At 75.0% G+C, this 55,919-nt stretch carries 53 protein-coding genes (1 of these 53 only partly in view); 24 read left to right on the top strand and 29 right to left on the bottom strand.

What is annotated here, in order from left to right; translation table 11 throughout:
- The 5 genes in view from ABD811_RS36130 to ABD811_RS36110 are tightly spaced (at most 43 nt apart) and all read left to right on the top strand, a layout consistent with a single transcriptional unit that may run on beyond the window.
- Window positions 1-421, top strand: the 3' portion of a protein-coding gene (locus ABD811_RS36130) for a D-sedoheptulose-7-phosphate isomerase (protein ID WP_344956765.1). The gene continues 182 nt to the left of window position 1, outside the view; the window shows 421 of its 603 coding nt (coding positions 183-603); its start codon lies beyond the left edge, outside the window; it ends in the stop codon at window positions 419-421.
- Window positions 422-464: 43 nt separating this feature from the next.
- Complete coding sequence (gene rfaE2 / locus ABD811_RS36125; protein WP_344956763.1) at window positions 465-1,913, top strand: D-glycero-beta-D-manno-heptose 1-phosphate adenylyltransferase; 1,449 nt, start codon at window positions 465-467, stop codon at window positions 1,911-1,913.
- Window positions 1,910-2,596: an SDR family oxidoreductase gene (locus ABD811_RS36120; RefSeq protein ID WP_344956761.1), complete on the top strand. Its 687-nt coding sequence runs from the start codon at window positions 1,910-1,912 to the stop codon at window positions 2,594-2,596. Before rfaE2 ends, ABD811_RS36120 begins: the two co-directional genes overlap by 4 nt.
- Window positions 2,593-3,645 (top strand): glycosyltransferase family 9 protein, encoded by a 1,053-nt coding sequence (locus ABD811_RS36115; RefSeq protein WP_344956759.1) that lies wholly within the window; start codon window positions 2,593-2,595, stop codon window positions 3,643-3,645. The genes ABD811_RS36120 and ABD811_RS36115 overlap by 4 nt, the downstream gene beginning before the upstream one ends.
- A complete protein-coding gene (locus tag ABD811_RS36110; RefSeq protein ID WP_344956757.1) occupies window positions 3,545-4,501 on the top strand; it encodes an NAD-dependent epimerase/dehydratase family protein in 957 nt (318 codons plus the stop codon). The genes ABD811_RS36115 and ABD811_RS36110 overlap by 101 nt, the downstream gene beginning before the upstream one ends.
- Before the next feature lie 33 nt (window positions 4,502-4,534).
- Here ABD811_RS36110 and ABD811_RS36105 read toward each other — a convergent pair whose 3' ends face one another.
- Complete coding sequence (locus ABD811_RS36105; RefSeq protein ID WP_344956755.1) at window positions 4,535-5,629, bottom strand: LacI family DNA-binding transcriptional regulator; 1,095 nt, start codon at window positions 5,627-5,629, stop codon at window positions 4,535-4,537.
- 134 nt (window positions 5,630-5,763) lie between these two features.
- On the opposite strand from ABD811_RS36105, the gene ABD811_RS36100 reads away from it, so the two are divergent.
- Entirely contained in the window at window positions 5,764-7,026 is a 1,263-nt protein-coding gene (locus ABD811_RS36100; RefSeq protein ID WP_344956753.1) for an MFS transporter, read from the top strand.
- A 3-nt stretch (window positions 7,027-7,029) separates the two neighbouring features.
- Here the strand turns inward: ABD811_RS36100 and ABD811_RS36095 are convergent, their stop codons facing one another.
- From ABD811_RS36095 to ABD811_RS36075, 5 genes are all read right to left on the bottom strand, one after another.
- A complete protein-coding gene (locus ABD811_RS36095; protein WP_344956751.1) occupies window positions 7,030-7,431 on the bottom strand; it encodes a DUF2267 domain-containing protein in 402 nt (133 codons plus the stop codon).
- A gap of 59 nt (window positions 7,432-7,490) precedes the next feature.
- Window positions 7,491-8,393: a polysaccharide pyruvyl transferase family protein gene (locus ABD811_RS36090; protein ID WP_344956750.1), complete on the bottom strand. Its 903-nt coding sequence runs from the start codon at window positions 8,391-8,393 to the stop codon at window positions 7,491-7,493.
- Window positions 8,394-8,471: 78 nt separating this feature from the next.
- Window positions 8,472-9,452 (bottom strand): S1 family peptidase, encoded by a 981-nt coding sequence (locus ABD811_RS36085; RefSeq protein WP_344956748.1) that lies wholly within the window; start codon window positions 9,450-9,452, stop codon window positions 8,472-8,474.
- A gap of 147 nt (window positions 9,453-9,599) precedes the next feature.
- Complete coding sequence (gene glpK / locus ABD811_RS36080) at window positions 9,600-11,117, bottom strand: glycerol kinase GlpK (protein WP_344956747.1); 1,518 nt, start codon at window positions 11,115-11,117, stop codon at window positions 9,600-9,602.
- A gap of 102 nt (window positions 11,118-11,219) precedes the next feature.
- The gene (locus ABD811_RS36075; protein WP_344956745.1) at window positions 11,220-12,065 is read right to left on the bottom strand and encodes an MIP/aquaporin family protein; all 846 of its coding nucleotides are present in this window, start codon (window positions 12,063-12,065) and stop codon (window positions 11,220-11,222) included.
- Between the two features lie 213 nt (window positions 12,066-12,278).
- On the opposite strand from ABD811_RS36075, the gene ABD811_RS36070 reads away from it, so the two are divergent.
- Genes ABD811_RS36070 through ABD811_RS36050 form a run of 5 tightly spaced genes read left to right on the top strand, consistent with a single transcriptional unit; the run spans window position 12,279 to window position 16,946 of the window.
- A complete protein-coding gene (locus ABD811_RS36070; protein ID WP_344956744.1) occupies window positions 12,279-13,532 on the top strand; it encodes an ABC transporter substrate-binding protein in 1,254 nt (417 codons plus the stop codon).
- A gap of 3 nt (window positions 13,533-13,535) precedes the next feature.
- The gene (locus ABD811_RS36065) at window positions 13,536-14,297 is read left to right on the top strand and encodes an ABC transporter ATP-binding protein (RefSeq protein WP_344956742.1); all 762 of its coding nucleotides are present in this window, start codon (window positions 13,536-13,538) and stop codon (window positions 14,295-14,297) included.
- Window positions 14,294-14,968, top strand: a complete 675-nt coding sequence (locus tag ABD811_RS36060; RefSeq protein WP_344956741.1) for an ABC transporter ATP-binding protein — start codon at window positions 14,294-14,296, stop codon at window positions 14,966-14,968. The genes ABD811_RS36065 and ABD811_RS36060 overlap by 4 nt, the downstream gene beginning before the upstream one ends.
- Window positions 14,965-15,825 (top strand): branched-chain amino acid ABC transporter permease, encoded by an 861-nt coding sequence (locus tag ABD811_RS36055; protein ID WP_344956739.1) that lies wholly within the window; start codon window positions 14,965-14,967, stop codon window positions 15,823-15,825. The genes ABD811_RS36060 and ABD811_RS36055 overlap by 4 nt, the downstream gene beginning before the upstream one ends.
- A complete protein-coding gene (locus ABD811_RS36050) occupies window positions 15,822-16,946 on the top strand; it encodes a branched-chain amino acid ABC transporter permease (protein ID WP_344956738.1) in 1,125 nt (374 codons plus the stop codon). Before ABD811_RS36055 ends, ABD811_RS36050 begins: the two co-directional genes overlap by 4 nt.
- Here ABD811_RS36050 and ABD811_RS36045 read toward each other — a convergent pair.
- Window positions 16,894-17,823: a PaaX family transcriptional regulator gene (locus ABD811_RS36045; RefSeq protein ID WP_344956737.1), complete on the bottom strand. Its 930-nt coding sequence runs from the start codon at window positions 17,821-17,823 to the stop codon at window positions 16,894-16,896. The genes ABD811_RS36050 and ABD811_RS36045 overlap by 53 nt on opposite strands.
- 113 nt (window positions 17,824-17,936) lie before the next feature.
- Between ABD811_RS36045 and ABD811_RS36040 the strand changes: the two genes are divergently transcribed.
- From ABD811_RS36040 to ABD811_RS36015, 6 genes are all read left to right on the top strand, one after another.
- On the top strand, window positions 17,937-19,508 hold the full coding sequence (locus ABD811_RS36040; RefSeq protein WP_344956735.1) for an acyl-CoA synthetase: 1,572 nt from the start codon (window positions 17,937-17,939) through the stop codon (window positions 19,506-19,508).
- 21 nt (window positions 19,509-19,529) lie between these two features.
- The gene (locus ABD811_RS36035; protein ID WP_344956734.1) at window positions 19,530-20,384 is read left to right on the top strand and encodes an IclR family transcriptional regulator; all 855 of its coding nucleotides are present in this window, start codon (window positions 19,530-19,532) and stop codon (window positions 20,382-20,384) included.
- 110 nt (window positions 20,385-20,494) lie between these two features.
- On the top strand, window positions 20,495-21,517 hold the full coding sequence (locus ABD811_RS36030; RefSeq protein WP_344956732.1) for an aromatic ring-hydroxylating oxygenase subunit alpha: 1,023 nt from the start codon (window positions 20,495-20,497) through the stop codon (window positions 21,515-21,517).
- Window positions 21,514-21,684 (top strand): hypothetical protein, encoded by a 171-nt coding sequence (locus ABD811_RS36025; RefSeq protein ID WP_344956731.1) that lies wholly within the window; start codon window positions 21,514-21,516, stop codon window positions 21,682-21,684. Before ABD811_RS36030 ends, ABD811_RS36025 begins: the two co-directional genes overlap by 4 nt.
- A gap of 16 nt (window positions 21,685-21,700) precedes the next feature.
- Window positions 21,701-22,828 carry a 5-methyltetrahydropteroyltriglutamate--homocysteine S-methyltransferase gene (locus ABD811_RS36020; protein ID WP_344956729.1) on the top strand — a complete coding sequence of 376 codons (1,128 nt, stop codon included), beginning with the start codon at window positions 21,701-21,703 and terminating at the stop codon, window positions 22,826-22,828.
- Between the two features lie 67 nt (window positions 22,829-22,895).
- Window positions 22,896-23,759 carry a siderophore-interacting protein gene (locus tag ABD811_RS36015; RefSeq protein ID WP_344956727.1) on the top strand — a complete coding sequence of 288 codons (864 nt, stop codon included), beginning with the start codon at window positions 22,896-22,898 and terminating at the stop codon, window positions 23,757-23,759.
- Between the two features lie 21 nt (window positions 23,760-23,780).
- On the opposite strand, the gene ABD811_RS36010 is transcribed toward ABD811_RS36015, so the two are convergent.
- The 4 genes from ABD811_RS36010 to ABD811_RS35995 form a co-directional block, all read right to left on the bottom strand.
- Window positions 23,781-25,154 carry an ABC1 kinase family protein gene (locus ABD811_RS36010; protein WP_344956725.1) on the bottom strand — a complete coding sequence of 458 codons (1,374 nt, stop codon included), beginning with the start codon at window positions 25,152-25,154 and terminating at the stop codon, window positions 23,781-23,783.
- Window positions 25,155-26,187: 1,033 nt separating this feature from the next.
- Entirely contained in the window at window positions 26,188-26,847 is a 660-nt protein-coding gene (locus tag ABD811_RS36005; protein ID WP_344956723.1) for a QsdR family transcriptional regulator, read from the bottom strand.
- A 104-nt stretch (window positions 26,848-26,951) separates the two neighbouring features.
- Window positions 26,952-27,980, bottom strand: a complete 1,029-nt coding sequence (locus ABD811_RS36000; RefSeq protein ID WP_344956721.1) for an LCP family protein — start codon at window positions 27,978-27,980, stop codon at window positions 26,952-26,954.
- Between the two features lie 114 nt (window positions 27,981-28,094).
- Window positions 28,095-29,447, bottom strand: a complete 1,353-nt coding sequence (locus tag ABD811_RS35995; protein ID WP_344956719.1) for a M20/M25/M40 family metallo-hydrolase — start codon at window positions 29,445-29,447, stop codon at window positions 28,095-28,097.
- A 61-nt stretch (window positions 29,448-29,508) separates the two neighbouring features.
- On the opposite strand from ABD811_RS35995, the gene ABD811_RS35990 reads away from it, so the two are divergent.
- Both ABD811_RS35990 and cphA read left to right on the top strand, forming a co-directional pair.
- Window positions 29,509-30,339 carry a cyanophycinase gene (locus ABD811_RS35990; protein WP_344956718.1) on the top strand — a complete coding sequence of 277 codons (831 nt, stop codon included), beginning with the start codon at window positions 29,509-29,511 and terminating at the stop codon, window positions 30,337-30,339.
- A gap of 3 nt (window positions 30,340-30,342) precedes the next feature.
- Window positions 30,343-33,006, top strand: coding sequence for a cyanophycin synthetase (gene cphA / locus ABD811_RS35985; protein WP_344956717.1), 2,664 nt, complete (start codon window positions 30,343-30,345; stop codon window positions 33,004-33,006).
- On the opposite strand, the gene ABD811_RS35980 is transcribed toward cphA, so the two are convergent.
- The 12 genes from ABD811_RS35980 to ABD811_RS35925 all read right to left on the bottom strand — a co-directional run bounded on the left by ABD811_RS35980 (window position 33,003) and on the right by ABD811_RS35925 (window position 42,696).
- Complete coding sequence (locus ABD811_RS35980; protein ID WP_344956847.1) at window positions 33,003-33,815, bottom strand: cytochrome c biogenesis CcdA family protein; 813 nt, start codon at window positions 33,813-33,815, stop codon at window positions 33,003-33,005. The genes cphA and ABD811_RS35980 overlap by 4 nt on opposite strands.
- A 45-nt stretch (window positions 33,816-33,860) precedes the next feature.
- Window positions 33,861-35,030, bottom strand: a complete 1,170-nt coding sequence (locus ABD811_RS35975; RefSeq protein ID WP_344956715.1) for a 4-hydroxybenzoate 3-monooxygenase — start codon at window positions 35,028-35,030, stop codon at window positions 33,861-33,863.
- A gap of 123 nt (window positions 35,031-35,153) precedes the next feature.
- Window positions 35,154-35,975, bottom strand: a complete 822-nt coding sequence (locus ABD811_RS35970; protein ID WP_344956713.1) for an IclR family transcriptional regulator — start codon at window positions 35,973-35,975, stop codon at window positions 35,154-35,156.
- A gap of 25 nt (window positions 35,976-36,000) precedes the next feature.
- The gene (gene pcaC, locus ABD811_RS35965; protein WP_344956711.1) at window positions 36,001-36,429 is read right to left on the bottom strand and encodes a 4-carboxymuconolactone decarboxylase; all 429 of its coding nucleotides are present in this window, start codon (window positions 36,427-36,429) and stop codon (window positions 36,001-36,003) included.
- Entirely contained in the window at window positions 36,426-37,199 is a 774-nt protein-coding gene (pcaD, locus tag ABD811_RS35960) for a 3-oxoadipate enol-lactonase (RefSeq protein WP_344956709.1), read from the bottom strand. The genes pcaC and pcaD overlap by 4 nt, the downstream gene beginning before the upstream one ends.
- On the bottom strand, window positions 37,196-38,452 hold the full coding sequence (gene pcaB / locus ABD811_RS35955) for a 3-carboxy-cis,cis-muconate cycloisomerase (protein ID WP_344956707.1): 1,257 nt from the start codon (window positions 38,450-38,452) through the stop codon (window positions 37,196-37,198). Before pcaB ends, pcaD begins: the two co-directional genes overlap by 4 nt.
- Entirely contained in the window at window positions 38,442-39,017 is a 576-nt protein-coding gene (gene pcaG, locus ABD811_RS35950; protein WP_344956705.1) for a protocatechuate 3,4-dioxygenase subunit alpha, read from the bottom strand. Before pcaG ends, pcaB begins: the two co-directional genes overlap by 11 nt.
- The gene (gene pcaH / locus ABD811_RS35945) at window positions 39,014-39,682 is read right to left on the bottom strand and encodes a protocatechuate 3,4-dioxygenase subunit beta (RefSeq protein ID WP_344956704.1); all 669 of its coding nucleotides are present in this window, start codon (window positions 39,680-39,682) and stop codon (window positions 39,014-39,016) included. The genes pcaG and pcaH overlap by 4 nt, the downstream gene beginning before the upstream one ends.
- Before the next feature lie 41 nt (window positions 39,683-39,723).
- Window positions 39,724-40,407: a 3-oxoacid CoA-transferase subunit B gene (locus ABD811_RS35940; RefSeq protein ID WP_344956702.1), complete on the bottom strand. Its 684-nt coding sequence runs from the start codon at window positions 40,405-40,407 to the stop codon at window positions 39,724-39,726.
- A complete protein-coding gene (locus ABD811_RS35935) occupies window positions 40,407-41,279 on the bottom strand; it encodes a CoA transferase subunit A (protein WP_425549495.1) in 873 nt (290 codons plus the stop codon). Before ABD811_RS35935 ends, ABD811_RS35940 begins: the two co-directional genes overlap by 1 nt.
- Window positions 41,280-41,407: 128 nt before the next feature.
- Window positions 41,408-42,430, bottom strand: a complete 1,023-nt coding sequence (locus ABD811_RS35930) for a sigma-70 family RNA polymerase sigma factor (RefSeq protein WP_344956700.1) — start codon at window positions 42,428-42,430, stop codon at window positions 41,408-41,410.
- 116 nt (window positions 42,431-42,546) lie between these two features.
- Window positions 42,547-42,696 (bottom strand): hypothetical protein, encoded by a 150-nt coding sequence (locus ABD811_RS35925; RefSeq protein WP_344956698.1) that lies wholly within the window; start codon window positions 42,694-42,696, stop codon window positions 42,547-42,549.
- Between the two features lie 144 nt (window positions 42,697-42,840).
- Here ABD811_RS35925 and ABD811_RS35920 point away from each other — a divergent pair, with 144 nt between their 5' ends.
- Window positions 42,841-44,649, top strand: coding sequence for a tetratricopeptide repeat protein (locus ABD811_RS35920; RefSeq protein ID WP_344956696.1), 1,809 nt, complete (start codon window positions 42,841-42,843; stop codon window positions 44,647-44,649).
- 132 nt (window positions 44,650-44,781) lie between these two features.
- A complete protein-coding gene (locus tag ABD811_RS35915; RefSeq protein ID WP_344956694.1) occupies window positions 44,782-45,333 on the top strand; it encodes a universal stress protein in 552 nt (183 codons plus the stop codon).
- 131 nt (window positions 45,334-45,464) lie between these two features.
- Here ABD811_RS35915 and ABD811_RS35910 read toward each other — a convergent pair whose 3' ends face one another.
- The 4 genes from ABD811_RS35910 to ABD811_RS35895 form a co-directional block, all read right to left on the bottom strand.
- Window positions 45,465-46,547 carry an acyl-CoA dehydrogenase family protein gene (locus tag ABD811_RS35910; protein ID WP_344956692.1) on the bottom strand — a complete coding sequence of 361 codons (1,083 nt, stop codon included), beginning with the start codon at window positions 46,545-46,547 and terminating at the stop codon, window positions 45,465-45,467.
- A gap of 70 nt (window positions 46,548-46,617) precedes the next feature.
- A complete protein-coding gene (locus tag ABD811_RS35905; RefSeq protein WP_344956690.1) occupies window positions 46,618-47,811 on the bottom strand; it encodes an acyl-CoA dehydrogenase family protein in 1,194 nt (397 codons plus the stop codon).
- A 165-nt stretch (window positions 47,812-47,976) separates the two neighbouring features.
- On the bottom strand, window positions 47,977-50,124 hold the full coding sequence (locus ABD811_RS35900; protein WP_344956688.1) for a HelD family protein: 2,148 nt from the start codon (window positions 50,122-50,124) through the stop codon (window positions 47,977-47,979).
- Between the two features lie 190 nt (window positions 50,125-50,314).
- Window positions 50,315-51,688: a M28 family peptidase gene (locus tag ABD811_RS35895; RefSeq protein WP_344956687.1), complete on the bottom strand. Its 1,374-nt coding sequence runs from the start codon at window positions 51,686-51,688 to the stop codon at window positions 50,315-50,317.
- A 262-nt stretch (window positions 51,689-51,950) separates the two neighbouring features.
- Here ABD811_RS35895 and ABD811_RS35890 point away from each other — a divergent pair, with 262 nt between their 5' ends.
- The 3 genes from ABD811_RS35890 to ABD811_RS35880 all read left to right on the top strand — a co-directional run bounded on the left by ABD811_RS35890 (window position 51,951) and on the right by ABD811_RS35880 (window position 53,974).
- The gene (locus tag ABD811_RS35890; protein WP_344956686.1) at window positions 51,951-52,730 is read left to right on the top strand and encodes an ATP-binding cassette domain-containing protein; all 780 of its coding nucleotides are present in this window, start codon (window positions 51,951-51,953) and stop codon (window positions 52,728-52,730) included.
- A gap of 130 nt (window positions 52,731-52,860) precedes the next feature.
- Complete coding sequence (locus tag ABD811_RS35885) at window positions 52,861-53,454, top strand: TetR/AcrR family transcriptional regulator (protein WP_344956684.1); 594 nt, start codon at window positions 52,861-52,863, stop codon at window positions 53,452-53,454.
- An 82-nt stretch (window positions 53,455-53,536) separates the two neighbouring features.
- Window positions 53,537-53,974: an SRPBCC family protein gene (locus ABD811_RS35880; protein ID WP_344956682.1), complete on the top strand. Its 438-nt coding sequence runs from the start codon at window positions 53,537-53,539 to the stop codon at window positions 53,972-53,974.
- Here the strand turns inward: ABD811_RS35880 and ABD811_RS35875 are convergent.
- Both ABD811_RS35875 and ABD811_RS35870 read right to left on the bottom strand, forming a co-directional pair.
- Window positions 53,932-54,927 (bottom strand): alpha/beta hydrolase, encoded by a 996-nt coding sequence (locus ABD811_RS35875; RefSeq protein ID WP_344956680.1) that lies wholly within the window; start codon window positions 54,925-54,927, stop codon window positions 53,932-53,934. The genes ABD811_RS35880 and ABD811_RS35875 overlap by 43 nt on opposite strands.
- Before the next feature lie 145 nt (window positions 54,928-55,072).
- Window positions 55,073-55,825: a gamma-glutamyl-gamma-aminobutyrate hydrolase family protein gene (locus ABD811_RS35870; protein ID WP_344956678.1), complete on the bottom strand. Its 753-nt coding sequence runs from the start codon at window positions 55,823-55,825 to the stop codon at window positions 55,073-55,075.
- Window positions 55,826-55,919 lie beyond the last annotated feature (94 nt).

The raw sequence follows: 55,919 nt of genomic DNA, 5'->3' as shown, positions 1-55,919 counted from the left end.
CGCCGCCGAGGCGCAGCACCTGACCGCCGAGCTGGTCGGCAGGTTCGACGGCGACAGGCGTCCGTTCGCGGCGATCCCGCTGCACGGCGACACCTCGGCGGTGACCGCGATCGGCAACGACTACGGCGCCGAGACCGTGTTCGCCCGCCAGGTGCAGGCGCACGGCCGCCGCGGCGACGTGCTGATCTGCCTGTCCACCAGCGGCCGCAGCCGCAACGTGGTCGCCGCGGCCGAGCAGGCGCGGCGGATGGGGGTGACCGCGTGGGCGATCACCGGGCCGGGCCCCAACCCGCTGGCCGCCGCGTGCGACGACGCCATCACCGTCGACGCGGTGTCCACGGCCACCGTCCAGGAGATCCACCTGGCCGCCATCCACCTGCTGTGCGGGGTGGTCGACGAGACCCTGGGGGTCCGTGGATGACCGCGCCGTCCGCACCGACCGCCACCCGTCCGGGGGGAGCATCATGACGGCACCGCTCGTCGTCATCGGCGACGTGCTGCTGGACATCGACATCATGGGCCGCAGCAGGCGGCTGTGCCCCGACGCGCCCGTACCCGTCATCGAGCAGGCCGAGGAGCGGCCGCGTCCCGGCGGCGCGGGGCTGGCCGCGCTGCTGGCGGCCGCCGACGGCCGCGAGGTCGTGCTGGTCACCGCGCTGGCCGACGACGACCCCGGGCACCGGCTGCGCGCGATGCTGGCCGCGCACATGGAGGTCGCGGCGTTCCGGCTGCACGGCGCCACGCCCTGCAAGATGCGCATCCAGTCCGGGGGGCAGCCGGTGGCGCGGCTGGACGTCGGCGAGGGCCGGGCCGTGGACGGCCCGGTCGGCCCGAGCGTCGCGCAGGCCATCGCGGGCGCGGGCGCGGTGCTGGTCTCCGACTACGGCCGCGGCGTCACCGGGCACGCCGCCGTCCGCGCCATGCTGGAGGAGGTGGGCGGACGCGTGCCGGTCGTGTGGGATCCGCATCCGCGCGGCGAGCCACCAGTGCCCGGCACGCGCCTGATGACGCCCAACGAGGACGAGGCGGCCCGGCTCGCCGCCGAGCACGGCGCCGCGATCGACGGCGGCGGCCTGGCGGCGGCGACCCGGCGGGCCCGGTTCCTCGCCGAGACCTGGGACCTGGACGGCGTGGCCGTCACCCTCGGCTCGGACGGCGCGCTGCTGGTCGAGGGCGCCTCCGGCCCGCGGGGCGCCCCGTTCCTCGCCCCGGCCGAACCGGCCCGGGGCGACTCGTGCGGGGCGGGCGACAGCTTCGCGGCGCGCGCCGCGCAGGTGCTGGCCGACGGCGGGCGCCTCCCGGAGGCCGTGGCCGCGGGCGTGCGCCGCGCCGCCGAGTTCGTCAGCGCGGGCGCCGCGACCGCCGTCGCCGCGCAGCTGGCCGAGACCGGATCGCCGCACATCCCCCCCGGGCGCGACGCCGACGCCTGGGACGTGGTGGAGCGCACCCGCCGCGCGGGCGGCACCGTCGTGGCGACCGGCGGCTGTTTCGACCTGCTGCACGCCGGGCACGTCAGCCTGCTGCAGCAGGCCCGCCGCCTGGGCGACTGCCTGATCGTGTGCGTCAACTCCGACGACTCGGTGCGCCGCCGCAAGGGCCCCGCCCGCCCGGTGACGACCGCCGCCGACCGGGTGCGGGTGCTGCAGGCGCTGTCGGACGTCGACGCCGCCGTGGTGTTCGACGAGGACACCCCCGAGCGGCTGCTGGAACGCCTGCGCCCCGACATCTGGGTCAAGGGCGCCGACTACGCCGGCGCCGCCCTGCCGGAGGCCGACACCGTGCGCCGCTACGGCGGGGAGGTGGTGCTGCTGCCCTTCCTGGAGGGCCGCTCCACCACCCGCCTGCTGTCGAACCTCCCCCCGGCCCACCCGGCCCCGCCCATGCCGTCGACATCGAAGGGAATACCGTCATGAACGTCCTGGTCACCGGCGGAGCATCAGGACTCGGCGCGGCCGTCGCCGAGCGGGTCGCCAAGGACGGCCACCGGCCGCTGGTCATCGACCGGCACCCGCCCAAACCGGAGGGCGGCGGGTGGCAGCACTGCCTGGCCGACCTGGCCGACCGGCACGCCGCCGAACGCGCCGTGCACTGCCTGGCCCGAGGCGCCGGCGGCCTGGACGCGGTCGTCACCGCGGCGGGCACCGACGCGTGCGGCAGGCTGTGCGACGTGCACGCCGAGGACTGGGAACGGGTCGTCCAGGTCAACCTGCTGGGCACCGCCGCCGTCGTGCGCGCCGCGCTGCCGTATCTGAAGGCGGCGCACAACGGGCGGATCGTCACCGTCGCCTCGACGCTGGGGCTGCGGGCGCTCAGCGACGCCACCGCCTACAGCGCCTCCAAGTTCGGCGTCGTCGGGTTCACCCGGGCCCTGGCCGCCGAACTGGCCGGTCGGGTCGCGGTGACGATGCTGGTCCCCGGCGGCATGGACACCGCGTTCTTCGACGGACGCGACGAGCAGTACAAGCCCGGCCCCGACGCGCAGCTCAACCGTCCCGAGGACGTGGCCGCCACCGTCATGTTCGCGCTGTCCCAGCCGCCCGGCTGCGAGGTGCGGGAACTGCTGGTGTGCCCGTCGCGCGAACCGTCGTGGCCGTGACGCGTCATCGCGTGCTGGTGCTGCGGGCACTCGGCCTGGGTGATCTGCTGACCGCCGTCCCGGCGCTGCGCGCGTTGCGGCGGGCGCTGCCCGGGCGGCGGCTCACCCTGGCCGCGCCCGCCGCGCTGGCGCCGCTGGCCGAGCTGACAGGGGCCGTGGACGACGTCCTGCCCGCGCGGGGGCTGCACCCGCTGCCGCCGTGCGGCCCGGTGGACCTCGCGGTCAACCTGCACGGACGCGGCCCGCAGAGCCACCGTGTGCTGCGCGACCTGCATCCGGTGCGGCTGCTGGCGTTCGCGCACCCGCAGGTGCCCGACGTCACCGGGCCGCCGTTCGACCCGCCGCGCGGGGGCGAGGAGCACGAGGTCACGCGCTGGTGCCGGCTGCTGGCGTCCTCCGGGTTCGACCCGGATCCGCGCGACCTCGGCCTGCCGGCGCCGGGCCGTCCCTCGCCCGCGCCGGGCGCCGTGGTGGTGCACCCGGGCGCGGGCTACCCGGCCCGCCGCTGGCCGCCCGAACGGTTCGCCCGGGTCGCCGCGGCGCTGCGCGCCGACGGCCACCGCGTCGTGGTGACCGGCGGCCCCGACGAGACCGGCCTGGCCGCGCGGGTCGCCGGAGCGGCCGGGCTCGACCCGTCCGACGACCTGTCGGGCCGCACCGGCCCGCTCGACCTGGCCGCGCTCGTCGCGCACGCCCGGCTCGTCGTCTGCGGCGACACCGGCACCGGGCACCTGGCCACCGCGTACCGCACACCGTCGGTGCTGCTGTTCGGCCCGACGTCGCCCGCCGCCTGGGGACCGCCGCCCGGCCGCGCCGCGCACCGCGTGCTGTGGGCGGGGCGACGCGGCGACCCCCACGGGCTCGAACCCGATCCGGGGCTGCTGGAGATCTCCGTGCCCGACGTCCTGGACGCGGCGCGCGGGACGCTGGAACGCGAAGGAGGACACGATGAGACATCCGCGCGCGGTCGTGACCGGGGGCGCGGGCTTTCTCGGCTCGCACCTGTGCGAGGCGCTGCTGGCCCGGGGCATCTCGGTGATCTGCGTTGACAACCTGCTGACCGGCACCGCCCGCAACGTCGCCCACCTGACCGCGCGACGCGACTTCCAGTTCCTCAAACGCGACATGACCGAGCCGGTGGACGTGCTCGGCCCGGTCGGCTACGTGTTCCACCTGGCGTCGGCGGCCTCGCCCGCCGACTACCTGCGGCTGCCGATCCAGACGCTGGAGGTCGGCAGCCAGGGCACCCGGTACGCGCTGGAGCTGGCCGAGCGCAAGCAGGCCCGGTTCGTGCTGGCCTCCACCTCGGAGGTCTACGGGGACCCGCTGCAGCACCCGCAGTCCGAGTCGTACTGGGGCAACGTCAACCCGGTGGGGCCGCGCAGCGTGTACGACGAGGCCAAGCGGTTCGGCGAGGCGCTGACCTCGGCGTTCCGGCACTCGCGCGGCCTGGACACCGCCATCGTGCGGATCTTCAACACCTACGGCCCGCGGATGCGGCCCGACGACGGCCGCGCCATCCCCACCTTCCTGCGGCAGGCGCTGACCGGCGAGCCGCTGACGGTGACCGGTGACGGGTCGCAGACCCGGTCCATCTGCTATGTGGACGACACCGTGCGCGGCATCCTCGCGCTCGCGCTGTCGGACCATCCGGGGCCGATGAACATCGGCAGCCCGTACGAGACCTCCATGCTCGACCTGGCCCGGCTGATCGTCGAGCTGACCGGCTCGCGGTCGCGGATCCGGTTCATCGACCGGCCCACCGACGACCCGGCGGTGCGGCGTCCCGACACCACGCTGGCGTACGAGACGCTCGGCTGGAAACCGCGGGTGCCGGTGCGGGAGGGCCTGCACCAGACGATCGAGTGGTTCACGCGCGAGCTGCCGGTCTCCCGCAGCGCCTGAGCCCTTTCATCGCCTCGTCACGTCATCGCCTCGTCATGCCCGGGGCGGCGGGCCGCTCGTGGCACGCACGACGAGCTCGGCGGGCAGGATCGTGCGCGGCGCCGGGGCGGGCCCGCCGGCGATCAGGTCGAGCAGGGCGCGCGCGGCCAGCCGTCCCTTCTCGAGCAGCGGCTGGCGGACGGTGGTCAGCGGCGGGTCGGCGTCGGCGGCCTCGGGCAGGTCGTCGAAGCCCACCACCGACACGTCCCCGGGGACCGACAGGCCCAGCTTGCGGGCCGCCGTCAGCACGCCCTGGGCCAGCCGGTCGGTCAGCGCCAGAATCGCGGTGGGCCGTTCGGACGCGGGCCGGTCGAGCAGGTCGAGCGCGGCCTGGTGACCGAGCCCGGCGGTGTTGCCGCCGCATTCCAGCACGGGCGGACGACCGCCCCCGGGCAGCGCGTCCAGATAGCCGGCGATGCGGTCGCGGCCGACGGCGAACGTGGCCGAGCGCAGCCGCTCGTCGTCGGCGCGGCCGGTGCGGGCGTCGTCGCCGAGCCGGTCGGCGAGCACGGCGAACCGGCGGTGCCCGAGCCCGGCCAGGTGCGCGGCGGCCTGCCGGGCGCCGCCGCGGTCGTCGACGCCGATGAACGGCTCGCCGCCGTCCGGGCCCGGTTCGGGCTCGTCCACCAGCACCAGGGGCAGGCCGCGGGCGCGCGCGGCGGCCAGGCCGGGATGCCCGTCCGACAGCGAGTAGGCCAGGAAACCGTCGACCACGGCGCGGTGCACCGCGTCGTCGACGACGGGCCCGGCGCCGTCGTGCTCCTCCGGGGTGCGCGGCGGCGCGGGCAGCAGCGTCAGGCCGACGGCGTCCAGTTCCCCGACACCCGCGACGCCCTGCAGGAACAGCACCGCCGCCGGGTCGGTGAACGCGTACGACAGGGCCTCGGTGAACAGCACGCCCAGCGCCCCGACGCGCCGCGTGGCCAGGCTCGCGGCGAGCGGATCGGGGCCGGGGTAGCCGAGGGTCCGGGCGGCCTCCAGCACGCGGCGGCGCACCTCCGGGGACAGCCGTTCGGGCCGGTGGTAGGCGTTGGACACCGTGGTGTGCGAGACCCCGGCGACGCGCGCGACGTCCCGCAGCGTGGCCACTGTCCCTCCTCGGGCGGCGGATTTCCTGTTGACCGGTCAACAGCGTATCCGTAGGGTCGCCTTGTTTACCGGTCAACGCATATCGGTCGTTCGTGGTTTACCGGTCAAAGAGCTCAGGCGAAGGAGGGCGACGGTTGGTTTCCGGCGAGGCCCGCGCCGCGCGGCGGGCGGTGGCGGTCGTGTTCTTCCTCAACGGGCTGGTGTTCGCCTCGTGGGTGCCGCGCATCCCCGAGGTCAAGGCCGCCCTCGGCCTCGGCGCCGCCGGGCTCGGGGCCGCGCTGCTCGGCATGGCGCTCGGCTCGCTGGTGGCCATGGCCGCCGCGGGCGCGCTGGTGGGCAGGCGCGGCAGCCGCCCGGTGACCCGCGTCGCGCTGGCCGCCTTCTGCGCGGTGCCGGGGCTGGTGGGACTGGCACCGTCATGGGCCTGGTTGTTCCTGGCGCTGACCGTGTGGGGCGCCACCACCGGCGCCCTGGACGTGGCGATGAACGGCGCGGGGCTGGCCGTGCAGCGCCGCTACACCCGGTCGATCATGTCCGGCTTCCACGCCTGCTTCAGCGCCGGGACGCTCGCCGGGGCGGGCGCCGGCTCGCTGGCCGCGCACTTCTCCGTCGGCGTCCCGGTGCACCTGGCCGGGACGGGCCTGCTGGCGCTGGCCGCCGGGACGGCCGCGACGCGCTCGCTGCTGCCCGCCGCGCACGACGCGCAGGAGGCCGGGCCGGTGTTCGTCCGGCCCACCCGGCCGTTGCTGCTGCTCAGCGCGCTGGCGTTCGCCGCGCTGCTCGCCGAGGGCGCCGCGGCGGACTGGAGCGCGGTGTACCTGCGCGACGTCCTGGGGACGGGTGGCGGCCTGGCCGGCGCCGGGTACGCGGCGTTCGCGCTGGCGATGACGGCGGGGCGGATGGCCGGGGACCGGCTGGTCACCCTGCTCGGTCCCGCTCGGATGGTGCGGGTGCTGGCCACGGCGGCGGCGGTCGCGTTCGGCGGGGCGCTGGTGATCGGCGAGCCGTGGGCGGCCGTCGCAGGGCTGACCGTGCTGGGATTGGGACTGGCCTGCGTGGTTCCGATGGTGTTCCTGGCCGCCGCGACCGCCACCGGCGCCCCGGGGCCGTCCGTCGCGGCGGTCTCCACCGTCGGCTACCTGGGCTTCCTGGTCGGCCCGCCGCTCATCGGCGCCCTCGCCGAGCTGGTCGGGCTGGGCGTCGCGCTGGGCGTGGTCGCGGCCCTGGTGGCGTTCCTGGCCGTGGCCGCGGGCGCGATGTCACACGCAGAGGCACAGCCCGCGGGGACACAGAACGCCGAGGCACAGCACGCCGAGGTTCCGTCGCCGGGCGCGGGCGATCCCCCTGCGGGCGGACGCAGCGTGCCCGGCGAGGCACGCCGCGCACACCGCCGGTAGGGATCAGCCCGAGCTGCCCGCGGTGACGAGCCGCCGGATGTCGGGCGAGAGGCTCTCGTACACCTTGTTCATGATCTTGCCCTGGGTGGCCTCGTCGACCACCTCCAGGACCACCCGGGCCAGGAACGCGGCCTTCTGCTCGTCCACGCCGCCCCGCTCGGCGACGCGCCGGATGAAGGCGTGCCGGTCGAAGCGCTCGCCGGTGCCCGCGCCGCCGTAGACCTCGGTGCGCCGCAGGTGCTCGCCGATCTCGTGGGGAAGCTGGGCGGCCAGGTTGTCGGCCAGCCCCTCGGGTACCCGCTCGCCCAGCGTCTCCAGGGTGGCGCGGCAGGCTCGTTCGGCGTGCCCGAGGTCGGGCAGCCTCGCCCGATTCTGTACGAGTCCGAGAAATTCGTCGTGCCTCATTTCGGCCCCTCCTTTCTGCAAAATCGTCCTCCGAGGCGCGTGCCCGGCTTGGGGCGGTCTTAACGTGTTCGCTCGAAGTCCAACGCGTCCATCAGGTCGGCGGTGAGCGACACGGGCTCCGGACACGCCCGGACCCGTACGGCCCCCTCCCCCGACAGGCACCACCGCCACCATCGCTCCAGTTCGGCGGGGTCGAGCAGGCGGGGCCCCTGGGCGTGCTCGGGCGGCGTGAGGACGGCGGGCCACGACCACGCGCGGGCCTGCGCCGTCACCTTGGCTCCGCCCGCGACGGGGTCGACGGCCAGGGCGGGCACCCGGTTCTTCAGCGCGAGCACCAGCCCGTGCATCCGGGTGGTGACCACCAGGTCGAGCCGCCGGACCGCGCTCTCCAGCTCGGCGGCGGTGGCGGCGAGCCGCCAGTCCCGCGGGTCCAGCCGGGTCTCCAGGGGCAGGCGGGCGCACTCGCGTTCGCCCAGCCAGCCGGTCAGCTCCTCCTCGACGCGTTCGTGCCGCCCGCGCGCGCCGTACTCGCGCTGCCGCCGGGCGAGCACCACCCCGACCACGGGGACCTCGGGGGTCTCGACGGACGCGGCCAGGTCGCACCGGGCGGGCTCGCCGGGCGCGTCCCTGGGGATCACGGCGTGGAACCCGGCGGCGGCCGGATCCGCGGGATCGATGACCGAGACGCCGACGGCCACCCGGCGGCACCGCGCGTACCGGCGGTGCAGCCCTTCGACCTGCTCGCCGCGCAGCGGGCCGCACGCGAACACCAGGTGCGTGTAGCGCTCGGGCCGGGCCTGCTCGAGGGTGAGCGCGCCGGGCCGGAACACCGGGCTCCAGGCGATGTCGCAGGGCAGCCCGGCCTCGGTCAGCTGACGCCGTACCGCCTCCAACGCCAGCACGTCCCCCGCGGTCGCCTCGCCGTGGACGAAACTGGGCCAACCCACCAGCAGTACACGCATGCGGCCGATCGTTCCCGCGGGCGGGGAACGAAACGCGCGGCCCCGGCAGGGCCGGCGCGCGGCCGGGCGGCCGGCGGGTCAGCGGGCGGCGGGCTTGGGCAGGGCGCAGCGGCCGGCGGTCAGGTCGACGTCGCCGCCGCCGAGGCAGCGGGCGAGCCGGTAGGTCTGCTGTCCGTAGTCGGCGCCCGGGCGGACCTTCACCTTCCCCGCGCCGTCGACCTCGCAGGGGTTGTTGAGGGTGCAGCGCTCGCCGTTCTCGTTGCCGGTGTTGTTGATCCCGATGACGTGGCCGGTGGCGGGGTCCACGAGGGGCGAGCCGGAGGTGCCGCCGACGGTGTCGCAGGTGGAGCTGTAGCGGATGGAGTCCCGCCAGGTCCACTCGGCCTCGCGGAGCCGGTGGACGAACCCGTCGATCTTGCAGGAGTAGATCTTGCGCCAGTAGCCGGAGACCACACGGATCTCGGTGCCGGCCCGCGGCCGCGACGGCGCCAGCCGCAGCGCGTGGACCCCGTACCGCTCGGCGAGCCTGCGGTAGGTGGTGCCGAGCCGGTACACCGCCACGTCGGTGTCGGTCATGGTGGCGTACTCGATCCGGTTGGCGCGCACGGTGCCCAGCGTGCGCTTCCCGGACCGGTCGAGCAGGGTGAACGTGCGCGTGGACGGCCTGTCGACGAACACCTGCCCGGCCTTGGGCATGCCGGTCTCCAGGCAGTGCCCGTTGGTGAGCACCAGGGCGGCGTCGGTGTCATGCGTGCGCGGCCCGCGCACCAGGGAGCCCGAGCAGTTGTCGAGCGCGACGACGCCGGTGAAGTCGACCTGCTCGGACCGCGCGGCCTTCTTGGGCCGCTCGCCCTTCGCCGTCTTGACGATCTTGACGGTCTTGGTGGTCTTGGTGGTCTTGACGGTCTTCGCGCCGTCGGGCACGGGCCCGCCGGTGGCGAGGGCCTGGGGCGGCGAGATCTGCGCGTGGGCGGGCGCGGGCGCGGCGCCGCCCACGGCCGCGAGGGCGGCGGCGCAGGCGGCGACGGCGCGCGCGGCCCCGGTGAATCGACTGGTCATGCGGGCTCCTCTCAGACGGAACGGCACCGACAAGATCATCACTGTGCCGGATGTGAATGCCAAGGACTGTCGTGACCGGTGTGGCGCGAGGGCAAGCACTTTCGTCCGCGTCGGCCACCGGTGGCGGCGGTGCCCCCGCGCCGGTCATCACTCCACGTCGATCCAGCCGAAGGTGCGCTCGACGGCCTTCTTCCAGGCCGCGTAGGACTTCTCGCGCCTGTCGTCGTCCCACTGCGGCAGCCAGCGCTTGTCCTCGTTCCAGTTCTGGCGCAGCTCGTCGGTGTTCCGCCAGAACCCGACGGCGAGCCCGGCCGCGTAGGCGGCGCCGAGCGCGGTGGTCTCGGCGACGACCGGCCGGGAGACGGGCACCCCGAGGATGTCGGCCTGCAGCTGCATGCACAGCTCGTTGGCGGTCACACCGCCGTCCACCTTGAGCACGTCCAGCGACACACCGGAGTCCTCGCGCATCGCCTCCACCACGTCGCGCGACTGGTAGCAGATGGATTCGAGGGTGGCGCGGGCCAGGTGGGCGTTGGTGTTGTAGCGGGACAGGCCGACGATGGCGCCGCGGGCGTCGCTGCGCCAGTACGGGGCGAACAGCCCGGAGAACGCGGGCACGAAGTAGACGCCGCCGTTGTCGTCGACCTGGCGGGCCAACGCCTCGCTCTGCGCGGCGCCGGAGATGATGCCGAGCTGGTCGCGCAGCCACTGCACCGCCGACCCGGTGACGGCGATCGAGCCCTCCAGGGCGTAGACGGGCTTGGACTCGCCGAACTTGTAGCAGACCGTCGTCAGCATCCCGGCCTTCGAGCGCACCAGATCCTCCCCCGTGTTGAGCAGGAGGAAGTTGCCGGTGCCGTAGGTGTTCTTGGCCTGGCCGGGCTCGAAGCACACCTGCCCGACGGTGGCGGCCTGCTGGTCGCCGAGGTCGCCGGTGAGGGGCACCTCGCCGTGCAGCGGCCCCTCGGCGCGGGTCACCCCGTACGGGTCGGGCGCCGACGACGGGCGGATCCGCGGCAGCATCGCCCGGGGGATGCCGAAGAACGACAGGAGCTGGTCGTCCCAGTCGAGGGTCTCCAGGTCCATGAGCATGGTGCGGCTGGCGTTGGTGACGTCGGTGACGTGCACGCCGCCGTCGCGTCCGCCGGTCAGGTTCCACAGCAGCCAGGCGTCGATGTTGCCGAACACCGCCTCGCCCGCCTCGGCGTCCCGGCGCACCCCCTCGACGTTCTCCAGGATCCACTGGATCTTGCCGCCGGAGAAGTAGGTGGCCGGCGGCAGCCCGGCGCGGTGCCGGATCGTCTCGCCGCGCCCGTCGCGCTCCAGCGCCGCGGCGATGCGGTCGGTGCGGGTGTCCTGCCAGACGATCGCGTTGTAGTACGGCCGCCCGGTGCGGCGGTTCCACACCACCGTGGTCTCGCGCTGGTTGGTGATGCCCAGCGCGACCATGTCGCTCTTGTTCACCCCCGCCTTGTTGAGCGTCGTCTCGATGACGGCGCGGGTGCGCTCCCAGATCTCGGTGGGGTTGTGCTCGACCCAGCCCGCCCGCGGCAGAAGCTGCTGGTGCTCGAGCTGGTGCCGCGCGACCTCGTTGCCGCCGTGATCGAAGATCATGAACCTGGTGCTGGTGGTGCCCTGGTCAAGAGCCCCGACGACGTCCCCCATCAGGCCCTCCTCCCCCGGCGGGCGGACACGCTCCGCCCCCCGGCACTCGATTCCCCGCGACGGAGCGGGCAGGCACTGGGCACCGAAGGCGCAGCCGGACGATCAGGGCGAGACATCGTATTCGGGCTTGCGGTCGGTGCCCTCGGCGCCGCGATCGGCGGGCTGTGGCAGATGGCGGCCGATGAGCAGGAGGTACAGGGCGGCGCCGATGATCCCGCCCAGCAGCGGGCCCACGATCGGCACCCAGAAGTACAGGCCGCCGTACTGGTCGCGCCAGGCGCCGCCGTAGCCGGTGAGGTACTGCGCCAGGCGCGGGCCGAAGTCGCGGGCGGGGTTGATCGCGTAGCCGGCGTCCGTGCCCCAGGCCATGCCGATCGCGACCACCAGCAGGCCGATCACCACCGGGGTCAGGTTGGCCAGCGGCGGCAGGTTGCGCAGGTCGGTCAGGGCCAGGATGACGAACAGCAGGATCGCGGTGCCGATGATCTGGTCGCGGAAGCCGCCCCACAGGCTCACCGGCAGGGTGCCGTTGCCCGGCAGGGTGGAGAACACGAACTGGGTCTTGAGCGTGTGGCCGGGGTCGAACCCGGCCAGCACCTCGCTGTAGTTCCACCGGACGAGCAGCGCGCCCACGAAGGCGCCGGCGGTCTGCGCGAGGATGTAGGGGGCGACCTTCCGCCAGGGGAACCCCTGGAAGACCGCGAGCGCGACGGTCACCGCCGGGTTGATGTGACCGCCGCTCAGGCGCGCCGACACATAGACGCCGAGTGTGACGCCGATGCCCCAGGCCCAGGCGATGCTGTCGTGGCCGCCGAGTCCGCCCGCGACGACCTGGGCGACCACCCCCGCCCCGAAGAGGATGAGGATCATCGTCCCGGCGAACTCCGCGCTCATCTCCCCGGCGATCGGCGGAAGCCGCCACGACGGGAACGGGGAACGTCGCGCCATGGTCGCCTCCTCCTGCCCCGGGCCGCGGTCACCGTCACCTGGCGTGAGCGGCCTTCCAGGAAGAACGGGTATTCCCGTAACCTAGCGTGATAAGCGAGATGGCCGTCCGCGTTAGGGCGAGCACACTGCGCAGTTTCTTGACCGCCGTTGTAATGCTGCTTACATTCGAGGAACGCCCGGCGACCCCACCCGCCGCCCCTCGAGGAGGCAGCCGTGCGCCCTCCGCTTCCCGCCCCCTCCAGCGCCCCGCCCTCCCGCCGCGCGCCGCTCACCCTCCGGGCCCCGCTCCTGCTCCGCACCGCGCTCGCCGTGGTCCTCGCGGCCGTCGCGACCGGCTGCGGCGGCTCGTCCGGCGACGGCGGCGGGCCCGTGCGGATCGGCCTGATCGTCTCGCTGACCGGCAACTACGCCCCGCTCGGCAGCGAGGACAAGAAGGCCGTCGACCTGGCCGTCGAGCAGGTCAACGCCACGGGCGGGCTGCTGGGCCGCACGGTCGAGATCGTGTTCCGTGACGACCGGACCCAGCCCGACCAGGCCGTCCTGGCGTTCAACGCGATCAAGAACCGGGACCTGGCCGCGGTGATCGGACCGGTGTTCTCCAACTCCGCGCTGGCGGTCGAGCCGATCGCGCAGCGCGAGAGGATCCCCTACCAGTCGCTCGCCCCGGCCACCGAGCAGGTCGAGCCGATCAAGTCGTACGTGTTCGTCACCCCCGCGCTGTCGGCCATGTACGCCGAGCGCTACCTGCAGTACCTCCAGAGCCAGAGGATCGGCCGCATCGCGCTGGCGCACGACAGCAAGAGCGGCTACGCGGTGGCCGGCTACAAGGCCACGCTGCGGCTGGCGTCCAGGTACGGCGTGCGGGTCGTCAGGGACGAGCCGTACGAGACCACCACCACCGACTTCAGCCCGATGTTCACCCGGATCCGCGGTTCGGGCGCCCAGGCGCTGCTGTTCTGGGGCACCGGCGCGCCCGGCGTCATCGTCACCAAGCAGTACGCCGCGTCCGGGCTGAGGATCCCGCTGATGCTGACGGGCAGCCAGGCCAGCAAACTGTGGCTCGATCCCGTGGGCGGGGCCGCCGAGGGCCTGACGGTGCAGAGCGCCATCGGCGTGGTCGGCGACCACCTGCCCGCCGGGCCGCAGAAGCAGGTGATCGACCGGCTCGCCGTGCCGTTCCGGCAGAAGTACGGCTACCCGCCGCCGCAGTTCGCCCAGGACGGCTACAGCGCCGCCATGCTGGTGTTCGAGGCGATCCGCAGGGCGGGCTCCACCGACGGCGAGAAGATCCAGAAGGCGATGGAGCGGATGGACCTGCTCACCCCCAACGGCCGGTTCCGCTACTCCCCCACCGACCACTCCGGCCTGTCCCCCGCCTACATCTCGGTCAACACCGTCAGGAACGGGCAGTTCGTGCCGACCGACTGGGCGCGGGCGGAACTGGCCGAGACCGTCTCGCCGGGGTGACGGGTGCTGACGATCGAGGGCCTGTCGCGGCACTTCGGCGGCGTCTACGCGCTGCGCGACGTGGACATGGCCGTCGCGCGCGGTGAGCTGCGCGGCGTCATCGGTCCCAACGGCGCGGGCAAGTCGACGTTGTTCCACCTGATCGCCGGGCACCTGCGGGCCGACCACGGCGGTGTCACGTTCGCCGGACGGCGGCTGGACCGGCTGCCCGCGCACCGGCGCGCCGCGCTCGGCATCGCGATCGTGTTCCAGGAGGCCCGGGTGTTCCGCGGCATGACGGTGCGCGAGAACGTCATGGTCGGCGCGCACGCCGCCACCCGCGCCGGGTTCTGGACGGCGGCGCTGCGGCTGCCCGCGCACGCCCGCGAGGAACGCCTGATCCGTGCCCGGGCGGACGCGGCGCTGGCGCGCGTCGGGCTCGACGGCTGGGCCGACCGGCCCGCCGAGACGCTCCCGCTGGGGCGGCAGCGTTCGCTGCAACTGGCCCGGGCCCTGTGCGCCGAGCCGCGGCTGCTGCTGCTCGACGAGCCCGCCTCCGGGCTGCGCGCCGCCGAGCGCGAGGCGCTCGCGGGGCTGATCGCCGACCTGCGCCGCACCGGTCTGACGATCATGCTGGTGGAGCACGACGTGGGCCTGGTGACCCGGCTGGCCGACCGGATCACCGTGCTGGACCTGGGCCGGGTCATCGCCGAGGGCACCCCCGAGCAGGTTCGCGGCGACCCCCGGGTGGTCGCCGCCTACCTCGGCGAGGAGGCCGGGTCATGAGCATGGTCCGGGTCCGCGACCTGGTGGTGCGGTACGGGTCGGCGACCGCGCTGGACGGGGTGTCGCTGACGGTCGGCAGCGGTGAGATGGTGGCGCTCGTCGGGCCGAACGGCGCCGGCAAGTCGACCCTGGTGAACGCCCTGTCGGGCGTGGTGCGTCCCGCGTCGGGGACGGTGCGGGTCGCGGGGCGGCTCGCGCACGTCCCGGAGGGGCGCCGGCTGTTCCCGGACCTGACGGTCGAGGACAACCTGCGGCTGGGCGGCTGGCGGTCGCGGTCGCGCGACCCGGCGGAGGTGTACGAGCTGCTGCCGGCCCTGGTGCGGCTGCGGTCGCGGCGCGCCGGGAGCCTGTCGGGCGGCGAGCAGCAGATGGTCGCGGTCGGGCGGGCGCTGATGGCGCGGCCCGAGGTGATCGCGGTGGACGAGCTGTCGCTCGGCCTGGCGCCGATGGTGGTCGCCGGCCTGGCCCGGCACCTGGCCGCGCTGAACGCCGGGCGCGGCACGGCGGTGCTGCTGATCGAGCAGAACGCGCGGCTGGCGTTCCGGCTGTGCTCGCGCGCGTACGTGCTGGAGGCCGGGCGCGTCGTCGCCGAGGGGCCGTGCGCCGAGCTGGCGCGCAGCCCGCGCGTCGCCGACGCCTACCTCGGCGGACCCGTGCGGGAGGCGCCGTGAGCGCGTTCCTCAGCTACCTGGTCAACGGGCTGGCGGTGGGCTGCGGGTTCGCGCTCGTCGGCAGCGGGCTGGTGGCGATCCACCGGGTGACGCGGGTGGTCAACTTCGCGCAGGGCACGTTCGCGGTGGTCGCCGGGCTGAGCGCCGCCTCGTTCCTGGAGCTGGGGCTGCCGCACGGCGCGGCGGAGGTCGTGGCGGTGGGCGTGGCGGCGGGCGCCGGGCTGCTGACCGGGATCGTGGCGATCGGCCGGCGCGGCACCGACCCGCTGGCCTCGCTGATCGTCACGCTCGGGCTGGGCGTGCTCGCCTACGCCGTCGAGATCGTCGTCTGGGGCGACCAGCCGCGCTCGTTCGCCGGGGCGCCCGGATCGGTCACCGTCGCGGGCGCCACCGTGCAGTGGCAGTACCTGCTGGTCATCGCGGTCACGGCGGTGACGTTCGCGGCGCTGTGGCTGTTCTTCGCCCGCACCTACCCGGGCAAGGGCCTGACCGCGTGCGCGTCCGACCCGTACGCGGCGCGGCTGATCGGCATCGACGTGCGGCGCATGGGGCTGGTGGCGTTCGCGCTGGGCGGCCTGCTCGGCGGCGTCGCGGGCGTGCTCGTCACGCCGCTGCAGCCGATCTCGTTCGACTCGGACGTGACGCTGATCGTCAACGGGTTCGCGGCGGCGGTCTTCGGCGGGCTGTCGCGGCCGGTGGCCACGCTGGCGGGCGGGCTGCTGCTGGGCGTGGCCGAGGCCATGGTCGCCGGCTACCTCAAGGCGTCGTACCAGATCGAGGTCGCGCTCGGGCTGATGCTGGCGATCATGATCTGGCAGGCGACGCGGACCCCGGCGCTGCGCGAGGAGGCCATGTGAGCGAGCCGGAGCGGCACGGCGGTGCCCGGACCGGCCGGCGCGCGAAAGGCGGCGCCGGGCACGAGCCGGGGAGGCGGGCGGGGAGCGCGGGGCTGTGGCAGGTGGCGGCGCTGGGGGCGGTCGCCATGGCGCTGGCGGCGCTGCTGGGCGAGGGGCAGCTGTCGGTGTTCATCCTGCTCGGCCTGGCGGCGATCGTCACGGTCGGGGTGTCCCTGCTCATGGGGTACGCCGGGCAGGTGTCGCTCGGGCAGGCCGCGTTCTACGCCGTCGGCGGCTACACGGCCGCGCTGCTGGGCGTGCACGGGCGGCCGCCGCTGCTCGGGCTGGTCGCGGCGCCGCTGGCCGCCGCCGCGTTCGCGGTGGTGATCGGCGTCCCGCTGCTGCGGCTGCGCGGCCACCACCTGGCGTTCGCCACGCTCGCCACGCAGCTGATCCTGCTGTCGCTGGCCGGGGAGATCGACGCGCTGGGCGGCAGCATCGGCCTGCAGGGCGTCCCGCGCCTGTCGGCCGGGCCGGTGGAGCTCGCCGGCGACCGGGGGTACGCGTTCCTCACCTGGGCGGCGCTGATCGTCGTGCTGCTGGTGACGCGCAACGTCATCGAGTCGCGGGCGGGACGCGGCCTGCGCGCGCTGGCCACCAGCGAGGTCGCGGCCGAGTCGGCGGGGGTGCCGGTGGGGCGCTACAAGCTGGCGGTGTTCACGCTGTCGGCGGCGTTCGCCGGGCTGGCGGGCGGCGTCTACGCGTTCTACGTCGGGTACGTGGCGCCCGGGTCGTTCCCGGTCCTGCTGTCGATCGAGTACGTGGTGATGGCGGTCGTGGGCGGTCTCGGCACGCTGTGGGGCCCGCTGGCCGGCGCGACGGCGGTCACGCTGCTGGTGCAGGTGCTCAACAACGTGGGAACGATGGAGGGCATGCCGGACTACGCGCCGAGCGTGCTGTCGTACGCGGTGTACTCGGTGCTGCTGATCGCGGTGGTGCTGTTCCTGCCCGGCGGGCTGGTGCCCGCGGTGCGCGACCGCCTGCGCCGCCCGCCCGCGGCGCGGCCGGCCGCGGCGCCCGCCGGGGACGTCACGGGTCCCGCGGGCCGGGCTCCGGAGTCGCGACATGAGGCGCCTCGATGAACTCGATCGTCCCGTCGGCGATGCGGCGCGCCGCCGTCTGGTAGCGGGACCGCAGGTCGTGCAGCACCTCCTGGGCGCGCACCGCCGGCCAGTCGGCCGGCAGGTGCTCCACCGGCAGCCAGGGGTCGACCCGCACCAGCTGCAGCCACTCGGTGAGCATCCACAGGTAGCGGGCCAGGTCGTCGGGCGCCTGCGGCATCGGGTCGGCGCGGTCCCAGCGGTGCAGGAAGGCGCGGTATCCGGCGGCCAGCCCGTCCAGGTCGAACGCGTCGCGGATCATCCCCGGCACGTCGGTGGGCGCCTCGGCCGGGCCGCCGAACACCTTGACCCGCCCGTTGAGCCCGAGGCCCTCGATGACCGGGACGACGTCCACCCGCGACGGCGTCACCCACATGCCGTTGCCGAGTGGCCCGAACCCGGCCCAGATCAGCCGGGAGCGCAGGTCGTGCCGCTGCCGCTGCCACGACTCGGGCATGGAGAAGGCCAGCACCGTCCACTGCCCGTCCCAGGCGGTGTTGACCGCGCCGCGCTGCCAGACGCGGCGTTCGCCGTCGACCAGGATGCGCGCCGAACGCTCGGTCAGGCCGAAGTGCATGCGGCGGCCGCGCCGGTGACGGGCCAGCAGGTCCCGCCCGACCATGCGGGTGAGCGTGGAGCGGATGGCCTGCTCGCCCACGCCCAGCCGGTCGAACACCTCGATGAAGCTGCCGGAGAACACCGCGATGTCGCGCCGCAGCACGTAGTTGCCCAGGAACGTCAGCATGAGCGCCTGCGGCCGCAGCCGCGGCGGGGCGAGCCCGGGGTCCGTATCGAACCCGGTGCCGGTCCCGGTGCCGTCGGTGGATTCCAGGTTCTGCGTGGACGCTCGCTCGCGCACCGGCCCGGCCCCCTGTCGCGATCTGAAGTTGGGCACATTATTGACGGTCGTCAATGCTACGCCTATGTTCGGGCTGTCGCCACCGGCTTCGCTCCGCCCCTGGGGGGACGATCATGCGCAACGAAGGACTCGGGTCGTGGCCGGCCCGCCGTGCCCGCAAGACCCCGAATCGCCCCGCCCTGGTCTACCAGGACCAGAGCCGCACGTACGCCGAGACGCACGAAAGGGTCACCCGGCTCGCGCACGTCCTGCGCGCCCTGGGCGTCCGGCGCGGCGACCGCGTCGCCTACCTCGGTCCCAACCACCCGGCCTTCCTGGAGACGCTGTTCGCCACCGGCGCGCTCGGCGGCGTCTTCGTCCCCCTCAACACCCGCCTGGCCGGACCGGAGATCGCCTACCAGCTGGCCGACTCGGGCGCGAGCGTGCTGGTGTACGCGCCCGGCCACGCCGCGCTGGTGGACGGCATCCGCGGCACCACCGGCGTGCGGGCGCACATCCCGCTGGAGGCGGCCGACGGCGGGTACGAGGAGCTGCTGGCCGCCGCGGCCACCGACCCGGTCGACGAGCCCGTCGGCCTGGACGACCCGTGCATGATCATGTACACGTCCGGCACCACCGGACGGCCCAAGGGCGCCACGCTCACCCACGGCAACATCACCTGGAACACCGTCAACGTCCTGATCGACCACGACCTGGTCGCCGGCGAGGTCGCGCTGGTGTCGGCGCCGCTGTTCCACACCGCCGGGCTGAACATGCTCACCCTGCCGGTGCTGCTGAAGGGCGGCTGCTGCGTGCTGGTCGAGCGGTTCGACCCCGACGCGGTGTTCGACCTGATCGAGCGGCACCGGGTCACGTTCATGTTCGGGGTGCCCACGATGTTCCAGCAGGTCGCCCGGTCGCCGCGGTGGCCGGCGGCGGACCTGTCGTCGCTGCGGCTGCTGACCTGCGGCGGCGCGCCCGTGCCGACGTCGCTGATCGCCGCCTACCAGGAGCGCGGGCTGACCTTCCTGCAGGGATACGGGATGACCGAGGCCTCGCCCGGGGTACTGTTCCTGGACGCGGCCCACGCGATCTCCAAGGCCGGGTCGGCGGGGGTGCCGCACTTCTTCAGCGACGTCAGGGTGGTGGGGCCGGACATGCGGGCGGTGCCGCCGGGCGAGACCGGCGAGGTCGTCGTCAAGGGCCCGCACGTCATGCCCGGCTACTGGGGCCTGCCGGAGGAGACCGCCGGCGTGTTCACCGACGGCTGGTTCCACAGCGGCGACGCCGCCCGCGTCGACGAGGACGGCTACGCCTACATCGTCGACCGGATCAAGGACATGATCGTCTCGGGCGGGGAGAACATCTACCCGGCCGAGGTCGAGAACGCCATCCTGGCCGACCCCGACGTGCTGGAGTGCGCGGTGATCGGCGTGCCCGACGACACGTGGGGCGAGGTCGGCCGCGCGATCGTCGTGCCGCGTCCCGGCTCCGCGCTGACCGCCGAGCGGGTGCTGGCGCCGCTGTCGGACCGGCTGGCCAAGTACAAGATCCCCAAGTCGGTGGTGTTCGCCGACGCCATCCCGCGCAACGCCGCGGGCAAGGTCCTCAAGGCCCGGCTGCGCGCCGAGCACGGCGCGGCCGGACCGGGGTCCGCCGCCCCCGCCTCCCGTCCCGCCGAGCAGGCTCCCCCGACGGAGCCGTGACCGCCCCTGGAGCCGCCGCCCATGAACGCCACCGGCCCCGCCCCGGCGCTCGCCGCCGCGTCCGCGCCCCGGCCGCGCACCGCCCCCGACGCCGACTCCGGGCGCCCGTCGGTCACCCGCCGGGTGCTCGGCATCCTGGACGCCTTCTCCCCCGAACGGCCCGTGCTGTCGCTGTCGGACATCAGCCGCCGCGCCGGGCTGCCGCCCGCCACCGCGCACCGGCTGATCGCCGAGCTGACCCGCTGGGGCGCCCTGGAACGCGACGAGAACGGCCTGTACCGCATCGGCCTGCGCCTGTGGGAGGTGGCGGCGCTGGCGCCGCGCGGGCAGGCGCTGCGCGAGGCGGCCATGCCGTTCCTGGAGGACCTGTACGAGGCGACGCACGAGAACGTGCAGCTGGCCGTGCTGGACGGGCTGGAGGTCGTCTACATCGAGCGCATCCGCGCCCGCAACGCGGTGCACGTGTTCACCCGCGTCGGCGGCCGCTGGCCCGCGCACGCGACCGGCGTGGGCCTGGCGCTGCTCGCGCACGCCGACCCCGAGCTGCAGGAACGGGCGATCGCCGGGCCGCTGCGGCGGTTCACGTCCAAGACCATCGGCTCGGGCGGCGAGCTGCGCCGCGTCCTGGCCGAGGTCCGCCGCACCGGCGTGGCGATCAGCGACGGGCAGGTGGAGCTGATCGCGCTGTCGGTGGCCGCGCCGGTCTACGGGCCGGACGACACCGTGGTCGCGGCCGTGTCGATCGTCGTGCCGTCCCACTCGTCCGACGCGCGCGCCCTCATCCCGGCGGTGCGCGCCAGCGCACGCGGCATCTCACGCGCGCTCGGCGCTCCGCGGGCGCTGCGCCGTCCCCCCAGCGCCACCGCCCGCACCTGAATCCGGGGGCGCCGCCCGGGATTTTCCGTTGGGCGGAATGGCGGTGGCCCGCCGGTGCGCGGCCTCGGGAAGGTCGGGTCATCGGTCCTGTCACGCGTCGAGGAGCACCCATGGCCTTCCCACGCAACCAGTGGTACGTCGCCGCGTACGGCTCGGAGGTCGGCGACGGCCTGCTGGCCCGCACCATCTGCGGTGAGCCCATCGTCTTCTACCGCACCCGCGACGGGAAGCCCGTCGGGCTGGCGGACCGCTGCGTGCACCGGCGCTACCCGCTGTCGGCCAGCAACCGCGACGGCGACCGGATCGTCTGCGGCTACCACGGCTTCACCTACGACCCCGACGGCACCTGCGTCGCCGTGCCCGGGCAGCGCCGCGTGCCCCGCACCGCCCGCGTCCCCCGGTACAACATCGTCGAGCAGGACTCGCTGATCTGGGTGTGGATCGGCGAGGACGACAAGGCCGACCCGACGGCGATCCCGCGCGCCCCCTGGCTCGACTCCCCCGACTACGTGACCGTGCGGGGCATGGAGCCGCTGGCCGCGCGCTACGAGCTGCTGGTCGACAACCTGCTGGACCTGTCGCACGAGACGTACCTGCACGGCGGCTACATCGGAACCCCCGAGGTGGCCGAGACGCCGATCACCACGGAGGTGGACGAGGAGGCGGGCGTCGTCTACGTCAGCCGCCGCATGAAGGACGCCGAGTGCCCGCCGTTCTACGCCAGGTCCACGGGCATCGACGGCCGCATCGACCGCTGGCAGGACATCGAGTACCACCCGCCGTGCCTGTACCTGCTGCACAGCCGGATCGCGCCGACCGGCGTGGAGCCGGGCCCGGACGGCGACGACCCCAGGGCCTGCCACGCCGAGATCGTGTACGCGATCACCCCGGAGACCGAGACCAGCACGCACGACTTCTGGATGGTCGCCCGTGACTTCGCGCTCGACGACGAGGAGGTGTCGCGGTTCCTGGCCGACAGCAACCGCACCGTCGTGCTCCAGGACGTCGAGGCGCTCAACCTGCTGGAGAAGGTCATCGCCGCCGAGCCCGAGGGCTACCAGGAGCTGAGCATCAACATCGACACCGGCGGGCTGGCCGCGCGCCGGATGCTGCAGCGGATGACGGCCCAGTGAGCGGCGGGAACAGCGGCAGGCTGCGCGTGGAGTGGACGCCCGGCTCCGACCGGCTGACCGGCGTCTGCTTCTGCGGCGCGCAACGGCAGGCCGACGATCCGGTGGAGATCTGGCGCTGGCTGCTGGCGCACCCGGACCACTACCGTCAGGACCCACAGGCCGCGTAACGGAAAGGAGACCCCCATGAGCCTTCTCCGCGACACCCCGCCGTTCCGCGCCGACCACGTCGGCAGCCTGCTGCGCCCCGAACCGCTGCTGAAGGCCCGCGCGGACTTCGCCGCCGGCCGGATCAAGGCCGAGGACCTGCGGCGGGCCGAGGACGAGGCGATCCGGTCGGTGGTCGAGGCCCAGCGGGCGGCCGGGCTGCGCACCGTCACCGACGGCGAGTTCCGCCGGGCCGCCTGGCACATGGACTTCATCTACCGGCTCGGCGGCGTCGCCCCGGCCGACGAGAAGATCAACGTGCGGTTCCGCAACGAGGCCGGCGACATCGAGTTCTCCACGGCGGCGCTGCGGGTGCACGACCGGGTGCGCCTGCAGGAGACGATCTTCGCCGACGACTTCGCGTTCCTGAAGGAGGCGGCCGAGGGCACCGGGCTGACCCCCAAGCTGACCATCCCGTCGCCCAACATGGTCCACTACCGGGGCGGCCCCGCCGCGATCGACCCGGACGCCTACCCCGACGTCGAGGAGTTCTGGTCCGACCTGGCCGCCGCCTACGCCGAGCAGGTGCGGCGGATCGCCGAGCTGGGCTGCACGTACCTGCAGTTCGACGACACCAGCCTGGCCTACCTCAACGACCCCGAGCAGCGGCGCATGATCCGGGAGCGGGGCGACGACGCCGAGCACCTGCACCTGCGCTACATCCAGCAGATCAACGGGGCGCTGGCGAACAGGCCGGAGGGGCTGTTCGTCACCACGCACATGTGCCGGGGCAACTTCCGCTCCTCGTGGACGGCGGAGGGCGGCTACGACTTCGTGGCCGAGGCGCTGTTCGGCGAGCTGGCGGTGGACGGCTTCTTCCTGGAGTACGACGACCACCGCTCGGGCGGCTTCGAGCCGCTGCGGTTCGTCCCCAAGGGGAAGATGGTCGTGCTGGGGCTGGTCACCACCAAGCGGGGGGCGCTGGAGTCCAAGGACGACCTCAAGCGCCGCATCGAGGAGGCGTCCCGCCACGTGCCGGTCGAGCAGCTGTGCCTGTCGCCACAGTGCGGCTTCTCCTCCACCGTCGAGGGCAACGTCCTCACGCACGACGAGCAGATGGCCAAGCTGCGGCTGATCGTGGAGACGGCCGAGGAGGTCTGGGGCTGATCCGGTGGAACACCCCGGAGATCGGTTAGGTTAGGTTTACCTAAGCGAGCTTTCGGAGGTATGGCGGATGGCGACGGAACGACGTGGGGAACCGGAGGGGCGGCCCGCCCGGGAGGGCGACGGGCGGCGCCGGCGGATCGCGCACCGCGGCACGGTGGTCCGCACCCAGTGGATCACCCCGCACATGATCCGCGTGGTGCTCGGCGGCGAGGGGCTGGCCCGGTTCGCGGCGGGCGAGTTCACCGACCACTACGTCAAGCTGCTGTTCCCCCGGCCCGGCGTCGTCTACCCCGAGCCGTTCGACATGGAGGAGATCCGCGCCCGGCTGCCGCGCGAGCAGTGGCCGAGCACCCGCACCTACACCGTCCGCGCCTGGGACCCGGACGCCCGTGAGCTGACGATCGACTTCGTCCACCACGGCGACCGGGGCCTGGCCGGGCCGTGGGCGGCGAACGCGCGGCCGGGCGGCGCGTACGCGCCGAGCCCCGAGGCGGGCTGGCACCTGCTGGCGGGCGACGAGAGCGCGCTGCCCGCGATCGCCGCCTCGCTGGAACGGGTGCCGCGGGGCGCGCCCACGCGCGTGTTCATCGAGGTGGACGGGCCCGCCGAGGAGCAGGAGCTGACCACCCCCGGCGACGCGCGGATCGAGTGGCTGCACCGCGGCGGCGGCGAGGTCGGGCAGGCGCTGGTGCGCGCAGTGCGCGCCCTGGACTTCCCCGGCGACCAGGTCCACGCGTTCGTGCACGGCGAGGCGCAGTTCGTCCGCGACCTGCGCCGTCACCTGCGGGTCGAGCGCGGCATCCCGCTGGAGCGGCTGTCGATCTCCGGCTACTGGCGGCGCGGCCGTGACGAGGACGGCTGGCAGTCGTCCAAGCGCGACTGGAACCGCCGGATCGAGGAGGAAGAGGCCGAGGCCCTGGCGTCGTCGTAAGCCCGCCGCCCCGGTGACCGGTCAGGCCGTAGCCTCGCCGGTCTCCTCCGGTGCGGCGACGGCGGCCCCGGGGCCGGGGTCGTCGGCGAAGCCGGGCAGCCAGCGCAGCGCCTCGGCGCGGAAGTCGCCCTCGGCCTCCAGCTGGCACAGCACGCCGCCGCACCCGCCCAGGGCGCGGCTGACGGCCAGGTACTGCGGGGGCAGCCGCAGGTGCCGGGCCAGGCCGCCCGGCCGCAGGTCGGTGGCCAGGCCCATGCCCCGCGCGGTCTCCCGGCGCAGCCATTCGCGGCTGTAGCGGAACCGCTCGACGGTGAACGGCGCCGCGTGCGGGGCGATCAGGGCACGGAGCTGTTCGGGGTCCACCTCGGCGTCCGGGTCCAGGAAGCCCTCGGCGCGGGCGTTGGCGACCATCTCCTCGGCGTCGCCGAGGGTGCCGATGCGCAGCATCCGCCCGAGCGACCACTGCAGCTCGGCGGGCACGCGGGCGGCGCCGCCGAAGTCCAGCACGCCGAGCCTGCCGTCGTCCAGCAGCCGGAAGTTGCCCGGGTGCGGATCGATGTGGATCATCTCGCAGCGGGCGGGGCCGGACAGGATGAACCGGAACAGCAGCAGCCCGGCGCGGTCGCGCTCCTCCTGGGTGCCGTCCGCGATGACCCGTGCCAGCGGCGTGCCCTCCACCCACTCGGTCACCAGCACGTTTCCGGACTGCGCCACGACGGCGGGCACCACGAAGTCGGGATCGCCCGCGTAGGCGCGGTGGAAGGCGGTCTGGGCGCGGGCCTCGTCGCGGTAGTCCAGCTCCTTCTCCAGCCGCCGCTTCAGGTCGGCGACCAGCGGCTTGACCTCCACGCCGGGGAACAGCGGCGTGATCAGCCGGCTCAGCCGGGCGATCTGGTTGAAGTCGCTCATCAGCGCCTGCCCGGCGCCCGGGTACTGCACCTTCACGGCCACGGCGCGCCCGTCGTGCCACACGGCCCGGTGCACCTGGCCGATGGAGGCGGCCGCCGCGGGACGGTCGTCGAACTCGGCGAACAGCTCCCGCCAGTCCTCGCCCAGGCCGTCGGCCATGACGCGGTGCGCGGTCGCGGCGGGCATCGGCGGAGCGGCCTCCTGCAGCCGGGTCAGGCTGGCGCGGAACGGCCCGGCCACCTCCTCCGGCAGTCCCGCCTCGAAGATCGACAGCAGCTGGCCGACCTTCATGGCGCCGCCCTTGAGCTCGCCGAGCACGCTGAACAGCTGCTCGGCGGTGCGCCGCTGCACCTCCAGGGCGACCGCCTCGGCGGGGCGGCCGATCGTCCGCTTGCCCAGGCCGAGGGCGGTGCGGCCGGCGAAACCGAGGGGGAGGGTGGCCAGCTTGGCGGTCCGGCTCACCGCCCGACGGGGGATGTCGCTCACTGTGGGGACCGTCCTGCCTGTCGACACCGGTTTTTCCGGCTTGAACGGTATAAACGGTATCTCCCGCCATGCCTGTTCCGCCCATCGCTTGACGGCCGCCCCCGGCCGGACCACCATGGCGCATGGATGTGAGACACATCACCGTTGTGTCTCGTTCAGTGGCGGAGGGGGCGTCCGGCGCGGCGATGAACGGCACCACGGCGGCGTTGCTGGCGGTCTGCCTCTACTACGTGGGCGCGGGCCTGCTGAAGTCCGCCGGGGCGCGGATGGAACCGCTGCGCGGCGACCGTCCCGGGCACCTGCTGGTCCAGGTGACCCGCTCAGGCCGGTGGCTGACCGGCGTGGTGGTGTTCGCGGTCGGCGTGGAGCTGCAGCTGATCGCGTTCGCCGAGCTGCCGCTCGGGCTGGCGCAGCCGCTGTTCTCGGCGTCGCTGGTGGTCCTGCTGGGCATCGCGGTGTGCTGCTTCGGCGAGCGGCCCACACCGCGCGAATGGCTGGGCCTGGCGGTGTTCGCGGCCGGGACGCTGCTGATCGCCGTGTCCATGCGCCTGGACGGGGGCGACATCGGCACGGCACCGTCCGGCGTGCTGCTGTGCGCGGTGACGGTGCCGTCCCTGGTGCTGCCGATCGCGCTGTTCTCGTGGGGCGACCGGCGCCGCCCGCCCCGGCACGCCCGTCCCCTGGCGGGCGTGGAGTACGGCGTCAGCTGCGGCATCCTCGTCGGCGCGGTGGAGGTCACGGTCAAGGGACTGACCCTGGTGAGCATCCAGCCGGGGCCGCAGGTGCTGCTGACCACGCCGTACCCCTACCTGATCGGCGTGGCCGTGATCCTGGCCATGGCGCAGGGCACCATCGCGCTGCAGCGCTGCCGCCTGGCGGTGTGCGTGTCGGTCTGCACGATCGTCGCCAAGACGTACCTGATCGTCGTCGGCAGCCTGCTGTACGGAGGCGACTGGCCCGCCGACCCCCTGTTCGGGGTGCCGCGCATCCTGGGCATCGGCCTGGCCGCCTCGGCGCTGCTGGCGTTCCCGCGTTACGAGCCGGCCGCGCCGCGCCCCGGCCGCCCGTCGCCGCGGCCGCCGGCTTCGGGGCCTCCGCCGGCCGGGCCGGACGGGCGCAGCAGCAGCTCGATGACCTCCAACGCGGTGTCGATCTCGGGACGGGTGCCGCCCAGGTAGTGCGCGTACATGAACGCGTCCGCCACCCGCACGATCGCCTGCGCCAGGGTGCGCGTGGGCAGCTCGACGCGCAGCTCGCCCAGGTCGATCTGCCGCTGCAGCTCGGCCGCCAGCAGCGCGGTCGCCCGGTCCTCGATGGCGCCGGGCATGGTGGCCAGCCGCACGAACAGGCGCGGCTCGCGCTCGGTGAACGCCTTGAGCGGCGCGGCGTCCACCACCGCGCGCATGAACCTCTCGGCCACGGCCAGCACCCGGTCGGGTCCGGACCCCGCGACGCCGCGCGCGGCCGCGTGGTAGGTGCGTTCGGTCATGTCCGCCAGCACCGTGGCCAGCAGCCGCTCCCGGCTGCCCACCCACCGGTAGAGCGTGGCGCGGCCGACGCCGAGCTCGGCGGCCAGGGCCGACATGTCGATCGGGGCGCCGGCGAGGTAGCGCGCGGTCGCCGCGGCGACCGCGTCCGCCGGGCCGGTCGCCCTGCGGCCCGGGTCGTCGCGGTCCCGCCGCACCCCGTGCATCCGTTCAGAATCGCACACTCGCCCGCGGCCTTCACCGCGTCCGCACATCCCCCGACCGGCCTGGTCAGGACGCCGGGAGATCGCGGCGCGGGTGGCGTGGGGCGTCAGGACGGCCGGGAGAGGTCGACGTCGGTCTCCAGGCCGTGCCGCCGGACGTGCTCGCGCAGCCGGCCCCCGGCCAGCGCGTCGAACAACTCCTTGCCGCGCTGCCGGTCGGGCAGCAGGACGTTCTGCCCGCCGATCCACGCCGACGGCCCGGTCGGCAGCGTCACGAAGGTGACCCGGTCGGGACCGATCCGCGCCAGCCGCATCGCCAGGGAGCGCAGCGTGCCGAAATCGGTCCGGGCGTCGACCGCGACCGACTCGCTGGCCGCGCGCAGGAACGCGTCGAGCTTGACCGGGTTGCTCAGCGTGCCGCCGTCGATCGCCTTGTCGGCCATGGCCCGGAGGAAGGCGTGCTGCCGCTTGACCCGGTCGAGGTCGCTGCCGGACAGGCCCTTGCGCTCGCGGACGAACCGCAGCGCCTTCGCGCCGTCGAGGTGGTTGCGGCCCGCGGGCCAGGACCAGCCGTTGCTCGGGTCGTGGATCGGCGCGTCCAGGTAGACGTCCACGCCGCCGAGCGCGTCGGTCATCCGCGCGAACCCGGCGAAGTCGACGGCGACCACGTGGTCGAGGCGGATCCCCGCCATGCGCTGCACGGTCTGCGCCAGCAGCGGCGGCCCGCCGTGTGCGAACGCCGCGTTGATCTTGGCTCGCGGATACCCGGGGATGTCGGTCCACAGGTCCCGCGGGATCGAGATGACGTAGGCGTGCCGCCCGTCCGGCGGCAGATGCAGCAGCATGATCGTGTCGGCGCGCGCCCGTCCCCCGGGCCGCCACTTGTCCCGCGCGGGGACGCCGCGCAGGTCCGAACCGAGCAGCAGCCAGTTCTGCCCGGGTTCGTCGGCGGCGGCCGGCCGCGCCGCGTGGCTCGGCAGCGCCTCGGGCAGCCGCTGGATGCGCCGGTCGTAGCTGTCGGCGCGCCACACCGCCACCCCGAAGGCCACCACGGCCAGCACCGTCGCCGCCACGCCCAGGCGCACCAGCACACGCCGGAGGCGCCCGCCGCCCGCACGCCGGCTCCATGACTTCATGGCAGGGGTCACCTCCGCAGCGGCCCGTCCCGTCCGCGACGCCGGGGTGTCTCCACCCGGTCCAACGCATGATCACCCACCCCGGTTCCCCGCCACGGCCCGCTATAACGCCCGTCATATCGCGCGTCCACCCCCGACACCCCCCAAACCGGTACAGCCGTTTTCGGCGATCCGGTCGATCAGTCCGGCCAGGAGCGCGGTGCGCGGCACGACGGAGGCGAGGTCGAGCCATTCGCCGGGCGAGTGGTGGGCGCCGCCGACCGGCCCCAGGCCGTCCAGGACGGCCGCGCCGGACGCCGCGACGATGTTGGCGCCGGAGCCGCCGGCGGCGACGCCCGCCCGCACGTGCAGGCCCAGCTCGAGGCCCACGCGGCGGGCGGTCTCGACCAACGCGGCGGTACGCGGGCCGCCCTCCCACGGGGGCACTGGGGCGTGCTGGATCACCTCGGCCGTCACCCCGGCGACCCCGTGACCGCGGGCCAGGCGGCGGATGTCGCCCAGGACGGCGTCGAAGTCGGCCACGCGGTCGGCGCGCACGTCGACGACGAGGCGGGCCGACTCGGCGACCACGCCGGGCGCCGTGCCCGCCCGCAGCACCCCGACGTGGACGCGCACCCCCGGACGGCCGCGGTCCAGCTCCTGGAGGGCGACGGTCAGCCGGGCCGCGGCCAGGGCGGCGTCGGCGCCCCGCTCGGCGTCGGCGCCCGCGTGCGCCGCCCGCCCGCGCAGGACGATCTCCACGTCCGCACCGCCCTTCCGGGCGGCGACCACGGCGCCGTCCGGGCGGGCGCACCGCAGGCACAGCGCCGCCGCCGCGCCATGGGCCTCGCGCCGCAGCACCGCCCGGCCCAGCGGGGAGCCGGTCTCCTCGTCCGGCGAACACACCAGCGTCACCTCGCCGTAGCGTTCGGCGCCGAGCAGGATCAGCGCCTCGACGGCGGCCAGGCCCACCAGCAGGCCGCCCTTGCCGGCGCAGACGCCGGGGCCGTACGCGCGGTCGCCGTCGACCCGCAACGGCCGCTCGGCCGCCGTTCCGGCGGGGAAGACGGTGTCCATGTGGCCGGTCAGCAGGATCTTGCGGCGGCCGGCGCCGCCGCGGCGGGCGACCAGGGCCGCCCGCCCGTCGCCCAGCCGGACCGGTTCCAGCCGCATCCCCGCGTCGCGGGCGTACCCGGCGACCAGCCCGGCCACCCGGTTCACGCCCGCCACGTCGGCGCTGCCGCTGTCGACCGCGACCAGCTCGGCCAGCCTGGCGGCATAGCGTTCGAGGCCGTGCGCGGCGGCAGCCGTGAGCGCCGCCGCCTCCGGGCCGGACGCGCCGGCACGCGGCCGCGCCGTCCCCGTCGTCGCCGTGCCTGTCCTCGCCGTGCCTGTCGTTGCCGTGCCTGTCGTCGCCGCCTCTGTCGTCGCCGCCCGGGTCGATGATGTCCCGGTCGATGCCAACGCGGCCGGAGTTCGTACGCTCATCCCTGTGCTCACCATCCGCACTCATATGACTACCTGTTGTGATCGAGGGTAACTACCCCGTGTGACAGACAGCACCACGGGGCACCGTCGCAGGGGCCGGCTGCTGATCATCGGCGGCGCGGAGAACCGCACGTGCGGCACCGGACCGCTGGAGACGTTCGTGCGGCTGGCGGGCGACGCCGCCGCGCGGGTGGTGGTGGTGACCACCGCCACCGAGATCCCCGAGGAGGTGACCGCCGAGTACACCGCCGCGTTCGGACGGCTCGGCGTGACCGCGGTGCGCGAGCTGCGGCTGCTGGGCCGGGCCGCGGCCGACGACCCCGGCGTGCTGGACGCCCTGGAGGAGGCCACCGGCGTGCTGTTCAGCGGCGGCGACCAGTCGCGCATCCGCACCCTGGTCGGGTCCCAGACCAACCGGCTGCTGCGCCGCCGGCTGGAGGAGGACGGCCTGGTGATCGCCGGGACCAGCGCGGGCGCCACCGCGATGGGCCACTGGATGATCCTGGGCGGCAAGGGCCACGAGGTCGCCGCGTCCACGGTGCGGGTCGGGCCGGGGCTGGCGCTGATGGACAACGTCCTGATCGACATGCACTTTCTGGAACGCGGGCGGCTGCCGCGCCTGCTCAGCGGCATCGCGCTGGACACCCGGCTGCTGGGCGTGGGGATCGACGAGGACACCGCGATCGTGGTCGGCGACGGCGCCTTCGAGGTGGTCGGCTCCGGCCTGGTCACGGTGGTGGACGCCGAGCGGGCCACGGTCGGCTACGCGGCGGGCGACGACGAGCCGATGGCGATGCTGCACGTCGACCTGCACATGCTCCCGGCGGGCTGCCGCTTCGACATGGACCGGCGCAGACCCGTCATCGGCCGGCGTCCCGGGGAGGAGTCCTGACCGATGCGCATCGACGCCCTGCGCCGCCTCGGCGGCCCGAACGTGTACCTGTCCCGTCCGGTGCTGGTGGCCCGGCTGGAGCTGGCGGAGCTGACCGAGCGGGAGACCACCGACCGTCCCGGCTTCGCCGAGCGGCTGGTGGAGCTGCTGCCGGGCCTGGCCGACCACCACTGCTCGGCCGGCCGTCCCGGGGGGCTGCTGGACGCGATGGCCCGAGGCACCTACTTCGGGCACGTCACCGAGCACGTGTCGCTGGAGCTGTCCTGCCTGATCGGCCGCGAGGTGTGCTTCGGCCGGACGGTGTGGGCTGGCGCCCCCGGCGTCTACGACGTGATCGTCGAGTGCCCGCGCGACGAGCCGTCCGGCAGCGCGGTCCCCGGAACCCTGCTGGCGCTGGCGGTGCGGACGGTGACCGGGGTGCTGGACGGGCGGCCGCCCGCGCTGGAACTGGAACTGGCCCGTGTCCGCGCCGAGTACGAGCGGACCCGCCTGGGCGTCAGCACCGCGGCGCTGGCGCGGGCGGCGCGGCGCCGGGGCGTGCCGGTGCGCCGGGTGGGCGAGCTGAACCTGCTGCACCTGGGGCACGGCCGGCACCGCCGCACGGTGTGGGCGGCGATGACCGACGAGACGTCGGCGATCGGCATGGAGATCGCCGCGGACAAGCGGCTGGCGCAGGTCGTGCTGGCCGAGGCGGGGATCCCGGTGCCCGAGGGGCGGCTGGTGACGAACGCCGCCGAGGCGCTGGACGCGCTGCGCGAGATCGGCGCGCCCGTGGTGGTCAAGCCGCTGTCGGGGCACCAGGGCGAGGGCGTGCGGATCGAGCTGTCCGAGCCCGCCGAGGTGCTGGCCGCGTTCCGCGCCGCGGCGGGCGTGGACGACAGGGTGCTGGTGGAGTCCTACGTCCCCGGCCGCGACTACCGGGTGCTGGTGGTCGGCGGGCGGATGGCGGCCGCGGCCGAGCTGACCGCCGCGCACGTCGTCGGCGACGGGACGGCGACGGTCGCGGCGCTGGTCGCCCGCGTCAACGCCGACCCGGCGCGGGGCGAGGGCCACGACCGGCCGCTGACGCGGCTGCGGCTCGGCGCGGCGGAGGTGGCGCACCTGGCCCGCCAGGGGCACCGCCGCGACACCGTTCCCGCCGACGGCGAGGTGGTGTGGCTGCGCCGCAACGCCAACCTGTCCACCGGGGGCACCAGCCGGGACGTGACGGACCTGGTGCACCCGCAGGTCGCGCGGATGTGCGTGCGGGCGGCCGCGGCGATCGGCATGGACGTGTGCGGGGTCGACCTGCGCCTGCCCGACATCGCGGCACCGCTGCCGTCCGATCCCGGCGCGGCGGGCGTGCTGGAGGTCAACGCCGCGCCCGGGCTGCGCATGCACCTGGAGCCGCACGAGGGCGAGGGCCGCGACGTCGCGGCGACGATCATCGACCTGATGTTCCCGCCGGGCACGCCGTCGCGGATCCCGATCGTGTCGGTCACCGGCACCAACGGCAAGACCACGACCGTGCGGATGGTCGCCCACATCCTCGCGCGCCGGGGCCTGCGGGTCGGCATGGCCTGCACCGAGGGCGTCTACGTCGAAGGGCGCGGGGCGGGCGGCCTGGTGTACAAGGCCGACGCGTCCGGGCCCCGGTCGGCCGGGATGGTGCTGGCCGACCGTTCGGTGGAGGCGGCGGTGCTGGAGACCGCGCGCGGCGGGATCGTCCGCCGCGGCCTGGGCTACGACCGCGCCGACGTGGCCGTGGTCACCAACATCACCGCCGACCACCTCGGCGTCGACGACACCCTCACCCTGGACGACCTGGTGCACATCAAGGCGCTGGTGGCCGAGGAGATCCGGCACGGCGGGCAGCTGGTGCTCAACGCCGACGACCCGCGGACGGCGGGCCTGGCCGAGCGTCCCTCCGTACGGCGGCGCGCGCCGGTGGTGCGGCTGTTCGGCGCCTCGGCGCGCAGCGAGGCCATCGCCCGGCACGTGGCGGCGGGCGGCGTGGCCTACTTCGTGGACGGCGGTGTGCTCATGGAGGCGGCCGGGGAGGAGCGCACGCCGCTGCTGCCGGTCGGCGAGATCGCCGGCGCGTTCGGCGGGCGCGCCGCGCACGTGGTCGCCAACGCCCTGGCGGCGGCGGCCGCCGCCCGCGCCCTCGGCACCCCGCCCGAGGTGGTCGCCGACGCGCTGCGCTCGTTCGCCCCGCACGACCGCAACCCCGGCCGCGGCTGCGTCTACCACGTCGGCGACAACCCGGTGCTGGTCGACTACGCGCACAACCCTGCGGCGGTCGCCGCGATCGGCGCGTTCGTGCGCCGCCAGTGGGACCGCCCGGGCGTGGCCGCCGTCACGCTGCCCGGCGACCGCGAGGACGCCCTGGTCGCCGAGACCGCCCGCGCGCTGGCGGACGCGTTCGGCCGCGTCGTGATCTACGAGGACGAGGACCTGCGCGGCCGGGCGCCCGGCGAGATGACCGCACTGATCATCCGCGGGCTGCGCGAGCGCCGCCCGGACGTGCGGCACGTCGCGGCCGGCGACCTGAAGAGCGCGCTGACCACGGCCCTGACCCTCGCCGACCCCGGCGAGCCGGTGCTGCTGATGTACGAGAAGCTGCAGCCGGTCACCGACCTCCTGCACACCCTCGGCGCCGTCCCCCACCCGCCGGGTGGCGGCTAGCCGCGGGTCCTGCGCGCGGCCCACCAGGTTCCGGCCGCCGCGACGCCGAGGAGGAGGACGAACGCCACGTCGGGCACGGCCCGCCCCATCCGCTGCGCCCACTGTTCGAGCGCGACCTCCCGGTCGGGGCCGAGCGGCGAGGGCAGCGCGGCCGTCCCCTCGAAGGCCAGGAACAGCCCGCCGACGGCGACGAACAGCAGCCCCGACGCCAGCGACGTGGTGTGCAGCCGCAGCGGGCCCACGGTGAACGGCCTGCCGCGCAGCCAGCGGCGGCGTCCCAGGTCGAACCGGTCCCACAGCAGCGCCAGCACGAACAGCGGCAGCGCCATGCCCAGCGCGTAGACGGCGAGGAGCACCCCGCCGTACAGCGGGTCCCCCTCCACGGCGGCCACGGTGAGGATCGCGCCCAGGATGGGACCCGCGCAGAAGCCCGCCAGCCCGTACACGGTGCCCAGCAGGTAGGTGGACACCGCCGACACCGGACGCAGCCGTCCGGCCGCCTCCTGCGCGCGTCCCGAGGCGAACCCCAGGCCGAGGATCTGCGCCAGCCCGAGCGCGATGACGATCACGCCTCCGGCGGTGACGAGCAGCCCGCGATGGCCGTTGAACAGCCGCGCGGCGGCCGACCCGGCCACGCCGAGCGGGACGAGCGTGGTGGCGAGCCCCGCGTAGAAGACGCCGGTGCGGGCCAGCAGCCGCACGGGCGCGGCGAACGAGTAGGCGAAGAACGCGGGCAGCAGCACCGCGCTGCACGGACTGACCAGGGCGAGCACGCCCCCGAGGAACGCCGCCGGATACCCGATGTCGATCACGTGCCCCCTCCCACGTGACCGGCAGGCTACTAGGGGCCGGGCCTACGCGGTGAGACCGGGCAGCGGCAGGCCGACGTAGTTCTCCGCCAGGCTGGTGGACGCGGCCTTCGACGACACGACGTAGTCCAGGTGGGAGCGCTGCAGGCGCAGGGCGAAGTCGTCGGCGGCCGGGTCGACGTGCAGCAGGGTGGTCATCCAGTACGAGAAGTGCTCGGCGCGCCACACCCGGCGCAGGCAGTGCTGCGAGTAGGCGTCCAGCAGCGTCTCGGACCCGGTCGCGTAGTACTCGGTCAGCGCGGCGGCCAGCACGGTGACGTCGGAGACGGCCAGGTTGAGCCCCTTGGCGCCGGTGGGCGGGACGATGTGCGCGGCGTCCCCGGCCAGGAACAGCCGGTCGTGCCGCATCGGCTCGGCGACGAAGCTGCGCATCGGGGTGACCGCCCTGTCGGTGATCGGCCCGGGGGTCAGCTCCCACCCGTCGTCGGTGGCGAACCGGGCGGCCAGCTCGTCCCAGATCCGCTGGTCCGACCAGGCGGCCAGGTCCTCGTCCGGCGCGACCTGCAGGTACAGGCGGCTGACCTTGGGCGAGCGCAGGCTGTGCAGGGCGAAGCCGCGGTCGTGGTTGGCGTAGATCAGCTCCTCGGTGGACGGCGGGACGTCGGCGAGGATGCCGAGCCAGGCGAACGGGTACTCGCGGGTGAACGTCCGCACGCCGGGCACGGCGGGACGCGACACCCCGTGGAAGCCGTCGCAGCCGGCGACGAAGTCGCACTCCAGGGTGTGCGTGCGGCCGTCCCGGCGGAACGTCACGCTCGGCGCGGACGGGTCGACCGCCACGACCTCGGCCTCGAAGCGGATGTCGCCGCCGTCGGCCAGGCGCCGCGCCACCAGGTCCTTGACGATCTCGGTCTGGGCGTAGACGGTGACCGTCCGGCCGGTCAGGTCGGTGAGCGGGATCCGGTGCCCGGCGCCGCCGAACCGCAGCTCCAGCCCGTGGTGCACCAGGCCCTCGCGGTCGAGCCGCTCCCCCACCCCGGCGTCGCGCAGCACGTCGGTGGTGCCCTGCTCCAGCATCCCGGCGCGCTGGCGGTGCTCGACGTACTCCCGGTCGCGGCTCTCCAGCACCACCGAATCGATGCCCTGCCGGTGCAGCAGCTGGGACAGCAGCAGTCCCGCCGGTCCGCCGCCAATGATCGCGACCTGGGTGCGCATGGCTCCTCCTCCTCGTGTCATCTGCGATCCTGGCGCCTGCCCCCGCCGGGTCAAGGCCCGATCTTCCGCCCACCGGAAACCGGCCGGTGGACTCGGACGGTGGACTCGGCCGGCGCGTCCGGGTCATTCGCCGGACGCGGCGGGCGGCGCGTCGCCGGGCGCGGGCGGCCGCGGCACCGCGGGTTCGACGCGCCAGTGCAGGGCCACGTCGCGCGAGAGCGCCCGCGCGGCGGTCATCAGCGGCGGCAGCAGCCGCCGCACGTCGGCGCTGCGGGTACGGGCGACCAGCGACAGGGCCGCCACGACCTCGCCGTCGGCGTCGCGGACCGGGACGGCGACCGAGGACGCGCCCACCGTCATGTCGTCGCGTGTGACGGCGTAGCCGTTGCGCCGCACCCGGGCCAGGACGTCCCGCAGCTCGTCCGGGTCGGTGATGGTGCGCGGCGTGTGCCGGGACAGCCCGGCCGCCAGGACCGGCTCGAGCACCTGCGGCGGCGCGAACGCCAGCAGCACCTGCCCCACTCCGGTGGCGTGCGGCGGCAGCGTGCTGCCGACCTGCGTGACCACGGGCACCGACCGGGTGCCGCGCAGCCGCTCCACGACCAGCGCCCGTCCCTCGCGCAGCACGGCGAGCTGCACGTTGTCGTGGGTGACCTCGTAGACGTCCTCCATGTGCGGCAGCGCCAGCTCGCGCAGGCCGGTGACGGCCGGGGCCTGGCTGCCGATGCGCCACAGGCGGGTGCCGATGCGGTAGGTGCCGTCGGGGAGGCGTTCCAGGAAGCCCCCGGCGACCAGCTCGCCCACCAGCCGGTGCCCGGTGGCCAGCGGCAGCCCGGCGCGGCGGCAGATCTCGCTGAGGTTGAGTCGGACGCCGCCGAGGGCGAAGGCGTCCAGGATCGCCATGACCTTGCGCGCCACGCTGGGCGGCCGCGTTCCGTCCGTCATCGCCCGCCACCCCCTCGTTCGGCCGCTACCCGGCCTCGGGCGTCCCGCTCGCCTGCTCCTCCTCGGCCAGTACCCGCTGGGCGACGGCGAAGGCGGAGTTGGCCGCGGGGACCCCGCAGTAGATCGCGCTCTGCAGCAGCACCTCTTTGATCTCGTCCGGCGTGAGCCCGTTGCGCAGCGCGGCCCGTACGTGCATGCCGAGCTCCTCGAGGTGGCCGCGGGCGACCAGGGCGGTGAGGGTGATGCAGCTGCGGGTGCGGCGGTCCAGGCCGGGCCGGGTCCAGATCTCGCCCCAGGCGTACCGGGTGATCAGGTCCTGGAAGTCGGCGGTGAAGTCGGTGGTGCGGGACACCGCCCGGTCGACGTGGGCGTCGCCGAGCACCTCGCGCCGCACCTTCATGCCGTCGGCGTGCCGCCGACGGTCGTCCACGGGCTGGTTGTTCGCGGAGGTCATGCGGGGAGTCCCTTCCAGGTGCGGTCCAGGTGCCGGGTGATCGCGCCGGTGACGGGGCCGGGGCGTTCGGCGTTGGCCAGGTGCCCGGCGCCGTCGACGACGACCAGGTCGGCGTCGGGGATACGGTCGGCGAGCACGTCGCCGTGACCCGCGGGCGGCGTGGGCACGTCCTCGGCGCCCGCGATCACCAGGGTGGGCGCGGTGATCCGGGCGAGCCGGTCGGTGACGTCGAAGGCCGCCAGGGCGTCGCAGCAGGCGGCGTACCCGGCCGGGTCGGTGGCGCGCAGCATCGCCACGTACGGGCCGGCGCCGGTGAAGCCGGGCGCGAACCACCGCTGCGCGGCGGTCTCGGCGACCGGCCCGACGCCCTCGCGGCGCACGAGCGCGGCGCGCTCGTGCCAGCCCTCCGGCGGGCCGAAGCGGGGGGACGTGCAGCACAGGATCAGGCTGGCGACGCGGTCGGGCGCGCTCAGGGCGAGCGCGGCGCCGACCGCCCCGCCCAGCGAGACCCCGGCGTAGGCGAACCTGGTGACGCCTTCGGCGTCGAGGATCTCCAGCACCTGGGCGGCCAGGTCGCCGACCGTGAGGGTCCTCCCGCCGCCGGGCGGGGGCGACTGGCCGTGGCCGGGCAGGTCGTACCGCAGCACCCGCCAGCGCTCGGTGAGCGCGGGCAGTTGCGGGGCCCACAGGCCGGTGGTGGTGCCCAGGGACGGGCCGAGGACGACGACGGGGGCGTCGCCGGGCCCGTCGACCTCGTGGTACAGGCTCACGTGCGGTTCCTCCGATACTCCCGGTACCGTGCCAGGGCCCGGTCGACCAGGGCCGGGGCGGCACCGGCGTCGGCGCGCCCGCCGTGCTCGGCCAGCACCTCCAGCAGGCCGTCGAGGTTGGCGCGCATGCGGTCGGGCGCGACCTCCAGGCCGTCCAGCAGCTCGGCGGCGGTCTCGGCGGCGCCGCCGGTCAGGCGCAGCATCTCGCGCAGCGGCTGCCACTCGGCGTGCCACTCCCCCGCGGGCCGCTCGTGCGGCGCGGCCTGCGCGGCGAAGACGATCTGCGCGTACGCCGGCACCTGCAGCGCCGCTGAGCGCACCAGCGTCGACAGCGCGGGATTGCGTTTGTGCGGCATCGCCGACGATCCGCCGCGTCCGGGTCCGGCGGCCTCGGCGACCTCGTCGACCTCGCTCTGGGCGAGCAGGACGACATCGGTGGCGATCTTGCCGAGGGCCCCGGCGACCAGCGCCAGCGCCCCGGCCAGCTCGGCCACGGGCGTGCGGCGCGTGTGCCAGGGCAGCTCGGGCTCGGCCAGCCCCGTCTGCGCCGCGTAGGCGGGCGGCAGGTCGAGCGCGTGCTCGCCGAACGCCGCAAGAGTGCCCGCGGCGCCGCCGAGCTGGACGGGCAGCCGCAGCGCCGCCAGCCGTTCCCGGGCGTCCAGGCAGCCCAGCAGCCATCCGGCCGCCTTGAGCCCGAAGGTGGACGGCACCGCCTGGCGCGCCAGCGTCCGCGCGGCCATCGGCGTGTCGCGGTGCCGTGCGGCGTGCCCGGACAGCGCGTCCAGCGCCCGGTCCAGATGCGCGAGGATCACGGCGCGGGCGCGGGACGCGACGAGCATCGCGGCGGTGTCGACGATGTCCTGGCTGGTGGCGCCCCGGTGGACGTGCCGCCCGGCCGGGCCCGCCAGCTCGCGCAGGTCGGCGATCAGCGGGACGACCGGGTTGCCCGCGCCGCGCGCCCGCCGCGCCAGGCCGGGCAGGTCGAACCGGTCGGCGCGGGCCGCCGCGGTGATGGCGTCGGCGGCCTCGCGCGGCACGATGCCGAGGTCGGCCTGCGCGCGGGCGAGCGCGGCCTCGGCGTCCAGCAGCGCCTGCAGCCACGCGGCGTCGCCGGTGGCCGCCTCGGCCTCGGTGCCCGCCCGCACGGGCGACAGCAGACCCGCGTCCGGCGAGAGAACCCCGGCGGACCCGCCAACAGTGGCGCCGCCGGACGCGGGGGCGGCCTCGGCGGGCCGTGGACGGTCAGAGGTCAAAGAAGACGGTCTCCCGTTCGCCCTGCAGGTGCACGTCGAAACGATACGACGCCTCGCCGTCGCGTTCGGCGATCAGGGTGGCGCGGCGGTCCTCCGGGACGACGCCGAGCACCGGGTCGCCGGCGTGGGCGGCGGTGTCCTCGGGGAAGTACACGCGGGTGAAGACCGGCTTGAGCAGGCCGCGCGCGAACACCAGCAGCGCGACGTAGGGGGCGCCGTCGCCGACGCGGCCGGGCTTGACCGTGCTGAACCAGTACTGGCCGGCCGGGTCGGTGCCGCAGCGGCCGAAGCCGGAGAAGTCGTGCCCGGCGCGGCGCAGCCCGCCCGGACGCCGGGGGATCTCGCCGTCGGCGTCGGCCTGCCAGATCTCCAGCAGCGCGTCGGGCACCGGGGCGCCCGCGCCGTCCAGCACCCGGCCGTGCAGCCGGATCGCGCCCGGCTGCCAGCCCGGGACGACCTTGGGGCCGTCGTCGTAGGGAAGCGCGTACCCGTAGAACGGCCCCACCGTCTGCGACGGGGTGACGCCGAACGCCGGGGTGGCCTCGCCGCTGGTCGCCGCCGTCACGATGCCTCCATCGGGGTGTCGCCGAGCACGATGTCGAACTGGTAGCCCAGGGCCCACTCGGGCTCGGTGGTGTCCATGTCGAAGCGGGAGATCAGCCGTTCCCGGGCCTTGGCGTCCGGGATCGACTGGAAGATCGGGTCGAACGGGAACAGCGGGTCGCCGGGGAAGTACATCTGGGTGACCAGCCGCTGGGTGAACGCCGTGCCGAACACCGAGAAGTGGATGTGCGCGGGCCGCCAGGCGTTGTGGTGGTTGCGCCAGGGGTAGGCGCCGGGCTTGATGGTGACGAACCGGTAGCGGCCGTCGTCGTCGGTCAGGCACCGGCCCGCCCCGGTGAAGTTGGGGTCGAGCGGCGCTGGGTGCTGGTCGCCGCCGTGCGCGTACCGTCCGGCGGCGTTGGCCTGCCACAGCTCGACCAGGGTGCCGCGGATGGGGCGGCCGGCGGTGTCCAGGACCCGGCCCGTCACGATGATGCGCTCGCCGAGCGGCTCGCCGGGGTGCTGACGGGTCAGGTCGGCGTCCAGCGCGCCCAGTTCCTGGTGGCCGAAGACCGGGGAGGTCAGCTCCACGCTGTCGGGCCCGAGCTTGGGCATCACCAGCGGCTGCGAGGGGGCGCGCAGGACGGTGCTCTTGTAGTCGGGATGCAGGTACGGGGGATGGGTCATGGCCCGGGTCCCTTCTCGTGCGGGCGTCTGCGTGGGGGTGGTCATGCCACGGAGGGGCCGGTGGCGGACGCGGACTCGGCGGACGCGTCGGCGGGCGCGTCGGCGACGGGGGGTTCGGTGCGTTCGCGGATCTCCTCGGCGGTGACGCCGGGGGCGGTCTCGACCAGCACCAGGCCGCCGGGGGTCACGTCCAGCACGCCGAGGTCGGTGATGATCCGGTCGACGCAGCGCGCGCCGGTCAGCGGCAGCGAGCACTCGTCGACGATCTTGGGGGAGCCGTCCCGGGCGGTGTGGGTCATCACCACGATCACCCGCCGGGCCCCGTGCACCAGGTCCATCGCGCCGCCCATACCCTTGATCATCTTGCCGGGCACCGACCAGTTGGCCAGGTCGCCGCGCGCCGAGACCTGCATGGCGCCCAGCACCGCGATGTCGATGTGGCCGCCGCGGATCATGCCGAACGACAGCGCCGAGTCGAAGCAGGACGCACCGGGCAGCGCGGTCACCGTCTCCTTGCCCGCGTTGATCAGGTCGGGGTCGACCTCGTCCTCGACCGGGTAGGGGCCGACGCCGAGGACGCCGTTCTCGGCGTGCAGCACCACGTGCCGTCCGTCCGGGACGAAGCCGGGGATCAGCGTGGGCAGCCCGATGCCGAGGTTGACATAGGCGCCGTCCGGCAGCTCGGCCGCGGCGCGCGCCGCGATCTCCTCCCTGGACCAGGGCATCAGCCCTCCCCTTCCGCACCGGCCGGCGCGTCCGCCGCCGGGGCGGGACGCGTCGTGCGCTTCTCGATCGGCTTGTCGGCGGCCTGCTCGGGGGTGAGCGGCACCACCCGCTGGACGAACACGCCGGGCAGGTGCACGGCGTCCGGGTCGATCTCGCCCGGCTCCACCAGCTCCTCGACCTCGGCGAGGGTGACGCGCCCGGCCATCGCGCACAGGGGGTTGAAGTTGCGGGCCGCCTTGTGGAACACCAGGTTGCCGTGGCGGTCGCCCTTGGCCGCGCGCACCAGCGCGAAGTCGGTGGTGATGGCCTCCTCCAGCACGTAGGAGCGGCCGCCGAACTCGCGCACCTCCTTGCGCGGCGAGGGCACGGCGACGCTGCCGTCGGGCGCGTACCGCCACGGCAGCCCGCCCTCGGCGACCAGCGTGCCCACCCCGGCGGGCGTGTAGAAGGCGGGGATGCCCGCGCCGCCCGCGCGCAGCCGTTCGGCCAGCGTGCCCTGCGGCATCAGCTCGACCTCGATCTCACCGGCGAGGTACTGGCGGGCGAACTCCTTGTTCTCGCCCACGTAGGAGCCCATCGCCCGCACGATGCGGCCCGCGGCCAGCAGCTGCCCCAGGCCGCGGCCGTCCAGGCCGCAGTTGTTGGACACCACCGTCAGCCCGCCGGATCCCCGCTCGAACAGCGCCCCGATCAGCGCGGTGGGCACCCCGCACAACCCGAAGCCACCCACGGCCAGCGAGGCTCCGTCACCGATGTCGGCGACGGCCTGCGCCGCCGAGGCCACGACCTTGTCCATGTGCCTCCCGCCCGCGTCGCGCGCGGCGCCCCCGCCGGTGCGTCCGCCGCCGGGGTCGGCAGGGTTCGGCGTCATCGGCGGGCCGCCGCCTGGTTCGTTGCGCGCAGCGGGCCCGGAGCCGTCCGCGTCCGGGACCGCCGCCATCACCCACCCTGGCAGCGGACCGGTCCGGTGAGGAGGCCGTTTTTCCGCTCAGTGGAAACTCAGGCGGGTGCGGGCAGCGCCTCCGGCAGGCCGAACACGGGGAACAGCGTGGTGTCGAAGAACGTCGAGGTGCGCTCCACGCCGTGCGGGCCGAGCGTGAGGACCTGGAGCTGGAACGGCCGGTGCACGCCGTCCTCGCCGCGCCGGTACATGGCGAAGGCGGGCTGCCCGTTGGCGGCGGTCGGCACCATCCGCAGCTCCCCCGGCTCGGGGTCGCACTGGGCGGCGATGAGCCGCACGATGTGCTCGCGGCCGACGAACCACTCGGGGAACGGCGGCATCTCCCAGACCGCGTCCTCCTTGAACAGCTCGACCAGCGCCGTCATGTCGGCGTTCTCGAACGCGGCGGCGTAGCGGTCGAGCAGCGCGCGCTGCTCGGGGTCGGCGGGCTCGACGACGTCGTCCCGGGCGGGCGCGATCTGCTCCAGCTGGGCGCGGGCGCGCTGCAGGGCGCTGTTGACCGCGGCGGTCGAGGTGTCGAACAGCTCGGCGACCTCGGCGGCCTTCCACTTGAGCACGTCCCGCAGGATCAGCACCACCCGCTGCTTGGGCGGCAGGTGCTGGAGCGCGGCGATGAACGCCAGGCGCATGCTCTCGCGGGAGGCGACGATGGCGGCCGGGTCGGCGGCGTCGCCGCCCATCGCCGTGTCGGGCATCGGCTCCAGCCACGGGACCTCGGGCGCGGCCACGACGGGCTTCTCCGGCTCGGCGGAGGGCGCGCCCAGGCCGGACGGCATGGGCCGGTTGCCGCGCTGGTCGATCGCGGTCAGGCAGACGTTGGTGGCGATGCGGTACAGCCAGGTGCGCAGGGACGAGCGCCCCTCGAACCGGCCGTAGGAGCGCCACGCCCGCAGGTAGGTCTCCTGCACCAGGTCCTCGGCGTCGTGGATGGACCCCAGCATCCGGTAGCAGTGCGCGAGCAGCTCCCGCCGGTAGGGGTCGGCGAGCCGCTGGAAGTCGCCGTCCTGCGCGTCGCTCGGGGCGGTGCGCTGCCGGTCCTGGTCGACGGTCGGATGGGCCATGGTCGTCACCTTCGTCACAGGGCGCTGAGCCGGTTCGGTTCCGACGTTAGGCCAGCCCTCTGACAGAACGCGATTAAAACATCGATGTACCGGTTGACCAGGGACGACGGTGGAAATTACCGCACCGTCTCAGAACTCGTGGCCGCCGGGGCGGCCATTGCGTACCGGGCGACGGGAGAGGCGAACACCGCGACGAGCCTGCGGTCGGTGACGTCGGGACGCGTCTCGCCGTGCGCGACGGCGCACGCCGGGTCTGGTCGGGTCATACCCGCAGTCTGTCCCGGCCCCCCGCGCGCGGTCCAGCGGCGTCCTCCCGCGTGCGCCTCCGCCCTGTTCACGTAATGTCCGCGCGTTCCGTCGGACCGGTATGGCAGGGTTCATCCAGCATCAACGGATCTTGGAGGGGGCACGTGACGGATCCGAGCGAGGGCATGACCGATCCCCGGCTGCAGGCGCAGGGCGAGCTGAGCATGGCGCGGCTCGCGCTCGACGACGGGGAACTGCGGCACGCGGCCGACCATGTCGCCAGGGCGCTGGTGTGCGACCCCGTCCTGCCCGAGGCGCACGAGCTGCTGGCGGCGCTGGCCGCGCACCCGCGGGGCGGCGCGGACCTGTTCCCCCTGGACCAGCCGGTGTTCCTGGGCACGGTCGTGGCGCGCGCGCACGTGCTGGCGTCCCGGGGCGAGCCGCAGCAGGCGTTGTCGCTGCTGGTGTCGGCGCAGAGTCACGAGCCCGGGGGCGCCTGGGCGGACGTGCCGTGGATGCGCGACCCCGCCCTGCCCGCCCGGCTGGCGCCCGACGACGTCAGCATGCTGGTCATGCGGCTGGCGAGCGGGCTGGGCGATCCGGTGCCCGAGGACGAGCGGCCGCCGCTGCGGCCGTTCTGCGACCTGGCCCGCGCCATGTGCGCCGCGCACCCGGGGCACGGCGCGATGCTGTGGACGTCCTCGATCCTGATGCGCCGCGTGGGCGCCACGGGCGAGGCCATCGAGCTGGCGGCGCGTTCGGAGTCGGTGGAGCCGTCGTTCCACGCGGCGATGGCGCTGGGGTACGCCTACCGCGCCGAGCGGCGCTACCAGGAAGCCGAGCAGGCGTGGCTGCGCGCGCTGCGCTTCGACCCGGGCAACCTGGCCCTGTACACCGACATCGGGGAGCTGCTCGCGCTCGCCGGTCGCCCGGCCGACGGCCTGGCATGGGTCGAGCGCGCGTTGCAGCAGGACCCGCGCGACCCCAGCGCCTTCCCCACGGCCTGCGGGATGCGCTTCGAACGCGACGGCGACCTGGCCCACCTGGTGGCGCTGGCGGACTACATGCGCGAGCACCCCGACAACGGCCACGCCGACAGCGTGCTCACCCACCATTCGCAGCGCCTGTACTGGCTGGGGCACATCCCGCAGCCGGGCGAGGCGGTCATCAACGTGCTGCGCCAGGTCCTCTCCGACGAGGGCCCGCAGGACCCCACCGGCATCTCGCTGACCATCTCCGCTCCGGAGCCGCCCAGCGCGCTGCTGGCGTTCGCGGCGTCGCTGGGGGTCTCCGACGGCGTCACCATCACCCAGGTGCCCGAACCGGACGCGCGCCGCCCCGTGCCCGAGGTGTTCGCCGACGGGCCGGTGCGCGCGGTGCGCGGAAGCGTGTGGGCGTACCAGGGCACCCTTGCGCGGCCCGCCATGGCCCCTCCGTCCCAGGCCGCCGTGCAGGCCGTCCACGGCCTGGCGGGCCATCGGTGGCGTCACCTGCCCGCCGCCTACGACGACGCGGTGCGGCTGTCCGGGCTGAGCCTCAACGACCTGCTGGGGCTGCTGGTGCACCCACCGGTGCCGCACGAGGTTCCTCCCCTGCACCGCGCCGACTGGATCCGCTCGGTGCAGGCGTGGACGTGCCTGGGCATCGCGCACTTCCAGGCCGACCAGCCCTGGCACGGGTCCGAGCGCAGGGCCGTGCTGGTGGACCTGGCGTACGGGCCCGAGGACTGGGTGTCGGAGATGGCGCTCGCGGCCATGATCGCCACCGCGTGGGTCGACCCGGGCGTGCGCGCCGACGTCGCCGAGCTGGTCGCCTGGCGTTTCATGGCGGCCATCCAGGCGAGCCAGAGCCGTCCCGTCACCGTGCTGGAGTCGCTGGCGTTCCTGGTGCGGGCCACCCCGGACGTGCATCCGGAGGTGCGCTCCCTCGCCGACGACGTCGTGGCGCCCCCGGACCCCCGCGCCACCGCCTAGCCGTCGCGCGCCGCGCCTCCCCGCTGCTCTTTCGCCGCCCGTACCGCGTCCGCGAGCCCTCTTTCACCCGCGGGTCATGCCTGCCAAGCTGAGGGGCACAATTCGAAGAGGGAGGCGCGGAGGCGAGGCACCATGATCGCGAGACCGGAGGGCGGCCCGCGCGTGGTCGTGGGGGTCGACGACTCCCCCGGGGCCCGGTGCGCCCTGTCGTGGGCCATCGGCGAGGCCCGGCTTCGCGGCCTGCCATTGTTGATCGTGCACGCCGCGCCGCTGCCGCCGCACGTGTCGGCGGCGGGCCAGCTCGGCTCGGGGGTCACCGAGGCGCTGCGCTCGGCGGGCGCGGAGCTGATCGCGCAACTGCTCGACGAGGTGGCCAACGGCACCCCGTGCGGCGTGGAGATGTCGGCGATGGCGCTGGTCGGCGAGCCGGGCGCGGCCCTGGTGCGGCTGGCCCGCGAGGACGACATCCTCGTCGTCGGGCAGGGCTCCCGGGGGCTGTGGTCGCGGCTGGTGCGGCCGTCGGTGCGGCTGCACTGCGCGCGGCGCAGCAGGGCCACGTTCGTGTGCGTGCGGCCACCGGCGTTCGAGTCGCTGCTCAACGACCTGGCCGGGCAGGACGACGGTCCCGAACGCTCCCGTCTGCGCCGCATGCTCGGCTGGGGCGGCTGGCAGCACACGACCTGAACGCGCCGCCCGCCGCGGCCGGCGGAGCAGCACCCCGGAGCAGGCGGACGGCCGGCGGCCGTCCCCGGCGGCCTGAGGCGCCGCGCCCGCCGGCGCAGTGGAGGCGGAGGCCGCACCCCCGGGGGCGGAGGTCAGACCGAGGGCAGGTCCACCAGGTCGGCCAGCGCCGCGCGGTGCTGGTCGGGCGTCCCGAGGGCGATGGCCGCGGACTTGGCGCGCTTGAGGTAGAGGTGCGCGGGGTGCTCCCAGGTGAAGCCGATGCCGCCGTGCATCTGCACGCATTCCTCGGCGGCCTTCACCGCGACGGCCGAGCAGTGGGCCTGGGCGAGCGCCACGGCGACGGCGGTGTCCGGGTCGCCGGAGGCCAGGCAGGACGCGGCGTAGCGGGCCACCGCGCGGGCCTGCGTGACCGACGTCCACAGGTCGGCGAGGCGGTGCTTGAGGCCCTGGTACGAGCCGACCGGGCGGCCGAACTGGTAGCGGGTCTTCAGGTACTCCACGGTGGACTCCAGGCACCGTTCGGCCAGGCCGAGCTGCTCGGAGGCCAGCATGGCGGCGCCGGCGGCCAGGGCGGCGCGCACGGCGGCGTCGCCCTCGGCGACGCGGCGCGCGGGCACGCCCGGCAGCGCGATGTCGCACAGGCGCCGGGTCATGTCCAGCGAGGTCACCGGGGTGCGGCGGGCGTCGGCGGCGTCGACCGCGTACAGGCCGTCGGGCGCGGGCACCAGCAGCACGTCGGCGGCCGCGCCGTCGGCGACGCTGGTGACGGTGCCGGTCAGCGCGCCGTCCTCCACCCGGACGGACGTGCCGAGCGGGGCCCTGGGCGCCGTGTTGAACGGCACCGCCACAACGGCGATCTTCTCTCCGGCGGCCAGCTCGGCGAGCAGGTCTCCCCCGGCCTCGCCGGCGGCCAGCAGCGCGGCGGTGGCCAGGACGGCGCTGGACAGGAACGGGACGGGCGCCACCGCGCGGCCGAGCTCCTCCATCACCACGGCGGTCTCGCGCCAGGACGCTCCCGCGCCGCCGTGCTCCTCGGGCACCGGCAGCCCGGCGCAGCCGAGCTGGACGGCCACGGCCTGCCACAGGGCCGCGTCGTACGGCTCGTCCTTCTCGATGCCCGCCAGCACGTCGGTCCAGGGGCACCGGTCGTCGAGCACCCGGCGGACGCCGCCGCGCAGGTCGTCCTCGATCTCGCTGTAGAGCAGGTTCGTCACGGGCGTTCCTCCGTCGGCCCCGGGGTGGTCACGCGCTCGGTCACTTGGGGCTCGGTCACTCGGGGCTCGGTCACTTGGGCAGGTCCTTCCACGCCACGTCCTTGTCGACCCTGATCTCGCCGGGCAGGCCGAGCACCCGTTCGGCGATGATGTTGCGCAGGATCTCCGAGGTGCCGCCCTCGATCGAGTTGCCCTTGGCGCGCAGGTAGCGGTAGCCGGGCGAACGGCGGGTGAAGTCGACCTCGGTGGGACGGCGCATCGTCCAGTCGTCGTAGCGCAGGCCGTCCTCGCCGAGCAGTTCCAGCTCCAGCCCGGAGATCTCCTGGTTGAGCCGGGCGAAGGCGAGCTTGGCGGCCGAGCCCTCGGGGCCGGGGGCGCCGGCGGCCAGCTGCTGGCGCAGCCGCTCGCCGGTCAGGCGGGCCGCCTCGGCCTCCACCCACAGCCGCAGCAGCGTGTCGTGCAGCCCGGGGGTGCGCAGCTCGGGACGGTCGCGCCACAGCCCCGCCACCACGCCGATCATGCCGCCCTCGCGGGGGACGGCGTTGCCGCCGATGGCGACCCGCTCGTTCATCAGCGTGGTGGTGGCCACCCGCCAGCCCTCGCCGACCTCGCCGAGCCGGTGCTCGTCGGGGATGCGCACGTCGGTGAGGAAGACCTCGTTGAACTCGGCCTCGCCGGTGATCTGCCGCAGCGGCCGCACCTCGACGCCGGGCGCGGTCATGTCGCAGACGAAGTAGGTCATGCCGCGGTGCTTGGGCACGTCCGGGTCGGTGCGGGTGACCAGGATCGCCCAGCGCGCCTCGTGCGCCATGGACGTCCACACCTTCTGGCCGTTGACGATCCAGTGGTCGCCGTCGCGCACGGCGCGGGTGCCGAGCGCGGCCAGGTCCGATCCGGCGCCCGGCTCGCTGAACAGCTGGCACCAGATCTCCTCGCCCGTCCACAGCGGGCGCAGGAAGCGCTTCTTCTGCTCCTCGGTGCCGTAGGCCAGGATCGTGGGCGCGGCCATGCCGAGGCCGATGCCGTTGCGCTCGGGGTCGTTGCGCGGCGCCCCCGCCGCGGCGAACTCGGCGTCCACGACCGGCTGCAGGGCGCGCGGCGCGCCCAGCCCGCCCAGGCCCGGCGGGTAGTGCACCCACGCCAGTCCGGCGTCGAACCGGGCCCGCAGGAACGCCGGCCGTTCCATGCCGGACGGATCGTGGTCGGAGAGGAAGCTTCGGACCCGCTCACGCAGGTCGTCGGCGTCCGGCGGTGCTGAGCTCAAGGGGCGGACCTCCGTGGGACGAGCGGCGCCGCGGCCGCGGTGCCCGACATACCAACTGGTCGGTATGGTCACCCTAGGAACAGCCGCCGACCGCGTCAACAGCGCGCCGGAGCCCCACGCGGATCCCGGGGCCCGGCGCGCCGTCTCGGCGGGAGAGGCGGCCGGTCAGCGGGACGGGACGGCGTCCAGCTCACCGGGCAGCGGGTCGCGGTGCAGCACCGTCAGGCTGGTGACGGCGCGGGTGAGCACCACGTACAGGCGGGCCAGGCCGCGCGGCTCGGCGGCCACGATCTCCGCGGGCTCCACGACGATCACGTGGTCGTACTCCAGGCCCTTGGCGAGCGTCGCCGGGACGACCAGCAGCCGGTCCCCGTCTCCGGTGTCGGGGCCGAGCAGCCCGTGCGGCACCCCCGCGCCGGCGAGCGCCTCGGCGTGGGCGGCGGCCATGGCGTCGGGGACGATCAGCCCGACGGAGCCCTCGCGTTCCAGCGCCCGGCGCGCCTCCGCGACGACGGCCTCGGCCAGGTCGGGCACCTGGCGCACCGTCAGGGCGTCCGTTCCCGCGCGCAGGGAGCGGGGCGCGGCCAGGCCGGGGGCGATGTGCGGCAGGAGCCGGGCCGCGTAGTCCAGGACCGCGCCGGGGACGCGGAAGCCCAGCGTCAGCTCCGTCACCTGCCCGTCCTGGCCGAGGTGGCGCAGCACCTCGTCCCACGAGCGCGCCGACCAGGCGGTGGTGCCCTGGGCCAGGTCGCCGAGCACCGTCGCCGAGCCGGTGGCGCAGCGGCGGCCGAGGGCGCGCAGCTGCATCGCCGAAAGGTCCTGCGCCTCGTCCACCACGATGTGCCCGAGGGACGGGGTGCGCTCGATGAGGTCGTTCAGCTCGTCCAGCAGGGCGCGGTCGGCGGCGGTCCATTTCGCCGACCGGTGCGAGCGGTACGGCTTGCGCCACAGCAGCGCGGCCTGCTCGTCCTCGCCGAGCACGCCCTTGGCGGCGGTGCGCAGCAGGTCGGCGTCCGACAGCAGGCGGTACAGCACCTGCTCGGCGGTGACCTTGGGCCACACCTGGTCGACGAGCTGTTTGACGGGCCGGGACCGGGCCACCTGGTCCTGGACGCGGTCGTCGGGCGCCTCGCCGCGCCGTTCCATCAGCACCAGCACCTGGTGCGCCAGCCGCTGGGCGAACGCGGCGCGGCCGTTGGCGTAGCGCATCGTCCCGCGCAGCGACGCGGCGATCTCGCGCACCTCGTGGTCGGCGAGCCGGAACCGGCTGACCCCGCGGGTGTAGAGCAGGCCCTCCTCGGGCTTGCGGATCTGCCGCCACAGGGCCCGGCGCAGCACCTCGGCCATCCGGGCGTCGCCCTTGAGCGCGGCGACGTCGGCGGGCTCCCCGGCGGCGGGCGCGCCGAGCAGGTCGTCCACGGTGGCCTGGTCGACGCGGATCTCGCCGAGCGCGGGCAGCACCGCGGAGATGTAGGCCAGGAACGCGCGGTTCGGCCCGACGATCAGCACGCCGGAGCGGGCCAGCCGCTCCCGGTGGGCGAACAGCAGGTAGGCGGCGCGGTGCAGGCCGACGGCCGTCTTGCCGGTGCCGGGGGCGCCCTGCACGCACACGGTGTCGGGCAGGCCGGCGCGGACGATCTCGTCCTGGTCGGGCTGGATGGTGGCGACGATGTCGCGCATGGGGCCGGTGCGGGGCCGTTCGATCTCCCTGGTGAGGATGCTCGACGGGCCGAGGGAGCGGCCGTCGAGCGGCTCGTCCTCGTAGGCGGTCAGCTCGCCGCCCTGGAAGCCGAACCGGCGGCGCCGCCGCCAGCCCATGGGGTCGGCGGACCCGGCGCGGTAGAAGGCCCGGGCGACCGGGGCGCGCCAGTCGAGCACCAGCGGGCGGCCCTCGTCGCCGTCGTGGACGTGGCGCCGTCCGACGTACATGGTGGCGGGCAGGTCGCCGCCGCGTCCGTCGCGCGCGTCCATGCGGCCGAAGAACAGCGGGGTGTCGGGCTGGTCGGCCAGCGCGGCGACCCGCTGGTCCAGCAGCGACTCCAGGTACTGCCGCGACACCCAGTCGGCGGCCACGTCGGCCGACAGGGAGCGGGCGGTCTCGCGCATGCGCCGCAGCGCCGCGCGCGACTCGGCGAGGTGCGCCCGCTCGGCGGCGAGCACCGCCTCGCTGTCGGCGGGCTCGTCCTGCGGCCCGTCCTGGGAGAGCCCGTCTTGGGGTTCGGCTTGCGGGGGCTCGGCCGGCGGGGGCTCGGTCTCGCCGGTGTCCGGCTCCTCGGGCGATTCGCGCGCTACGGCCGTCGGGTCGGCGGGCATGCGTGTACTCCTCCGCGTGTGATGGTGGGTGACGCCGGGGCGTGGCCGGCGTCAGGCGAAACCATCGAGCTTAGCCGCGTTCCCGATCATGTGGTGGGACGTCGCGGAGGAGCCGTCCGGATGCGGACAGGCGTGCGCCGCCCCGCGTCCGGAGACGCGGGGCGGCGATGCCGCCGAGGAAAGCCGGGGCTCAGCGGTGGCGGGCCACCTCGTAGGCGGCGCAGCCGATGAGCTCCAGGGACACCTGCAGGCGCGGCAGGCTGATGTTGCCCTCGATGGTGTCCTCGGGGGTGTGGTAGACGGGCTCCAGCTGGCTGGGGGCCTCCTCGCCGCGCCAGCTGAAGTTGCCCGCGGCGATGCCGCGCTCGTAGAACGCCTCGTGGTCGCTGGAGCCGCGGGCCGTCGGGCCCTTGGTCTGGCCGACGTAGCCGAGCCGTTCGGCCGCCGCGGCGACCGCGGCCGTGGTGGTGTTGTTCGCGCCGTCCACCGACAGCAGCCAGTACGTGCCCGCGGGCGGGTGGCTGGTGGCGACCATGTCGTTCTGGAAGCAGCCGGTGATCTGGGCGACGCCCGCCTCGTCCAGCTGCTTGACGTAGTGACGGGCCCCGACCAGGCCGATCTCCTCGGCGCCCCACAGGCAGATGCGGATGTCCTGCTGGGTGGGCAGGCGGCGCAGCACGCGGGCCAGCTCCAGGCACAGCACGGTGCCGCTGCCGTCGTCGTTGCCGCCGGGCGAACCGGGGACGCTGTCGTAGTGGGCGCTGATGATGACCGCCTTGCCCTGCGGGTTGGGGAAGGTGGCCTTGCGCTCGGCGAGCACGTTGTAGGAGGTCAGCCCGGTGTGCTTGGTGACCTCCAGGGACAGCCGCCGGACGCCGCCGCGGATGCGCTCGGCGTGGTACTCGGCGATGCCCAGCACCGGAACGGCCACCGGCTCGGCCAGGTTCGGGAAGAAGGTCGACGCCTTGCGCTCGGGGTAGGTCGCGGTCCGCACGTTCTGGATGAGGACGGCGACGGCGCCCTTGGCGGCCGCGGCCTTGGCCTGGGCCAGTTCCTGGCCGGCGACCCGGGTGAACAGCGCGATCTTCCCGGTGAGGTCGGCGGTGACGGTGGTGGCGCCGCCGAGGTCGACGACGTCGCCCTTGGCACGGCCCACGGCGCCGTTGGCCGCGGCGGCGCTCTGCCAGTCCTCGCGGCCCGCGCGCAGGACGGCCAGGCTCTTGTCGGGGATGCCGAACGGCTGCAGCGTCACCTTGTAGCCGAGGTCGCGCAGCACTCCGGCGATGTACTTGGCGGCGGCGTGCTCCTGCCTGGTGCCGCACACCCGCCAGCCGATCTCGTCGCTGAGGACCTTGAGGTGCTTGAGGGCGCGGCGCGCGTCGACGCGGGCGACCACGGCCTTGTCGGCGGTGGACAGCGACGGGGGGCGGACGGCGCCGGGGCGCTGCCGGGTGGCGGCGGCCGCGGTGCCGGGCAGCAGTCCGACGGTGGCGAAGCCCGCGACGGCCGCGGCTCCGGCCAGCAGGTCGCGACGCTTGACCGGCGCCGTCTTCTTCTGCGACATGGCGTCTCCTCGGGATATGAGGGCAGGCGGCGACGTCGGCCCCGGCCGGATCGCGGTCCGGGCGGCCGGCGGTCGACCTGCGACGGAGATCAGGGGGCGCCCTGTTCGCGGCGAAACTACGGAACGCGCCTTTTGGGGGGCAATGTCGCGCCTCGTTCCGAAACCTAACCGTGATCAACTTTGGCCGTCTTGCCCACCCCCGGGCACGTCAGTATCGTGACGACTCACTGGTGATCCACGTCACACCGGAAGGCGGTGGGTCGTGCGGGACGGAGAGCCCGGGCTGCGCGTGTGCGGCGTCACCGTGCGGCGCCGCGGGGTGACCGTGCTCGACGGCGCGGACCTGACGGCGCCGCCCGCGACGGTCACCGGACTGGTCGGGCCGGACGACGCGGGCGCCGCCGCCCTCGCCGACGTGGTCTGCGGCCTGCTGCGGCCCGCGTGCGGCAGCGTCCACCTGGACGGCGCCGACCTCATCCGCCGGGCCCCGCGCCTGCGCGGCCGCCGGGGCGTGGCGCGCACCTTCCGCCGCCCCGAGGTGTTCCGCGGGCTCACCGTGCGGGAGAACGTGCTGGTCGCGGCGCAGGCGCACGCGCTGACGCGGGAGGTGCCCGGCCGCTCCCGCCGCGACCGGCGGCGGATCCGGCGGGCCGCGTGGCGGGAGGCCGGGACGGTCGCCGACGCGCTGCTGGAGCGCCTCGGCATCACCGCGTACGCGGGGCGGCGCGCCGGCCGGGTGCCGCCCGGCGTGGCGCGGCTGGTCGAACTGGCGCGGGCGCTGGCCGCCGACCCGCGCCTGCTGGTGCTGGACGAGCCGTCCGCGGGGCTGTCGGTCCCGCAGACGCGCGCGCTGGAGGTGCTGCTGCGCGAGGTGGCGGCCGAGGGCCCGGCGGTGCTGCTGATCGAACGGGACCTGGAGCTGATGATGGGCGTCTGCGATCGGCTCCACCTCATGCGCGGCGGCCGGGTCGTCGCGTCGGGCTCGCCGTTCGAGGTGCGCGAGACCTGCCGGCCCCGCCCGGCGCCGGTCGCCGGCCGCTGACCGCCGCCCACCAGGCGTCACGCCCGGCCCGCCGCGGTCCGGCGGCCGGCCGGGCGGCGATAATGACGGCACACGGTGGCCGTGCCGGATCTGGCCCGCGCCACGAGCCGACGCCGAAAGCGAGACGCGCATGACGACCGAGCGGCGCCCCGTCCGGGAGGCCCTGCTCGACGCGGCCGCCGAGATCCTCACCCGCGACGGGTACCGGGGACTGCGGATGCGGGACGTGGCGGAGGCCGCCGGGGTGAGCCGCCAGACCGTCTACAACGAGTTCGGCGACAAGTGGGGGCTGGCCCAGGCGGTCGTCATGCGCCACAACGACCGGTATCTGGACGGCATCGACCGGGTGCTGTCCGAGCACGCCGACCTGTACTCGGCGGTGGCCGCCGCCGTCGTCTACACGATCGAGACCGCCGCCGACGACCCGATCAACAAGACCGTGCTCACCGGCGCCGACGGGGACGAGCTGCTGCCGCTGCTGACCACGCAGGCCGAGCCGCTGCTGTTCACCGCCCGCACCCGCATCATCGACCACGCCACCGCCCAGTGGCCCGACCTGGACCCGGTGGCCCTCACCGAGATGGCCGACGTCGCCATCCGGCTGACGATGAGCCACATGATGCTGCCGCACGAGCCGCCCGAGCGCGTCGGCCACCTCATCGCCCGCCTCGTCACCCGCTACCTGGCCCCGGCCACGGGAACGCGCGACGCCCGAGGTTCTTGATCGTCGCCTGTTGCCTTGATCACATCCGCGGCGCAGCATAGGGGCGAACCGGTCACCCCCCAGACCGCCGAGGAGAACCGCGATGCCCACCAGGTCCTACGCCAGCACCGTGCTCAGCGCGCCCGCCGACGAGGTATGGCGCTTCCTGCGCGACTTCGGGAACCTGGCCGACTGGATGCCCGCGGTGGCCACCGGCGTGATCGAGGACGGCGGGCCCGCCGACCGGGTCGGATGCGTGCGGCGGCTGATCGGCCCCGGCGACACGGTGTTCCGCGAGCGGCTGTGCGGCATGGACGACGCCGACCGCTCCTACTGGTACGAGATCCTGGAGTCCCCGCTGCCGATCCGCGACTACGTCGGCCGCATCCGGGTCGCGCCGGTCACCGACAGCGGGCAGTCGTTCGTCGAGTGGTACGGCGAGTTCTCGGTGGACGCGGCCGACGAGGAGGCCATGCGCAAGACCCTCACCGGCGCCATCTACCGCCCCGGACTGGAGGCGCTCGGCAAACGCTTCTCCTGACGTCCTCCCGCCCCGGCCGCCGCCGCGAAGGCGGCGCGCAGTCGGCGCACCGCGAACCGCATGGCGTCCACGGCGGCGTCGAAGTGCTCGGTCAGTAGGAAGAACGAGTGCACCACGCCCTCGTACCGGCGCAGCTCGACCGGCACCCCCGCCTCCGCCAGGCGCCGCGCGTACGCCTCGCCCTCGTCGCGCAGCACGTCCAGCTCGGCGGTGATCACGGTGGCCGGGGCGAGGCCGGACAGGTCGGGCGCGCGCAGCGGGGCCAGCAGCGGGTCGGCCGGGTCGGCGTCGCCCCGGTACATCTCCAGGCAGCGGGCCATCCCGGCGGCGTCCAGCCCGTACCCGGTGCCGTACGCGGCGTAGCTCGCGGTGTCCATGGCGGTGTCGGTGACGGGGTAGACCAGCAGCTGGTGCGCCAGGTCGAGGCCGCGGTCGCGGGCGGTGAGCGCGACCGCGGCGGCCAGGTTGCCGCCCGCGCTGTCGCCGGCGACCGCCACCGCCGCGGGGTCGGCGCCGAACCGCCCGGGATCGCGCGCGACGGCGGCGGTGACCGCCCACGCGTCGCGCACCGCCGCGGGGAACCGGTGCTCGGGGGCCAGCCGGTAGCCGACGCTGATCACGACGCAGCCGGTGTTCGCGGCCAGGTCGCGGCAGGCGGCGTCCACGCTGTCGAGCCCGCCCAGCACCCAGCCGCCGCCGTGCAGGTACACCAGCGCGGGCAGCGGCGCCCCGCCGGGCGGCTCGGGACGGTACAGCCGCACGGGGACGGCGCCGTCGTCGCCGGGCACGGCCAGGTCGGCGACGTGCGGCAGCTCGCGGCGGCGGATCGGCAGGGCCCGCAGCGTGGCCTCCAGCATGCGGCGGGTCTCCGGCAGCGTCGGCTCCGGCCCGTCCAGCGTGGTCAGGGGGGCGAGCATCTCCAGGTAGCGGGCGGTCTGCGGATGCATGGGCATGGCCGGCCTCCGGTCGCGGGCCGCGACGCGGCCAGACGGACGGGACAGCGGCGAACGTACCCCGATAAGCCGGGCTGAAGATCTCCCCGATTGCCACACCGGTCAGCGCACGGGGGGCGGGTCGGCGTCAGCGCACGGGGGCGGGTCAGCGGCCCCAGGCCTCGGCGACCAGCGCGTCGAACAGCCGGCGGTCCTCGCCCTCCTCGGGGTGCCACTGCACGCCCACGCCGAACCGGTGACCCTGCAGCTCGACGGCCTCCACGACCTGGTCCTCGGCCCAGGCGACCGCGGCCAGGCCCTTGCCGAGCCGGGCGATGGCCTGGTGGTGGCCGGTGACCACCTGGGCGGTCTCGCCGAGGATCTTGCCGATCCTGCTGCTCGGGCTGATCTGCACCGCGTGGCCGCCGTACATCCCGCCGGGCGGGGCGTGCCCGGTGTGCCCGACGGCCTCGGGCAGGTGCTGGACGAGGACGCCGCCGCGCGCCACGTTCAACGCCTGCATGCCCCGGCCGACGGCCAGGAACGGCATGTCGGCGTCGATGACGGCGCGCAGCAGGGCCAGCTCGAACCGGTCGCGCTGCGGCTGCGGCGGCCCGGTCTCGTGGTGGCGTCCCATCCCGTACAGCTGCGGATCGAGGTCGGCTCCTCCGGCGAACACGACCCCGCCCAGCCCCTCGACCAGGGCGTCGAGGCCGCGCAGCCCCGCCGTCGGCGGCAGCATGACCGGCACGCCCCCGGCGCGTTCGACCGACCGCAGGTAGGACACGGGCAGCAGGGCGGCCTCCCGCACCCACTCGCTCCAGCGGGCCGGTTCCAGACAGGTCGTCACGCCGATGAGCGGCGGTGCGCCGACGGCGGCCGCGCGGGGCTCGGGAGCCCCTCGGATCGCCTCTCCCATGCCCTCCCCCTTGATGAGCGCCGGCCCCGACCCCGGGCCGCGCGGCCGCGAAACCGGCCCGGCCGGGAGCACCCCGGCCCGGCCGATTTCGAAA

The organism is Actinomadura miaoliensis, assembly GCF_039536785.1.
Taxonomy (GTDB): domain Bacteria; phylum Actinomycetota; class Actinomycetes; order Streptosporangiales; family Streptosporangiaceae; genus Spirillospora; species Spirillospora miaoliensis.
Note: the sequence above shows the minus strand (reverse complement) of the source record. Positions and strands in the feature narration are given on the sequence as shown.

Excerpts from the sequence above, each read along its gene's own strand:
- rfaE2 (WP_344956763.1), top strand. The coding sequence starts at position 465 with ATGACGGCACCGCTCGTCGTCATCGGCGACGTGCTGCTGGACATCGAC.
- ABD811_RS36120 (WP_344956761.1), top strand. The coding sequence starts at position 1,910 with ATGAACGTCCTGGTCACCGGCGGAGCATCAGGACTCGGCGCGGCCGTC.
- ABD811_RS36110 (WP_344956757.1), top strand. The coding sequence starts at position 3,545 with ATGAGACATCCGCGCGCGGTCGTGACCGGGGGCGCGGGCTTTCTCGGC.
- ABD811_RS36095 (WP_344956751.1), bottom strand. The coding sequence starts at position 7,431 with ATGAGGCACGACGAATTTCTCGGACTCGTACAGAATCGGGCGAGGCTG.
- ABD811_RS36090 (WP_344956750.1), bottom strand. The coding sequence starts at position 8,393 with ATGCGTGTACTGCTGGTGGGTTGGCCCAGTTTCGTCCACGGCGAGGCG.
- ABD811_RS36085 (WP_344956748.1), bottom strand. The coding sequence starts at position 9,452 with ATGACCAGTCGATTCACCGGGGCCGCGCGCGCCGTCGCCGCCTGCGCC.
- glpK (WP_344956747.1), bottom strand. The coding sequence starts at position 11,117 with ATGGGGGACGTCGTCGGGGCTCTTGACCAGGGCACCACCAGCACCAGG.
- ABD811_RS36075 (WP_344956745.1), bottom strand. The coding sequence starts at position 12,065 with ATGGCGCGACGTTCCCCGTTCCCGTCGTGGCGGCTTCCGCCGATCGCC.
- ABD811_RS36060 (WP_344956741.1), top strand. The coding sequence starts at position 14,294 with ATGAGCATGGTCCGGGTCCGCGACCTGGTGGTGCGGTACGGGTCGGCG.
- ABD811_RS36040 (WP_344956735.1), top strand. The coding sequence starts at position 17,937 with ATGCGCAACGAAGGACTCGGGTCGTGGCCGGCCCGCCGTGCCCGCAAG.
- ABD811_RS36035 (WP_344956734.1), top strand. The coding sequence starts at position 19,530 with ATGAACGCCACCGGCCCCGCCCCGGCGCTCGCCGCCGCGTCCGCGCCC.
- ABD811_RS36030 (WP_344956732.1), top strand. The coding sequence starts at position 20,495 with ATGGCCTTCCCACGCAACCAGTGGTACGTCGCCGCGTACGGCTCGGAG.
- ABD811_RS36020 (WP_344956729.1), top strand. The coding sequence starts at position 21,701 with ATGAGCCTTCTCCGCGACACCCCGCCGTTCCGCGCCGACCACGTCGGC.
- ABD811_RS36015 (WP_344956727.1), top strand. The coding sequence starts at position 22,896 with ATGGCGACGGAACGACGTGGGGAACCGGAGGGGCGGCCCGCCCGGGAG.
- ABD811_RS36005 (WP_344956723.1), bottom strand. The coding sequence starts at position 26,847 with ATGCACGGGGTGCGGCGGGACCGCGACGACCCGGGCCGCAGGGCGACC.
- ABD811_RS36000 (WP_344956721.1), bottom strand. The coding sequence starts at position 27,980 with ATGAAGTCATGGAGCCGGCGTGCGGGCGGCGGGCGCCTCCGGCGTGTG.
- ABD811_RS35995 (WP_344956719.1), bottom strand. The coding sequence starts at position 29,447 with ATGAGCGTACGAACTCCGGCCGCGTTGGCATCGACCGGGACATCATCG.
- cphA (WP_344956717.1), top strand. The coding sequence starts at position 30,343 with ATGCGCATCGACGCCCTGCGCCGCCTCGGCGGCCCGAACGTGTACCTG.
- ABD811_RS35975 (WP_344956715.1), bottom strand. The coding sequence starts at position 35,030 with ATGCGCACCCAGGTCGCGATCATTGGCGGCGGACCGGCGGGACTGCTG.
- ABD811_RS35970 (WP_344956713.1), bottom strand. The coding sequence starts at position 35,975 with ATGACGGACGGAACGCGGCCGCCCAGCGTGGCGCGCAAGGTCATGGCG.
- pcaC (WP_344956711.1), bottom strand. The coding sequence starts at position 36,429 with ATGACCTCCGCGAACAACCAGCCCGTGGACGACCGTCGGCGGCACGCC.
- pcaH (WP_344956704.1), bottom strand. The coding sequence starts at position 39,682 with ATGACCCATCCCCCGTACCTGCATCCCGACTACAAGAGCACCGTCCTG.
- ABD811_RS35940 (WP_344956702.1), bottom strand. The coding sequence starts at position 40,407 with ATGCCCTGGTCCAGGGAGGAGATCGCGGCGCGCGCCGCGGCCGAGCTG.
- ABD811_RS35935 (WP_425549495.1), bottom strand. The coding sequence starts at position 41,279 with ATGACGCCGAACCCTGCCGACCCCGGCGGCGGACGCACCGGCGGGGGC.
- ABD811_RS35930 (WP_344956700.1), bottom strand. The coding sequence starts at position 42,430 with ATGGCCCATCCGACCGTCGACCAGGACCGGCAGCGCACCGCCCCGAGC.
- ABD811_RS35925 (WP_344956698.1), bottom strand. The coding sequence starts at position 42,696 with ATGACCCGACCAGACCCGGCGTGCGCCGTCGCGCACGGCGAGACGCGT.
- ABD811_RS35915 (WP_344956694.1), top strand. The coding sequence starts at position 44,782 with ATGATCGCGAGACCGGAGGGCGGCCCGCGCGTGGTCGTGGGGGTCGAC.
- ABD811_RS35900 (WP_344956688.1), bottom strand. The coding sequence starts at position 50,124 with ATGCCCGCCGACCCGACGGCCGTAGCGCGCGAATCGCCCGAGGAGCCG.
- ABD811_RS35895 (WP_344956687.1), bottom strand. The coding sequence starts at position 51,688 with ATGTCGCAGAAGAAGACGGCGCCGGTCAAGCGTCGCGACCTGCTGGCC.
- ABD811_RS35885 (WP_344956684.1), top strand. The coding sequence starts at position 52,861 with ATGACGACCGAGCGGCGCCCCGTCCGGGAGGCCCTGCTCGACGCGGCC.
- ABD811_RS35880 (WP_344956682.1), top strand. The coding sequence starts at position 53,537 with ATGCCCACCAGGTCCTACGCCAGCACCGTGCTCAGCGCGCCCGCCGAC.
- ABD811_RS35875 (WP_344956680.1), bottom strand. The coding sequence starts at position 54,927 with ATGCCCATGCATCCGCAGACCGCCCGCTACCTGGAGATGCTCGCCCCC.
- ABD811_RS35870 (WP_344956678.1), bottom strand. The coding sequence starts at position 55,825 with ATGGGAGAGGCGATCCGAGGGGCTCCCGAGCCCCGCGCGGCCGCCGTC.